Origin of the sequence: Cytobacillus sp. FSL K6-0265, from assembly GCF_038003465.1 — a bacterium.
GTDB classification, from domain to species: Bacteria; Bacillota; Bacilli; order Bacillales; family Cytobacillaceae; genus Cytobacillus; species Cytobacillus stercorigallinarum.
In genome coordinates, this window is the sequence record NZ_JBBOPE010000001.1 from 749,155 (window position 1) to 806,825 (window position 57,671).

At 37.1% G+C, this 57,671-nt stretch carries 55 protein-coding genes (1 of these 55 running past the window's edge); 44 read left to right on the top strand and 11 right to left on the bottom strand.

Annotated elements, in window-relative coordinates; translation table 11 throughout:
• From pucD to MHH73_RS03875, 3 genes are all read left to right on the top strand, one after another.
• A protein-coding gene (gene pucD, locus MHH73_RS03865; RefSeq protein WP_341064841.1) for a xanthine dehydrogenase subunit D crosses the window boundary here: on the top strand, positions 1 to 1,440 show its 3' portion. The gene continues 801 nt to the left of window position 1, outside the view; the window shows 1,440 of its 2,241 coding nt (coding positions 802-2,241); its start codon lies off the left edge, out of view; the stop codon is at positions 1,438 to 1,440.
• Positions 1,437 to 1,925, top strand: coding sequence for a (2Fe-2S)-binding protein (locus tag MHH73_RS03870; RefSeq protein ID WP_225230745.1), 489 nt, complete (start codon positions 1,437 to 1,439; stop codon positions 1,923 to 1,925). Before pucD ends, MHH73_RS03870 begins: the two co-directional genes overlap by 4 nt.
• Positions 1,926 to 2,660: 735 nt before the next feature.
• On the top strand, positions 2,661 to 3,125 hold the full coding sequence (locus tag MHH73_RS03875; protein WP_191816712.1) for an SRPBCC family protein: 465 nt from the start codon (positions 2,661 to 2,663) through the stop codon (positions 3,123 to 3,125).
• A 241-nt stretch (positions 3,126 to 3,366) separates the two neighbouring features.
• Here MHH73_RS03875 and MHH73_RS03880 read toward each other — a convergent pair whose 3' ends face one another.
• The gene (locus MHH73_RS03880) at positions 3,367 to 4,392 is read right to left on the bottom strand and encodes a serine hydrolase domain-containing protein (protein WP_341064843.1); all 1,026 of its coding nucleotides are present in this window, start codon (positions 4,390 to 4,392) and stop codon (positions 3,367 to 3,369) included.
• A 462-nt stretch (positions 4,393 to 4,854) separates the two neighbouring features.
• Here MHH73_RS03880 and MHH73_RS03885 point away from each other — a divergent pair, with 462 nt between their 5' ends.
• The 11 genes from MHH73_RS03885 (at position 4,855) to MHH73_RS03935 (ending at position 16,604) form a co-directional block, all read left to right on the top strand.
• On the top strand, positions 4,855 to 5,352 hold the full coding sequence (locus tag MHH73_RS03885) for a PH domain-containing protein (RefSeq protein WP_341064846.1): 498 nt from the start codon (positions 4,855 to 4,857) through the stop codon (positions 5,350 to 5,352).
• Positions 5,352 to 6,827, top strand: coding sequence for a PH domain-containing protein (locus MHH73_RS03890; RefSeq protein ID WP_341064849.1), 1,476 nt, complete (start codon positions 5,352 to 5,354; stop codon positions 6,825 to 6,827). Before MHH73_RS03885 ends, MHH73_RS03890 begins: the two co-directional genes overlap by 1 nt.
• 12 nt (positions 6,828 to 6,839) lie before the next feature.
• Entirely contained in the window at positions 6,840 to 7,139 is a 300-nt protein-coding gene (locus MHH73_RS03895) for a hypothetical protein (RefSeq protein WP_341064851.1), read from the top strand.
• A 19-nt stretch (positions 7,140 to 7,158) separates the two neighbouring features.
• On the top strand, positions 7,159 to 7,866 hold the full coding sequence (locus tag MHH73_RS03900) for a DNA alkylation repair protein (RefSeq protein ID WP_341064853.1): 708 nt from the start codon (positions 7,159 to 7,161) through the stop codon (positions 7,864 to 7,866).
• A gap of 1,240 nt (positions 7,867 to 9,106) precedes the next feature.
• Entirely contained in the window at positions 9,107 to 10,669 is a 1,563-nt protein-coding gene (locus MHH73_RS03905; protein ID WP_191816705.1) for an ABC transporter substrate-binding protein, read from the top strand.
• A 79-nt stretch (positions 10,670 to 10,748) separates the two neighbouring features.
• Positions 10,749 to 11,666, top strand: coding sequence for an ABC transporter permease (locus tag MHH73_RS03910; protein ID WP_341064855.1), 918 nt, complete (start codon positions 10,749 to 10,751; stop codon positions 11,664 to 11,666).
• Between the two features lie 15 nt (positions 11,667 to 11,681).
• Positions 11,682 to 12,563 carry an ABC transporter permease gene (locus MHH73_RS03915; RefSeq protein WP_225230744.1) on the top strand — a complete coding sequence of 294 codons (882 nt, stop codon included), beginning with the start codon at positions 11,682 to 11,684 and terminating at the stop codon, positions 12,561 to 12,563.
• 14 nt (positions 12,564 to 12,577) lie between these two features.
• Entirely contained in the window at positions 12,578 to 13,555 is a 978-nt protein-coding gene (locus MHH73_RS03920; protein WP_341064859.1) for an ABC transporter ATP-binding protein, read from the top strand.
• A gap of 7 nt (positions 13,556 to 13,562) precedes the next feature.
• Entirely contained in the window at positions 13,563 to 14,561 is a 999-nt protein-coding gene (locus MHH73_RS03925; protein WP_341064862.1) for an ABC transporter ATP-binding protein, read from the top strand.
• A 21-nt stretch (positions 14,562 to 14,582) separates the two neighbouring features.
• Positions 14,583 to 15,716 (top strand): M20 family metallopeptidase, encoded by a 1,134-nt coding sequence (locus tag MHH73_RS03930; protein ID WP_341064864.1) that lies wholly within the window; start codon positions 14,583 to 14,585, stop codon positions 15,714 to 15,716.
• A gap of 237 nt (positions 15,717 to 15,953) precedes the next feature.
• Positions 15,954 to 16,604 carry a protein kinase family protein gene (locus tag MHH73_RS03935; protein WP_191816699.1) on the top strand — a complete coding sequence of 217 codons (651 nt, stop codon included), beginning with the start codon at positions 15,954 to 15,956 and terminating at the stop codon, positions 16,602 to 16,604.
• A gap of 184 nt (positions 16,605 to 16,788) precedes the next feature.
• Here MHH73_RS03935 and MHH73_RS03940 read toward each other — a convergent pair whose 3' ends face one another.
• Positions 16,789 to 18,225 (bottom strand): hypothetical protein, encoded by a 1,437-nt coding sequence (locus tag MHH73_RS03940; RefSeq protein WP_341064865.1) that lies wholly within the window; start codon positions 18,223 to 18,225, stop codon positions 16,789 to 16,791.
• Between the two features lie 190 nt (positions 18,226 to 18,415).
• On the opposite strand from MHH73_RS03940, the gene MHH73_RS03945 reads away from it, so the two are divergent.
• A complete protein-coding gene (locus tag MHH73_RS03945) occupies positions 18,416 to 19,261 on the top strand; it encodes a manganese catalase family protein (RefSeq protein ID WP_191816697.1) in 846 nt (281 codons plus the stop codon).
• A gap of 202 nt (positions 19,262 to 19,463) precedes the next feature.
• Here MHH73_RS03945 and MHH73_RS03950 read toward each other — a convergent pair whose 3' ends face one another.
• Positions 19,464 to 20,321 carry a manganese catalase family protein gene (locus tag MHH73_RS03950; protein ID WP_191816696.1) on the bottom strand — a complete coding sequence of 286 codons (858 nt, stop codon included), beginning with the start codon at positions 20,319 to 20,321 and terminating at the stop codon, positions 19,464 to 19,466.
• Positions 20,322 to 20,737: 416 nt separating this feature from the next.
• On the opposite strand from MHH73_RS03950, the gene MHH73_RS03955 reads away from it, so the two are divergent.
• Positions 20,738 to 20,869 (top strand): anti-repressor SinI family protein, encoded by a 132-nt coding sequence (locus tag MHH73_RS03955; protein WP_191816695.1) that lies wholly within the window; start codon positions 20,738 to 20,740, stop codon positions 20,867 to 20,869.
• 16 nt (positions 20,870 to 20,885) lie between these two features.
• On the opposite strand, the gene MHH73_RS03960 is transcribed toward MHH73_RS03955, so the two are convergent.
• Both MHH73_RS03960 and MHH73_RS03965 read right to left on the bottom strand, forming a co-directional pair.
• Positions 20,886 to 22,001 (bottom strand): response regulator, encoded by a 1,116-nt coding sequence (locus MHH73_RS03960; RefSeq protein ID WP_341064870.1) that lies wholly within the window; start codon positions 21,999 to 22,001, stop codon positions 20,886 to 20,888.
• Between the two features lie 165 nt (positions 22,002 to 22,166).
• The gene (locus MHH73_RS03965; RefSeq protein WP_341064871.1) at positions 22,167 to 25,250 is read right to left on the bottom strand and encodes a sensor histidine kinase; all 3,084 of its coding nucleotides are present in this window, start codon (positions 25,248 to 25,250) and stop codon (positions 22,167 to 22,169) included.
• 494 nt (positions 25,251 to 25,744) lie between these two features.
• Between MHH73_RS03965 and MHH73_RS03970 the strand changes: the two genes are divergently transcribed.
• The 7 genes from MHH73_RS03970 to MHH73_RS04000 all read left to right on the top strand — a co-directional run bounded on the left by MHH73_RS03970 (position 25,745) and on the right by MHH73_RS04000 (position 29,825).
• Complete coding sequence (locus tag MHH73_RS03970) at positions 25,745 to 26,974, top strand: acyl-CoA thioesterase/bile acid-CoA:amino acid N-acyltransferase family protein (RefSeq protein ID WP_341064874.1); 1,230 nt, start codon at positions 25,745 to 25,747, stop codon at positions 26,972 to 26,974.
• A gap of 316 nt (positions 26,975 to 27,290) precedes the next feature.
• Positions 27,291 to 27,764: a DUF2975 domain-containing protein gene (locus MHH73_RS03975; protein ID WP_191816691.1), complete on the top strand. Its 474-nt coding sequence runs from the start codon at positions 27,291 to 27,293 to the stop codon at positions 27,762 to 27,764.
• Positions 27,765 to 27,773: 9 nt separating this feature from the next.
• Positions 27,774 to 28,001, top strand: a complete 228-nt coding sequence (locus MHH73_RS03980; protein WP_191816690.1) for a helix-turn-helix domain-containing protein — start codon at positions 27,774 to 27,776, stop codon at positions 27,999 to 28,001.
• A 127-nt stretch (positions 28,002 to 28,128) separates the two neighbouring features.
• Positions 28,129 to 28,341 (top strand): helix-turn-helix transcriptional regulator, encoded by a 213-nt coding sequence (locus MHH73_RS03985; RefSeq protein WP_191816689.1) that lies wholly within the window; start codon positions 28,129 to 28,131, stop codon positions 28,339 to 28,341.
• 1 nt (position 28,342) lies between these two features.
• Positions 28,343 to 28,717 (top strand): permease, encoded by a 375-nt coding sequence (locus MHH73_RS03990; RefSeq protein WP_341064878.1) that lies wholly within the window; start codon positions 28,343 to 28,345, stop codon positions 28,715 to 28,717.
• Between the two features lie 20 nt (positions 28,718 to 28,737).
• Positions 28,738 to 28,914 (top strand): DUF3976 domain-containing protein, encoded by a 177-nt coding sequence (locus MHH73_RS03995; protein ID WP_191816687.1) that lies wholly within the window; start codon positions 28,738 to 28,740, stop codon positions 28,912 to 28,914.
• A gap of 62 nt (positions 28,915 to 28,976) precedes the next feature.
• A complete protein-coding gene (locus MHH73_RS04000; RefSeq protein WP_341064882.1) occupies positions 28,977 to 29,825 on the top strand; it encodes a GNAT family N-acetyltransferase in 849 nt (282 codons plus the stop codon).
• Positions 29,826 to 29,838: 13 nt separating this feature from the next.
• On the opposite strand, the gene MHH73_RS04005 is transcribed toward MHH73_RS04000, so the two are convergent.
• Positions 29,839 to 29,964: a hypothetical protein gene (locus tag MHH73_RS04005; RefSeq protein ID WP_341064884.1), complete on the bottom strand. Its 126-nt coding sequence runs from the start codon at positions 29,962 to 29,964 to the stop codon at positions 29,839 to 29,841.
• 79 nt (positions 29,965 to 30,043) lie between these two features.
• Complete coding sequence (locus MHH73_RS04010; RefSeq protein WP_341064886.1) at positions 30,044 to 30,658, bottom strand: TetR/AcrR family transcriptional regulator; 615 nt, start codon at positions 30,656 to 30,658, stop codon at positions 30,044 to 30,046.
• Between the two features lie 159 nt (positions 30,659 to 30,817).
• On the opposite strand from MHH73_RS04010, the gene MHH73_RS04015 reads away from it, so the two are divergent.
• Together MHH73_RS04015 and MHH73_RS04020 are read left to right on the top strand one after the other, a co-directional pair.
• Positions 30,818 to 31,975 (top strand): YhgE/Pip domain-containing protein, encoded by a 1,158-nt coding sequence (locus MHH73_RS04015; RefSeq protein WP_341069666.1) that lies wholly within the window; start codon positions 30,818 to 30,820, stop codon positions 31,973 to 31,975.
• 18 nt (positions 31,976 to 31,993) lie between these two features.
• Positions 31,994 to 33,487, top strand: coding sequence for an FAD-dependent monooxygenase (locus tag MHH73_RS04020; RefSeq protein WP_341064890.1), 1,494 nt, complete (start codon positions 31,994 to 31,996; stop codon positions 33,485 to 33,487).
• Between the two features lie 89 nt (positions 33,488 to 33,576).
• Here MHH73_RS04020 and MHH73_RS04025 read toward each other — a convergent pair whose 3' ends face one another.
• Entirely contained in the window at positions 33,577 to 33,882 is a 306-nt protein-coding gene (locus MHH73_RS04025) for a putative quinol monooxygenase (protein ID WP_341064892.1), read from the bottom strand.
• 491 nt (positions 33,883 to 34,373) lie between these two features.
• Here MHH73_RS04025 and MHH73_RS04030 point away from each other — a divergent pair, with 491 nt between their 5' ends.
• The 13 genes from MHH73_RS04030 (at position 34,374) to MHH73_RS04090 (ending at position 48,183) form a co-directional block, all read left to right on the top strand.
• Positions 34,374 to 36,020, top strand: a complete 1,647-nt coding sequence (locus MHH73_RS04030; protein ID WP_341064893.1) for an ABC transporter substrate-binding protein — start codon at positions 34,374 to 34,376, stop codon at positions 36,018 to 36,020.
• Positions 36,021 to 36,035: 15 nt separating this feature from the next.
• A complete protein-coding gene (locus tag MHH73_RS04035; protein WP_341064894.1) occupies positions 36,036 to 37,049 on the top strand; it encodes an ABC transporter permease in 1,014 nt (337 codons plus the stop codon).
• Positions 37,042 to 38,730: a dipeptide/oligopeptide/nickel ABC transporter permease/ATP-binding protein gene (locus MHH73_RS04040; RefSeq protein ID WP_225230742.1), complete on the top strand. Its 1,689-nt coding sequence runs from the start codon at positions 37,042 to 37,044 to the stop codon at positions 38,728 to 38,730. The genes MHH73_RS04035 and MHH73_RS04040 overlap by 8 nt, the downstream gene beginning before the upstream one ends.
• The gene (locus tag MHH73_RS04045) at positions 38,727 to 39,521 is read left to right on the top strand and encodes an ABC transporter ATP-binding protein (RefSeq protein ID WP_341064895.1); all 795 of its coding nucleotides are present in this window, start codon (positions 38,727 to 38,729) and stop codon (positions 39,519 to 39,521) included. Before MHH73_RS04040 ends, MHH73_RS04045 begins: the two co-directional genes overlap by 4 nt.
• 3 nt (positions 39,522 to 39,524) lie before the next feature.
• Positions 39,525 to 40,160 (top strand): phosphate starvation-inducible protein PhoH, encoded by a 636-nt coding sequence (locus tag MHH73_RS04050; protein WP_341064897.1) that lies wholly within the window; start codon positions 39,525 to 39,527, stop codon positions 40,158 to 40,160.
• Positions 40,157 to 40,765, top strand: a complete 609-nt coding sequence (locus tag MHH73_RS04055) for a hypothetical protein (RefSeq protein ID WP_191816681.1) — start codon at positions 40,157 to 40,159, stop codon at positions 40,763 to 40,765. Before MHH73_RS04050 ends, MHH73_RS04055 begins: the two co-directional genes overlap by 4 nt.
• Before the next feature lie 2 nt (positions 40,766 to 40,767).
• Complete coding sequence (locus MHH73_RS04060; RefSeq protein WP_341064901.1) at positions 40,768 to 41,415, top strand: cell division ATP-binding protein FtsE; 648 nt, start codon at positions 40,768 to 40,770, stop codon at positions 41,413 to 41,415.
• On the top strand, positions 41,405 to 42,280 hold the full coding sequence (locus tag MHH73_RS04065) for a cell division protein FtsX (RefSeq protein ID WP_341064903.1): 876 nt from the start codon (positions 41,405 to 41,407) through the stop codon (positions 42,278 to 42,280). The genes MHH73_RS04060 and MHH73_RS04065 overlap by 11 nt, the downstream gene beginning before the upstream one ends.
• Positions 42,270 to 43,223 (top strand): hypothetical protein, encoded by a 954-nt coding sequence (locus MHH73_RS04070; protein WP_341064905.1) that lies wholly within the window; start codon positions 42,270 to 42,272, stop codon positions 43,221 to 43,223. The genes MHH73_RS04065 and MHH73_RS04070 overlap by 11 nt, the downstream gene beginning before the upstream one ends.
• 13 nt (positions 43,224 to 43,236) lie before the next feature.
• Positions 43,237 to 44,100 (top strand): hypothetical protein, encoded by an 864-nt coding sequence (locus tag MHH73_RS04075; protein ID WP_191816677.1) that lies wholly within the window; start codon positions 43,237 to 43,239, stop codon positions 44,098 to 44,100.
• Between the two features lie 402 nt (positions 44,101 to 44,502).
• Positions 44,503 to 45,603 (top strand): GerAB/ArcD/ProY family transporter, encoded by a 1,101-nt coding sequence (locus MHH73_RS04080; RefSeq protein ID WP_341064908.1) that lies wholly within the window; start codon positions 44,503 to 44,505, stop codon positions 45,601 to 45,603.
• Entirely contained in the window at positions 45,581 to 47,023 is a 1,443-nt protein-coding gene (locus MHH73_RS04085) for a spore germination protein (protein ID WP_341064911.1), read from the top strand. Before MHH73_RS04080 ends, MHH73_RS04085 begins: the two co-directional genes overlap by 23 nt.
• The gene (locus MHH73_RS04090; protein ID WP_191816674.1) at positions 47,020 to 48,183 is read left to right on the top strand and encodes a Ger(x)C family spore germination protein; all 1,164 of its coding nucleotides are present in this window, start codon (positions 47,020 to 47,022) and stop codon (positions 48,181 to 48,183) included. Before MHH73_RS04085 ends, MHH73_RS04090 begins: the two co-directional genes overlap by 4 nt.
• 163 nt (positions 48,184 to 48,346) lie before the next feature.
• Here MHH73_RS04090 and MHH73_RS04095 read toward each other — a convergent pair whose 3' ends face one another.
• Positions 48,347 to 49,219 (bottom strand): glucosaminidase domain-containing protein, encoded by an 873-nt coding sequence (locus MHH73_RS04095; RefSeq protein ID WP_191816673.1) that lies wholly within the window; start codon positions 49,217 to 49,219, stop codon positions 48,347 to 48,349.
• Between the two features lie 225 nt (positions 49,220 to 49,444).
• On the opposite strand from MHH73_RS04095, the gene MHH73_RS04100 reads away from it, so the two are divergent.
• Positions 49,445 to 51,457 carry a methyl-accepting chemotaxis protein gene (locus tag MHH73_RS04100; RefSeq protein ID WP_191816672.1) on the top strand — a complete coding sequence of 671 codons (2,013 nt, stop codon included), beginning with the start codon at positions 49,445 to 49,447 and terminating at the stop codon, positions 51,455 to 51,457.
• 118 nt (positions 51,458 to 51,575) lie between these two features.
• A complete protein-coding gene (locus MHH73_RS04105) occupies positions 51,576 to 52,061 on the top strand; it encodes a hypothetical protein (RefSeq protein WP_341064915.1) in 486 nt (161 codons plus the stop codon).
• Here MHH73_RS04105 and MHH73_RS04110 read toward each other — a convergent pair.
• Together MHH73_RS04110 and MHH73_RS04115 are read right to left on the bottom strand one after the other, a co-directional pair.
• On the bottom strand, positions 52,055 to 52,468 hold the full coding sequence (locus MHH73_RS04110; protein ID WP_341064917.1) for a PH domain-containing protein: 414 nt from the start codon (positions 52,466 to 52,468) through the stop codon (positions 52,055 to 52,057). The genes MHH73_RS04105 and MHH73_RS04110 overlap by 7 nt on opposite strands.
• Positions 52,469 to 52,490: 22 nt before the next feature.
• Positions 52,491 to 53,525 carry an IS1595 family transposase gene (locus MHH73_RS04115; protein ID WP_341064920.1) on the bottom strand — a complete coding sequence of 345 codons (1,035 nt, stop codon included), beginning with the start codon at positions 53,523 to 53,525 and terminating at the stop codon, positions 52,491 to 52,493.
• 83 nt (positions 53,526 to 53,608) lie between these two features.
• Between MHH73_RS04115 and MHH73_RS04120 the strand changes: the two genes are divergently transcribed.
• From MHH73_RS04120 to MHH73_RS04135, 4 genes are all read left to right on the top strand, one after another.
• Entirely contained in the window at positions 53,609 to 54,061 is a 453-nt protein-coding gene (locus MHH73_RS04120; RefSeq protein WP_341069668.1) for a DUF4037 domain-containing protein, read from the top strand.
• Positions 54,062 to 54,090: 29 nt separating this feature from the next.
• Positions 54,091 to 55,758, top strand: coding sequence for an FAD-binding dehydrogenase (locus tag MHH73_RS04125; protein ID WP_341064921.1), 1,668 nt, complete (start codon positions 54,091 to 54,093; stop codon positions 55,756 to 55,758).
• Between the two features lie 866 nt (positions 55,759 to 56,624).
• Entirely contained in the window at positions 56,625 to 57,257 is a 633-nt protein-coding gene (locus MHH73_RS04130; protein ID WP_341064923.1) for an HNH endonuclease family protein, read from the top strand.
• 29 nt (positions 57,258 to 57,286) lie between these two features.
• Positions 57,287 to 57,529, top strand: coding sequence for a hypothetical protein (locus tag MHH73_RS04135; protein ID WP_191816667.1), 243 nt, complete (start codon positions 57,287 to 57,289; stop codon positions 57,527 to 57,529).
• Positions 57,530 to 57,671 lie beyond the last annotated feature (142 nt).

The window sequence follows — 57,671 nt, forward strand, 5'->3', positions numbered from 1 at the left end:
CGGAGAGAATCAATGATCTCTGGTATTAAAAAGCACCCAATGAAAATTACGATGAAAACAGGAGCTAAGAAAACGGGGGAGATTGTTGCCCATGAAGTAAGAATTATTGCAGATACAGGGGCATATGCCACACTTGGTCCAGCCGTATTAGATTTTGCAGTTGAACACGCTATTGGCCCTTATGTGATACCAAATGTGAAAACAAAAGGGTACGCTGTCTTTACAAATAATGGCGTGGCAGGTGAATTCAGAGGGTTTGGTGGTAATCAGATCACATTTGCTTTAGAAGGCCAAATTGATCGGTTGGCGGATGACTTACATATGTCACCACTTAAATTAAGAAAGAAGAACTTGCGACAAGGAACAGATCCTGGACCAGTTGGACAAATGATTGCACCGACTAATGGAGATTCGCTTGTATTAGATGAGATCACGCAGTCACCGCTATTAGCGTTAGACAAAAGGGATAGCGACAATCCATGGAAGAAAACAGGCGTAGGGGTAGCACTAACCATGCATGGAGGCGGGTTAGGCTTTGGCAGAATGGATCCTTCTGGTGGCAAAATTAGTCTGAATCATGAAGGGAAAATAGAAATCGCCTTTGGATTTGAAGAGGTAGGTCAAGGGTTGTTAGCAGTTATTGAAAATATAACAACAGAGGCTATCGGGTGTTCTTCAGAGGATTTGCATATTGTGATAGGGGACACAGACAAGGTGCCACACTCGGGTTCTTCCACAGCTTCAAGAGGCACCAGTATGATTTGGCACAGTTTACAAAGGCTAAAGGGCCCTTTTAAAGAAAAGCTATTAGATACAGCAGCTAAACGATCAGGTTATCAAAAAGAACAATTATGTGTTGGAGAGAAAGGTATTTGGCTAAATGGTCAAAGGATTCTTACTTTTGAACAGCTTTTTCTCGAGAATGAACCTATTAGTATAGATACGAAATTCGATTTTCCAACCACACCAAATAGTATTCCGGGTGGTCATTTCTTGTACTCATTTGCAGCAGTGGCAGTTAAAGTAGAAGTTGACCTTATCACAGGAGCGATCAAGGTTACTGATATCGATCAAGCTGTTTCTGCCGGTCCTGTTGTGAATCCTACTGGTTATATTGGGCAAATTGAGGGCGGTACAATCATGGCGCTAGGCTACACATTGTTAGAAGAAGCGGCCATGAAGCAAAGTCGCTATACAACAGAAAACTTTGACACCTATATTCTGCCCACTATCCAAGACATTCCACCCAAAATGAATGTGAGAGCAATCGAAGACTTATGGGAGGGGGATAAGTATGGCCCAAGAGGTGTTGGGGAAATCGGAACAGTCGCATTAGCTCCTGCGATCGTAAGAGCCATCTATGATGCGACGGGGCACTGGGTGACGAAACTACCTGTCAGTCGAGAAGAAATATTACATGCGAGGGAGATGGTTTTTTGATAGAAAAGGTAAAGGTGAATTCGCAAAGAATCAATATTTCCTTCACTGTTAATGGTGAACAGCAGCAACTACAAGTAGAAGCAACAAAAAGATTAGTAGATATATTACGTGAAGACCTCTCGTTAACAGGTGCCAAAATCTCTTGCGAAATTGGACGATGCGGTGCCTGCTCTGTAGAAGTAGACGGTGAACTCGTCAACTCTTGTCTCATGAGAGCATATCAACTGAACGGAAAGAGTGTTTATACGGTTGAAAGCTTAAGTGAAAATGGACTGCATGATATTCAAAAGGCTTTTCTAGAAGAAGGTGGGTTTCAATGTGGCTACTGCACACCGGGAATGATCATGGCTGTGAAAACATTATTAGAGAAAAACAAGAAACCAACAGATGAAGAGATATTAGACGCACTCTCTGGAAACATATGTCGGTGCACAGGTTATGCCGGCATTATCCGAAGTGTGAAGAAGGTGATTCAAGCAATATAAGTGCGTCGTAAAGGAGGAGTCAATCTAGGCTAAAGGTGACGTAAAGGGATCAATCCTTGCAGACAAAAAGCCAAAAAACCAAGAAGTCTGCCTCGAAAGATAAATCGAGTCAGACTCAAGTATAAGAAATCTGCTTCGAATCAACGTGAATCGATTTTCAGATCCCCAAAAAGATTGCCTCGACTTGGAATCTAGCAGATTAAGCACATTGCGAAGCCAAGTCTCCATTTTTCTCAGTCCACCATTATCTCTTTATCACAATCACATTACCAGGAAAAGTAAAATGCGAATTTTTTAAATCGATTGATCTCATTCAATGTCGGCCATAAATTAACGTCATCCGAATTCAAATAGTGTGTTTCTCCTGGCTGGACAGTATGAATTAACATCCTCGGTATAGCTACTTTTCCCTTCTAAAGTAAAGGCGACGCAAGTTCCGGATACTTCGTAAATTACTAGGAGCGTAGGTTGATTGGTTACATTACTGTTTGCAGTATTAATGATTAATCCTTCTATGCCATTATCGCCAGTCCTTAAGTTTTCACAAGATTAGGTGTGGAGAAGGAGGCTTCGTAACGAGCTTCCGAGGGATTCGTAATGTCATAGACATCGTCTTAAAAGCCTTTATGAAGAAAGGTGGAGTGAAATAGTAAAAAAAGATTAGGTTAACAATATTTCCCTGAATAGCTTATAATTATATTTGAATGATGATTAAATTATTTAGGAGAAAGATAAATGAAAGAAATACAATGTTATAGATTCGAAGCAGAGATTGCGGCAGATATAGATTTAGTTTTTGAATGTCTGAATAAAGATCAACATGTTTTAAAATGGAATACACAAATCATTGAAAATCTTTATGATGGAGAAGAAAGTGATTTAAAAGAAGGCTCGATGTTCATTACAAGGCAAAAAATTGGAAAAAAGGTGTATGAGTTACAAGGTGTTTATTCTAAGTATGATCCACCTTATTATACTGTGGTAGAGGCGAAGACGAAAGAAGGAATAAGTAGGACAGAATACATCCTCGAAATCATCCCAGAAGGAACAAAGTTTATAGTGAATGTTACATTGATTCCATCAAACTGGATACACAAATTAGTTACAAACATGATGAAATGGTCGTTTAAATATGTGTATGATGACCAGTTTAATCAATATATACAATATATCTATCAAGTTGAATATGAGAGAAGATGAATAAACTGAGAGTAGCCCTTTTTCTGGCTACTTTTTTTATGATAAAAAAAGTAGCAGCTTGATTGTACGCTAAAGCCAGTTCATACAGAGGATGACCCTTTTACATGTTACTTCGTATAGGTTCTATAGGGAGGAGCATTGTGAAAACTAGTGATAATAGGAGAGGGAATTCATCTTGTATTTGAAAAAATAAAAAAAGAAAGATAAGAGCTAATAGTGAAAAAATAGCTCTTATTCACATTTACTGAGTAAATATTATATTTTCTATTTCTTTAAGCATTTCAAAAGCCCCTTCTGATTTATTTGAGCAGACAACTATGGTAAGAGCTTGTTTTGGATAATGTACTGAACGATAATTTACTCCTGGATCATATCCCATCTGAATATATTTCACGATACCCAGTTCATTTGCTTCCATATAACCACCGTAACCGTAAAAGATATCTTCTGACACGTTTACTTGAGGAATCAATAAGTTGCGAGTCATATCTTTTGTTAAGAGTTTGCCATTCATTAACGATTCCCAAAATATCCCCATATCAATTGCAGTAACATAGGCACCGCCATCAGGTCCACCTTTTACAGGTAGAGAAAAAATATTCGATCTCAACGTTCCATCTGGTTTTTCCAAATATCCCAATGAAACGCTTTCGGGTAGTTCATCCATTGAAAAATATCCTGAGTCAGTCATGCCAGCTATTTCAAAAATATTTTTATTGATATAGTCAACAAAATTCATGCCACTGATATGTTCAATAATAAGGCCTAAAATAATATAGCCAGTATTATTGTATTTAAAAGGGCTATCCACTTTGGTTTTCATTTTTTTATATTGAAACATTGGCAAAAAGTCTTTTACAGAACGAATCTGATACATTGGCCTATCTTTCCAAAGGTCTTCATAATCATCCATTTCATCTTCGTCAAAATAATCCGGAATGCCAGATGTATGAGTTAGTAAATGATGAATGGTAATTTCTTTATCAAAATATGGAAATTCAATATTTAAACAATCGATGATTTTCGTGTCAAATGTGATTTTACCTTCTTCTACCAACTTACAAATTGCAACAGATGTAAAAATCTTACTACCAGATGCAATTGAAAACCGAGTATGTGAATGATTTTTGATTTTTTCAGAATGGATTGCGTAACCAAAGTTCTCTGTAAATATTGTACGATTATGCTTCCGTACACAAATACTCCCGGAAAATTGCACTTCCTGTTGCTTTTTTGTTAGACTATTCCATTTCGTTTGTTTATCCAATTTTAATTCCTCCTGAATGTGTATTTCATGAATTCATTTAATGAGGCACATTCAATTAACTTCTTCAATTTTGATAAAGAATCATTTTACTCTCCTCCTTCTCTTTTGAGCATAGCATGTTTCAATTTGTTAATACGATGATATATATTAATTTTATATAAAAAGAGACAAAAAGAGCAGGAATTCATAGAGCAGATAAGTAGATTCAAACGCTACTCACTCAATACATAATAGAAATGACATTCAGTACCAAGGAGGCAAATTTGTTGAACAAAAGATAATAGCTTTGTCATGTTTACAAAAATGTATAAGATTTATAGAGTTTTGTACTAGTAAAAAAACTTTATATTTCTTTTCGTTTTAAGTCTTGTTACGCTGATTATATCTTGCAAAATGATAACAGATGAAACTAACCCCGCTTCTAACCGTATATTAGTAAAATCAGTCAGAAGGAGATTAAAGATGGATATAGATTTACCAATACCAAAACAGAGATTATCTAAGAATAGTATAAAAGCGATGCTAATGAGTGAACTAATTGGGAATGCGATATGGTTGCCAATTCTTGCGATACTTTTTTACGTTGACGCTCGATATGATTGGTGGGATTGGGTAGGATGGGTTTTATGGGTTGTCCTTGGTCTTACTATTTTATCTATGATTTATGCGTTAACCATTCAACCATACCTATTATATAAAAACTTCCGTTATGAAGTAGATGAGGAATTTTTGCAGATTAAGCAAGGAGTGTTTATAGAGAAATATGAATTAGTACCAATGACAAAAATTCAATCTGTGGCAACGAATCAAGGGCCGATACAGAGAAGATATGGATTATACGGTCTTTCAGTCGAAACGATGAGCTCAACCCATACAATCCCCATGCTATCAAAGGAAATAGCAATGCAACTGAGAAATACGATAGCTTATTATGCAAAAATAAAGGAAGTAGATGAATAATGGATTACAGAAGGTATTCACGCTTAACCATTGCTTTTCATATATGGGGTGTTTTGAAATTTTTCTTTTTTGCCTTTCTTTACTTATTTATTTTTAATCGAGAGGCCGATTGGATTGGTTACGGTAGAATCATTGCCGCTATCCTCCTTATTCTTTCTATTATTTTTGTTATCTTTAAATGGCTGACCACAACTTATAAGATTGATGAGGTAGCTTTTTATTTAAGTGAAGGCTTTTTCACAAAGCATAAACGAACCATTCCTTTTAGTAAGATTCAAAATGTAAGTAGACACACGACTTTTCTACATAAATTAATAGGAAAAACCTCCTTGAAGTTTGAGACAGGCATGTCTGGTGATGGCGGGACAATTAAATTTGAGGTTGTTTCGAAAGAAGAAGCAGACCATTTGGAAGACTGGGTGGAAAAAAGTAGTCGCAAAGTCAACGTGTCCGCACATGAAGAGGAAAAGGTAGAAGAATATATAGAAGACAGAAAGCTGCATTTTGCTGCCAGCAAGAAGGATATTTTGAAAGCATCAATGACGTCATTAAGCTTTTTGCTTTTAATTCCTGCCTTAGTCTCACTGTTTTTTATGATTAATGATTTTATAAATGTTGAGAAAGAAGCAGAAGGTGCCATTCACTTTATATTAAGTGCCTGGTGGTTAACGACACTTGTCGTTGTTTTTCTTATTGTGGCTTCAACGATATTTGGTATGATAAAAACATATATTAAATATGGGAATTATCGAATTTATTCAGATGATGATAGGATTTATATCTCTAGAGGAGTACTAGATGAAGTACGCTTTTCTATTTCAAAGGAAAAGGTCCAAGCTGTTGAAATAACGCAAACGTTAATGAAAAGAATCTTACGTATTGCAGAAGTGAAACTAACGAGTGCTGGTCAGACAGGAGGAGGCGATTCCTCAATGGAGACAAGCTCTTTGTTCCCCTTTTTACCGCAAAAGGATGCTTTTCGTTTGATTTCTGAAATCTTACCAGACTATGAAGTGGCAGAAGAGATGCACAAGCTTCCGAAAAATGCCCTCTTTGCTAGGTTGCTAAAACCTAGTTGGATATGGATAATCGCAACGGCATTATTATATTATTTCCAACCAAATGTGTTCAATTTGCATATTCCATGGTGGTTGTTATCATTGATTTTACTTATTTTAATTGTTTTACTCAGGGTCTTAGATTACTATAATAGCCGCTATGTGTTAAATGGGCGTTTTATCCAATTAAAAACAGGGAGTTTAGCAACGGCGTTATTTCTAACTAGGCGTGATAAAGTGATTGAAATTGAAATGAACAGAGGACCGCTAGAAAAAATACTCGGCATTGCTAAGATTACGACGATCAATCGTGCGCAACCAGTGCGACACACTCACATGTATGGGGTGCCCGAATCCTTCCGTTTAGCGTTTTTTCAATGGTATAAAAAAAGAGGATCAGAAATCGAACTAAAATAATAGATAGGTTGAATGTACAATGCAAGCGGTAGTGATAGAGTCAATGTTTCCACAGATGTAATGCGTCAAACAGGTAGGATGAAAACAACTACTCTCCATAGTAATTGTCGTTCAGCCCTGGGCTTTAGTTTTGCTACGACAAGCAAGAAACGGTTGGAAACGATCAAGACTGTTGCCGAAGAGATATTTAAGTTAATGGTAAACGGGGATTTTCAAGTGGAAATAGGGATAGAATACTCCTTATATGAAGTGAAAATAGCACATGATATGATAGATAATAGAGAGAATACCGGAAAACCGTCTTATTCTTAGAAGAGGAGTGTTATAGCTGATGGATTTCAACGAGGTAATGAATGAGTTAGAAGGATTAGGAAAAGAGCGAACGAAAAAAATTTATCTCTCAAACGGTGCACATGAGCCACTTTTTGGTGTAGCAACTGGAGCGATGAAACCGATTGTGAAGAAAATAAAGATTGATCAATCATTAGCTGAGGAGCTATATGCAACAGGAAATTATGATGCCATGTACTTTGCGGGCATCATTGCAGATCCAAAAGCAATGACAAAGGAAGATTTTAATCGTTGGATAGACGATGCGTATTTTTATATGCTGTCAGACTATGTCGTAGCGGTTACATTATCCGAATCCCCGATTGCCCAAGAAGTTGCCGATGAATGGATTGCCAGTGAAGATGACTTGAGAATGTCAGCTGGTTGGAGTTGTTATTGCTGGTTATTAGGTAAGCGGAAAGACGACGAATTTGTCACGGGCAAATTATCGGCCATGCTAGATCAGGTGAAGGCGGACATTTATGACGCACCTATAAGAACAAAGATATCAATGAATAACTTCTTATATACCGTTGCGATCTCCTATATTCCTCTAAGTGAAAAAGCAACTGAAGTGGCAGAGGAAATCGGTGCCATCGAAATCAAAAGAGAGAATAAGAAGAACAGCGTCCTTCATGCTCATGAAAATATTCAAAAAGACTTAGATAAAGGTCGTCTAGGGTTTAAACGTAAATATGTCAGATGTTAAAAGTCAAATGATGCCGGGATCAATTCTATTGATTCCGGCTTTTTTTGTTTTTGGTTTTTATATAATTTTACTCCGCTTGGTAGGAGAAGGGTTTAGAGTGTACGTGGGAAGTTAACGAAGTATATCTTTGTATAGAGTTGCTCCCACAAGAATCGGGGTTTTGAGAAAGAAGTGTGGGTATTAGTGGTTTGCTCACACAAGACCCTGGATTTTAAGAGAGAAATGTAGGCATTTGCGATATGCCTCCACAAGAATCCGGATTTCAAGAAAGAAGTGTGTGTATTAGTGATATGCCCCCACAAGACCCTGGATTTTAAGAAAGAAGTGTAGGCATTTGCGATATGCCCCCACAAGAATTCGGATTTCAAGAAAGAAGTGTGTGTATTAGTGATTTCCCTCCACAAGACCCTGGATTTTAAGAGAGAAGTGTGGGTATTCATGATATGCGCCCACAAGACCCTGGGTTTCATGAAAGAAGTGTGGGTATTAGTGATATGCGCCCACAAGACTCTGGGTTTCATGAAAGAAGTGTGGGTATTAGTGATATGCCCCCACAAGAATCTGGGTTTCATGAAAGAAGTGTGGGTATTGGTGATTTTGCCTCCACAAGACCCTGGATTTCAAGAGAGAAGTGTAGGCATTTGCGATATGCCCCCACAAGACTCTGGGTTTCATGAAAGAAGTGTGGGTATTGGTGATTTTGCCTCCACAAGACCCTGGATTTTAAGAGAGAAGTGTAGGCATTTGCGATATGCCCCCACAAGACTCTGGGTTACATGAAAGAAGTGTGGGTATTAGTGATATGCCCTCACAAGAATCCGGATTTCAAGAAAGAAGTGTGTGTATTTGCGATTTGCCCCCACAAGACCCTGGATTTTAAGAGAAAAGTGTGGGTATACATGATTTCCCCCCACGAGAATCCGTGTTTCATGAAAGAAGTGTGAGTATTCACAATCTACCCCCACAACATAGATATCTCCTTTGCGAGGAGTGTTTCCGAATAACATCAGAATGAAACTAATTCCGTATTGTCTACATAAAATTGTACATCCAAATTATTCCTCTTAACTTATTCCCAAGCAAACAACGCTTCCTCTCGTACCCCCCTACCCCACCCGACATAAGAGATCATGTTTACAAAATATCCTTAACGATTTTTAACATAGTTTTGCTTACACTTTTATAAACTGATGAAAAGGGCTTGACTATAGAAAAAAATTAAAGAGTAGGGGGAAGCAATTTGAAGCGAAGCATTTGGAAGAGTTTTGTCATCGTTGTTATTGCTGCAATTGTTTTGGCGGGTTGTTCTGGAGGTGGCTCAGAGGTAGGTGGCGCTGTCACAGAGAAGGGAAATGATCGTGTATTAACAGTGGCGGTCGGAACGGATTTGGTGACATTTGATATTCATGACCATAATAATACGTCGACGGAAGCGATTCATGTGAATATGTTTAATTATTTATTTAAAAAAGATAAAGATGGCAATATTCATCCAGAGCTTGCCGAGGGCTACGAGAAAATCGATGACTTGACTTATCAGGTAAAACTAAAGGAAGGTGTCACTTTTCATAACGGTGATCCACTCACAGCAGAGGATGTGAAATTTACGTTAGAAAGAGTAGCGAAAGATGACACGTTGCAGGAGTATCCTAATTATAAGCAGATAAAAGAAATTCAAGTGATCGATGAGCTCACTTTCAATATTGTGACACAATCACCAGAGCCCTCCTTATTTCACCGTATATCCCGACTTGGTTCCGGTATTTTACCTAAGAACTATATTGAAGAGAATGGATGGGATCATTTTCTATCTAATCCCGTTGGCACAGGTCCATTTCAATTCAAAGAATGGAAACGTGATAATCGCATCGTTTTTACACCATATGAGGATTATTTTGCAGGAAAAGTAGAGGAATGGGATGAGCTTGTTTTCCGAGTCATTCCAGAAAACTCGACAAGAGTGTCGGAGCTTTTAACTGGTGGGGTTGATATGGCTGTTAATATTCCTCCGTCTGATTGGGAACGAGTGAATAGTAATGAGGGAACATCCATTGTGCAAGAAAGGTCGAACCGAGTAGTAATGCTAATATTGCGGGCGACAGAAGGGCTCCCGACTGCTGATGTCCGTGTACGTCAGGCACTAGACTTTGCTATCAATAACAAAGCAATTACCGATAATGTCTTACAAGGTGGAGGGATTCCAACAAGAACAAGAGTCGGTCCAGGTAATTTTGGGCATCATCCGGAGCTTTATGATACGTACAATTATGATATTGAAAAAGCAAAGGCATTACTAGCGGAGGCAGGTTATCCAGATGGTTTTGAGATGACTTTGCATTCACCAAAGGGACGCTATTTACAAGATGCAGAAGTGGCGGAAATGTTAGCGGGCATGCTTGCAGAAATTAATGTGAAAGTAAATATCGAGTTCATGGAATGGAGTAATTTTGTTGAAATGCGTACAGCTAACGAGAATAAGGATGCTTATTTAATTGGCCTAGGTAATTCGATGTTTGACGGTGCTTACTCGGTCGATTGGTATCGTGCCGAACGTTTTGAAGGCCATACAGATTATAAGAATGATCGAATCGAAGAATTGCTCGCTCACTCTGCCGTCAATATGAATGAGGAAGAACGAGCCAAGCAAATACAAGAAATTGAAGAGATTGCTGCTGAAGAAGTGCCACATATTATGCTTCATGAGGAAAAAATCAATATCGGTGTAAATGATGCGATTGATTTTGTTCCTACCCCGGATGAAATGATTTATGCACCAATTATTAAAAGAAAAGCAAATGAATAACAAAGCTAATATTCGTGGGTGAATGGGTGGTGACATCCATTTGCCCATCTCTATTACTTTTCGCTATAGGGGGACAATAGTGGGCAAATATATTATTAGACGATTACTTCAAATTATACCGGTGTTATTTATCATTTCTTTTATTGTGTTTTGCCTTGTCTATGTGGCTGGCGATCCTGTTGCATTAATGTTACCCGAAGATGCGAGCCAAGAGGATATTTTACAACTTCGTGAATCACTCGGGTTAAATGAGCCTTTTTATATTCAATATTTCAACTATATGGTCGGACTTATCCAACTTGATTTTGGTGAATCATTTCGTTATAACACGAGCGCCTTACCTATTGTGTTGGAGCGTTTACCGGCGACAATTGAATTAGCTGTAGCAGCTATGATTGTGGCCATTATCATAGCTATCCCTCTTGGTATTTGGTCAGCGACTAAGAAGAATTCTGCTATCGATGTCGTAGCGACAGGGGGAGCGGTAATCTGGAAGGCAATGCCGAATTTTTGGTTAGGCATTATGCTCATTTTGATTTTCTCCGTCATGTTAGGATGGTTCCCAGTTTCAGGGCGGGGGACATGGAGTCATCTAATCTTACCGGCAATTACACTTGGCACAGGGATTGCTGCTGAGATGACCCGGTTTATTCGCTCAAGCATGTTAGAAATCATGAATCAAGACTATGTTCGTACGGCAAGAAGTAAAGGATTAAAAGAGTTTTTTGTTATTCATAAGCATGCTTTTCGTAATGCCCTTATTCCAGTTGTTACGATTACCGCGCTACAAACCTCAACTGTTGTGGGCGGCACGTTAATAACCGAGAGCGTATTTTCATGGCCAGGGTTAGGTCAACTACTCATTCAAGCAGTGAATACAAGGGATATGGCGATCGTACAGGCCAGTGTGTTTATTATTGCGTTTATTGTTATTGCTATGAACTTACTAGCAGATATTCTTTATAAATTATTGGATCCCCGCATTACATTTCGCTAAGGAGGTGTGGTTGTATTGGAATCAAAGGAAAGTAAGCAGGGTCACCTCAAACGGTGGCTCAGATTATTATTAAAGAGTAAGACCGGTTCAATTGGCTCAATTATCGTGTTACTCATTATTTTTATCGCGATATTTGCGAAGTTTTTAGCACCCCATGATCCGAACCAGATTAATGCGGCAATGATGTTGAAACCCCCGGTTTGGGTAGAAGGTGGGGATACTGAGTATCTTTTAGGAACAGACAATCTTGGCAGAGATATTTTAAGCAGAATAATTTATGGCTCCCAAATTTCTTTAGTTGTTGGGGTTGCCTCTGTCATCTTGGCTGGCATTATTGGTATTTTTATCGGCTTAGTCTCAGGTTTTTATGGTGGTTTCCTAGATAACATTTTAATGAGAATAGTTGATTCTTTTCTAGCGATCCCAACCATCCTCTTTGCACTTGTCATCTTGACAGTCTTTGGCCCAAGTGCGCTTACGTTGATTGTTGTATTAGGTGTGACGAATTGGGTACAGTACGCCCGTTTAATACGAGGAGAAGTGCTCTCTTTAAAAGAAAGAGAGTTTGTTAGGGCTGCAAGGTCTATGGGGGTGAGGGATCATAAGATTATCCTCAAACATTTATTGCCAAATGTGATATCCCCGTTCATTGTCATTTCTACTTTAAGCGTGGCAACCACGATTATATTAGAGGCCTCCTTAAGTTTTCTAGGTTTAGGAATTCAACCACCGACCATTTCTTGGGGTGGCATTTTAAGTGATGGTAGAGATTATGTAGCAACTAGTTGGTGGTTGGCAGCTTTTCCTGGTTTAGCGATAACGATCACCGTTTTAGGCATGATCTTCTTAGGTGATTGGCTGAGAGATGTATTAGATCCAAGAGAAAAGAAAGTGTAGAGGAGGGAAATGCGTTGAGCCGAGAGAGCTTGTTAGAAGTGCGAGACTTGAAGACTTATTTTTATACCGAAGATGGTGTGATTCCTTCAGTTGACGGTGTGTCATTTACGATAAAGAAAGGCGAGACTGTGGCTGTTGTAGGTGAGTCAGGCAGTGGCAAAAGTGTAACATCTTTATCTATTATGGGGTTGCTAGATACTGCTGGGAAAATTGAAAGTGGCACCATCCTATTTGAAGGCAGTGAGGTAACAACACTATCAAAAAAAGAACGAAGAAAATTGCGCGGGAATGAGATGGCGATGATTTTTCAAGAACCACTCACCTCACTTAATCCTTTATTTACAGTTGGTAATCAAATTTCTGAAGCAATTAGAATCCATCAAAAAGTGAATAAAAAAGAAGCGAAAAAGAGAAGTATCGAGATTTTAAAAAAAGTCGGCATAGCTCGTGCGGAGAAGGTATATCATTCTTATCCTCATCTATTAAGTGGAGGCATGCGTCAACGTGTAATGATTGCGATTGCCTTATCATGTAACCCGAAACTATTAATTGCGGATGAGCCGACAACCGCACTCGATGTTACCATCCAAGCGCAAATTCTCCATTTAATGAAAGAGCTGATAAAAGACAAGCAAACTTCTATTCTATTTATAACACATGATTTAGGTGTGGTAGCAGAGATGGCTGATCAAGTGATTGTTATGTATGCCGGCCAAGTAGTTGAATATACGGATGTGTTTACACTGTTTAAAGAAGCGGCGCATCCTTATACGACAAGTTTATTAGCTAGTACGCCAAAAATCCACGAACAAACAGAAACACTACAAGTCATCGAAGGGACTGTACCCAATCCAAATGATATGCCAAGTGGGTGTCGCTTTCATACACGTTGCCCAAATGTCATGGAAAAATGTATGAACAATGAGCCTGTACTTACCAATATTCATGCCCATCATCAAGTGAAGTGCTGGTTATATGAAGAGGAGGTGTGACTAAGATATGGCAGTTATTTTAAGTGTAAGGGGTTTAAAGAAATATTTTGATGTGACTGAAGGATGGTGGAAGAAGGAAAAACAATATTTAAAGGCAGTTGACCACATTTCCTTCGATGTAAATGATGGAGAAACATTAGGGATTGTTGGGGAGTCAGGTTGTGGGAAATCGACAACAGGTAATTTGATTATGCAGCTGTTAGAAAAAACAGAAGGAGAAATAATATTCCAAGGAGTAGATCTTGCCACTCTATCCAAACATGAGCTAAGAAAGAAACGGGCGGAAATGCAGATGATTTTCCAAGATCCTTTTTCCTCGTTAAATCCTCGGATGAAGGTATTTGATATTATTGCCGAACCATTATTGACCCATCTGAACTTAAGTAGTAAAAGGTTGAAGGAGGAAGTATTGTCGTTAATGGATCAGGTCGGTCTTGATCGTTCTTATATTCATCGCTACCCCCATGAATTTAGTGGAGGTCAGAGACAAAGAATCGGTATTGCTCGGGCCATTGCATTGCGACCTAAGCTTATTATTTGTGATGAGCCCGTATCTGCATTAGACGTTTCTATTCAATCACAAATCCTTAATTTAATGTCTAAACTACAGAAAGAGTTACGATTAACCTTTATTTTCATTGCCCATGGCCTACCAGCGGTTAAATATATCAGTGATAAAATTGCGGTCATGTACCTTGGAAAAATTGTTGAACTAACCACAAAAGAAAAACTCTTTTCCAAACCCCTTCATCCGTATACAGAGGGACTTTTATCAGCAGTTCCCCTTCCTGACCCGACGTTAAGGCATAAAAAAGAAGGCGTGATTTTGGAAGGTGATCTTCCAAGCCCAACAAATATTCCTTCAGGATGTCGTTTTCATCCACGGTGCCCACATGAACAAGAAAAATGTAGGAATGAGGAGCCAACATTTATTGCACATGAGGAAGAACATTATGTGGCCTGCCATTTTCCATTAAAAGAGGGTGTTGGAGTGTTGGAAAAATAGATAAAGGGAGATGTATCAAAGGTGGAGGGATATATAAAACAGTGTAAAACCGAAATGCTGCAGTTAATTGAAAAACTTGTCAATATTGATAGTGGTTCATATGTAAAGATAGGGATAGATGAAATCGGGGGAATATTACAAAAGAAATACGAAGAAATTGGATTTGTTGTAGAGGTGAAAACAGAAGCAAAATACGGCAACCACCTTGTTATTCGACATGAGCGTAGTCTGCATCCGAAAATTATACTGGTGGCGCATATGGATACGGTTTTTCCAGAAGGTACGGTGAACAAGCGTCCGTTTCAAATAAAAGGAAACAGAGCTTATGGGCCTGGTGTCGTGGATATGAAGTCGAGTTTAGTCGAGCTTTTATATGCTATGAAAGCATTAGTTCACTGTGGGTCAAATGCCTGTGAGAATGTGCAAATTATCTTAAATGGTGATGAGGAAATTGGTTCGCCGTCATCCCGTGAATTAATAGAGGAACAAGCTGTGGGAAAAGAATATGCACTCATCATGGAGCCAGCGAGAAAAGATGGTTCACTTGTGACAGCAAGAAGAGGCGGGGGAAGATATAAACTGATTATTAAAGGCAAAGCTGCCCATTCAGGGATTGAACCAGAAAAGGGAAGAAGTGCGATAGAAGAACTAGCTTATAAAATCATCCAGCTGCATAATTTAACAAATCATGAACAAGGCATTAGCGTGAACGTAGGCATTATTTCCGGTGGTTCTTCTGTTAATACCATTTCTGATAAAGCCGTCGCTCATATTGATATTCGCATCACTGAGAAAGAACAAGCACAAGAATTAGAAAAGAAGATTAAAAGAATATGTGCCAATACAGAAGTGAGGGGAACTGAGATTCAATTAGAAGGGGCTATTAGCAGACCACCAATGGAATACAACGAGCAAACGAAAAAGCTATTACACATTATTCAAGAAGTAGGCGAAGAAATAGGTCTTCATGTCCATAATACTGCAACGGGTGGGGGTGGTGACGCCTCTTTCACTTCAGCAACGGGTGTGCCTACAGTTGATGGTCTTGGTCCAGTTGGCGGGAATGCCCATAGTAAAGAGGAATACATTGAAATTGACACATTAACGGAAAGAACCATTCTGCTTGCAAAGACAATTGAGCGCTTATCTAGATGATTTTTTTTGGAAGCTACCACTCGTTTGGTAGCTTTCTTTATGGAATGGTGAGGTCACTTAGTTTGTAAGTTGTAAATTTTTCGTATCAATTATTACAGGAAAGTAATTTTCTTCTCTATACGTATACATTTTTACTAGAAGGGACCTTAAAATTTGTGAGTAATGCCCATTCTATACTAAACTACTCTAAAGCGAACATCATAAAGTCATGTTGTTCCTTCAAATGAGGTGATTAGAATGGAATTTAATCAGCTAGCGAGCAGCGTAGTAATTGAACTGGTAGAGGGACGCCCCTCTTTAAAATCATATAGTGACCAGCTAGAACTGATTGGTGTAGGAAGAAGTGCTTTCGTTTTCAAAATTACTAAGCAAGCTATTGCTATAAAAGTATACTTCCCACAAATGGAAGATATCGCAAAGGTGGAAGCGGCAAATTATCAACGAATCCAAGGTAATCCCTATTATCCACATCTTTATGATTATGGTGATGCTTATATTGTGATCGACTATATAGAAGGCTTTACTCTCTTCCAATGCTTGGAGAAAGGCATTCATATAAAAGCAGAACATATAGAATCTGTCCAATTAGCCTTACGTTCAGCTACAGAAGCAGGCCTGAAACCGTCAGACATACATTTGCGCAACATTATGATTGATCGAAACGGAAATATAAAACTGATTGATATTGCTCGTTTTGATTCGAAGAACGCCGATAAACAATGGACAGACTTACAGAATGCGTACTACCGATATTACACCAACAAATGGTTCCCGAAAAAAATCCCTACAGTGATCTTGAATTTCATAGCCGACATATATAAAAAGAGATTCCTTCCATTGTCTGTGAGAAAAGTTATCTTTCAGGATAAAAATGGGATACATGTATAATAGGATGATTAGATCATACATGAACAACTCCTGCATAAAAAGGAGTGTTCATGTTTTTTTGTTTTAGAGAGTGAGATTGATTGACTTTACTAAGGAAAATATTTGATTAACCGTATTCTCCAGGCGCAAAGTATTTCGTTGGCACTTATTGTTAGGGTACCGCTTAGATTTTCCTTTTTTTGTACTATAAGATTTTATTCTTACGGCTTTTCCTTTCTTTCAACCAGTTTTTAATGAATACCACTCCAAGAATTAAAGAAATGGAAACACCGGTTGTTGTTACAAGTATCGCTATCCACTCAAAAATAGAGTAATGACTCATCTTATCTAACGGAATCTTTCCTCTCCAATCCTCAATAATTAGGTTCATCCCGAAAAGGCCTGATATCGTTGAGTAAATCGTTAAGATTTGCAATAAATAATTCGTGCTTTTGCCTGATAAAGTATCCTGGCTTTGATAAAGAAATGATAAAGTTTCTTTAACCTCCTGATAAAGTGTCTCCACTCTGAAAATCTTTTGTAATCTCCCGAATATTTCCTTCCCTGTAGTTGTACTGTTTACTTCTGGCATATAATACTTCGCAGAAAACTGTGTAATCATAAAAATTAATAGTTCCGTCTTACTTTTATCCTTTTCAATGTCAATCGTTGAATGGTTATATGAGAGCATGAGAAGGACAATTTTATAATAATAATAAAGAAAAACAGAATAAAAGAATTCTCCGTAAAAGTTACTCGCTAATTGTTTTTCAATATCACCTGTCTCCTTTGTTATACAGGAAAATTGATAATCGCTCATGACGATATACGTTTGGTCGCCCCAACGTTCATAAACATGTTCTTTACAATACCTTTCAATATAATTTGGATGCTTGTCCCCTTCGTGCTGATTACAGCTTTCAAGCTCCGCAAGCTGAAATAAATTTAACTGTGTCAAATCACTACCTTCTGAAATATGAATATAACTGAGTACATACATGCGCTCATCCATAAAAAATGGCAGGCTTCCAAAATAAGAAGGATCAGTATCTGGATTGTCTTCAACATAATCCTCCATTGGTCGAAGCAATTCTTTGAAGACGAACTCTTTCACCGCATGATATTGATGATTCCTACAACCCAAGACGACTTCTTCTTCATCTTCTGTAATCGGCTCTAATACTCTGAACAAATCTGCAAAGGCAATTACATCTGAATAAGCAATCGATTCTGGAAGGCTTATTCTGAGATTCATCAGCCCTATGCGGAAGGGACATACTAATATATCTATTGATTCAACCACAAATGGCATGTTCAATTTGGTAGAGTCCAGGGTGCAATCAAGATTCAACTTAAGAGAAAAACGGCGAATGCCTTCCCTGGCAGTATAGGATTTTGGAAAAAGAAGCGGCTCTATATTAGGAAGAAAATACTTTTCAAGCTTTCGGTGAAAGACCTTGTCATCCCCATAATATTCATTTTGTTGCTTCGTGTTTCTTAAAGTGAAAAATTGAAAACCTTCTTCGAGTAACTTTTCAGTAAACCCTCCAATAATTTGCTCATTTAGCATAAATGGAAATAGAAACTGAAGTTTGGAACGTTTGACTTCTGGAATACTTTCCGAAATTGATGTTTTCCTCATTTTCATTCCCATCCCTTTCTCTTCCATATTTTGTTTTCTATCTAAAATACCCTTGGTTCTCCCTTTCAAACAAAATCTATCTAATTGTCTTACTAGTTAAACAAATAAAAATAGTGGAAGTTTACTTTTTTTTTCTTCGGGAAAAGAAAGAATGTTCGTAATTCAAAATTGTACCTAGGAGGAATTAAACATGTTTCGTCATCAAAAAGAGTTACAATTTGAAGTAAAAGTAGATCGTCCAGACCCTATGCTTGCTAGACAAATTCAAGAAGTATTAGGCGGCCAGTTTGGAGAAATGACTGTCATGATGCAATATCTTTTCCAAGGTTTTAATTGCCGCGGGGAAGAAAAGTATAAAGATATGCTAATGGATATTGGCACAGAAGAAATTGGCCACGTAGAAATGTTATGTTCGCTTATTAGCCAATTACTAGATGGCGCTTCACCAGAAGATCAAGCGGAGGCAGCTAAAGATCCTACATTAGCAGCAATTATGGGGGGGATAAACCCTCAGCATTTAATAGTAAGCGGGACAGGAGCTCTACCAACGAATTCTGTTGGTACACCTTGGAATAGCGGATATATTGTTGCCAGTGGTAATCTATTAGCAGATATGCGTGCAAACTTACACGCGGAAAGTCAAGGTAGGTTACAAGTTACAAGGTTATACCACATGACCAAGGATGAAGGTGTCCGTGCAACATTTAGAAAGATGATTGCTAGAGATCGTTATCACCAATATCAATGGATGGCAGCAATTGAAGAGTTAGAACAGAAAAATGGTGTTGTCGTTCCCTCATCATTCCCTCATGAAGCAGAAGAAGAATCTCAAGTAGAAGCCTATAGATTCTGGAATCTCTCAGAAGGAACCGCCTCTGCTGAAGGACAATGGGCTACAGGAAGTGCGCAAGATGGAAGTGGAGACTTCGAATATGTAGCTGAGCCAACAGCACGAGGAAATATTCCATACCATAAAAAACCTTCAGACTCCTTACATCATGATTTAAATAATAACAAAGTTAAATCATCTTTCTAAGTCTTAACAAAATATTTTACTACTATCAAAAGCCAAGATGTTATAAGCATCTTGGCTTTTTCACGTATTTATCCTTACTTTATTAAGGTATATGAGCTGACTATTTCCCTGATTATAGCTTAGTTCTCGGTGGTGATTAGTGTCTTCATAGAGGCGGTGAATAGCAATTACAGTGCTAAGATGAAAAGAGCCTATATAGGCCCTAATTATCTAAATCGTATAATCCTGGTGCATGTTCATTTGGCATCTCAGGCATTTGCGGTACAGGAAAACCTTTTGGTGGTTCGGTTACAGAAAGCTCTCCACCATTTCTACTAGGTGTGGTTCCAGTGAAAACTTCACCAATTAATGTGTCATCTAAACGGAAATTAAATTGCGCATTATGGAATCCCATGTCAACATATTTTCTACATTCTGGATATTTATTTAAGTCGTAATTAGGTACAGGAAGTATTTTACCCCAATCGACTCCTAATGTTTCAAGTGCTTTTGCGAATGCATTTTGATGGGCATTATCTCTTACTATGAGAAAAGCGATCGTTTCTCTTAAAGTTTTATTACTACTCATTTCGTAAATTCTTGATTTTTGGAGTACCCCTGTAGACTCTAGAGAAACATTATTAATTAAGTTTGCGATTAAGTTGCCGTGATCATAAACCCATGAACCATTCCAAGGATTTCCACCAGCGTCAACAGGTAACGACGCTTTAGCGCCCATAATGTAATGATGTGGATTTGCCCCATTTTGAATCACATCATCTAAGGGAGCCCCATCAGTTGCTTGATTACCGGGATTCATTCCACCGGAACCATTTAGAAGCTGATTTATTGTTGATTGGACTAGTTCTACATGACTTAGTTCTTCTAAAAAAATACCTCTAATCAAATCGCGATATTTTTTAGCTTTTCCTCGAAAGTTGGCACTTTGAAATGAGAATTGCATTAACGTACGCATTTCCCCAAATTGCCCACCAAGTGCTTCTTGAAGGACTTTGGCTGCGTGTGGATCGGGTTTATCAGGAACAATCATATTAATTAAATCTTCTTTGTAAAAATACATGCTATATTCCTCCATTCTTGTATTGAAACTAAGTGAAGCTGCTACATTATTCACAGATGTATTTTGCGTGATTAGGAGGATATATATTCATTATTTTGGAAAGCGGTATTTATTGTGTTTCAACATGAGATTATAAATAGAGGCAAAAATGCATCAATAGTAAATCAACTTTGACTAAATTGGGGAGATGAGACCGTAGAGAATATTTGCATAGATTGACTCTATTTCTAATTTTGGTTTCGATTATTTTGAAATATATAAAATGAGTTGAAAGAAGAAGTGAAAAGACCTGCAAATGAAGGTGCTTCTCACTTCTTCTTTTATCTCCAATTTTTTCAATTTAAGAGAGTTTTAAGAGAAATATTATATAAAGTAAATAAACAAAATTAATTATTAAGGAGTAGGTGAACGGTACAATGGATATGTATAAGGATGACAACCAATTAGATACAGAATGGATTAGTCTCATTTTAAAAGCAAAAGAGCTTGGTTTATCTATTGAAGAAGTAAAGGCATTTTTAAATGCGGCAAAGAGTGAAGCTAAGTAACCGTTCGACCTTCCTTTTATTTCATAAGATCTTGGTATAACTTTATTAAAGATGGATCAGGTTCTATATTTAATTCAGCAGAGAGTAAGGCCTTATAATTTTTAAATAAATTTATCGCTTCACTACGATTCCCTTTTTTAATGAAAAGGTTCATTGTTTGTTGAATATTTTTATCTATATACGGGTTTAATTTCCGTTGTAAGTCTAAGTAAAACAAGGCCTTATCTGTATTGCTAATATAATAATACTCAATAATACTTTCTAACAAGTACATTGTCATGTTAAGTTTTTCTTGTGCGATGTCATTTGCCCATTCGTAATAATTCCATTGCATGTATGAACCGATATATTGACTTATTGCTTCTTCTGCACTACTAATTGACTTTCTATCATTCTTAATGAAGCTATATATAGCTTCATTAAATATTTTTAAATCTGAATGGATATCCGGAATGGATAAGATATAGCTCTGATTTGCAAACTTAATACAATTTGTATAACCAAGAGAGTTTAACATTTTTCTTAAGTATGTTAAACATGTATGAAGGTTTATTTTTGCTTTTTTGCTATCCTGATTTGGCCATAAGTTTTCAATTAAATAATCTCGATTGACGTATGTATCCATATAAGTAAAGAGAAGTGCGAATAATTCCTTTACTTTAGCTGTTTTAAATTGGAGTGGCTCGTTATTTAGAAAAACGTTAAACTCGCCGAAGCATTGAATATAAAGTGGTATTTTGTCTTTGGGCGCTTCATAGTTTCTACTTTTTTTAATTTTTTCTATTAATCTGTCAACAGTCGTTTTTAATCTTTTATGCATAACAGGTTTCAATAAATAGTCAATCGAATTGATTTCAAATGCTTTGACAGCATGCTGGGCGTGGGCTGTAACAAAAACAATATATATGGATGCATCAATTGTTAAAATAGTTTCAGCTAAATCTAAACCGTTGCCTTCAGTTAACTCGATGTCTAAAAAAGCAACATCTATTTTTTCTTGTTTTATATCTTCTAGAATATTTGTTGGTTGTGAATATGCTTTTACAATTTCGATTTCCGGAAATGCTTGCAATTGTTTTGTTAATAAATCAAGAGAAAGCTTCTCGTCATCTACTAAAATTGCTTTAATCATCTGTCGACTCCTTTGGAGAATTATTGGTGATATTATACAATTAATAAAAAATAGGGATAACTATGATGCTTTCAACTAAGTGAAACTTTCATTCTACCGAGTGAATCTTAGATCATTGGTTTATAAAGATTGTTCAAATGAAGTAGTGCCTTCAAATCAAACGACTCATTTATTGGGAATGGAGAAGCTAACAACGGTTCCTTGTCCAGGTTCACTCTTAATCTTTAGACCTTTCCCATATAGTTGCCTTAATCTACGATCTGTATTAAGTAATCCGATGCCCTGTTCTTCAGAGTAATCATTTTTTTGATTAAAAATATCTTGAAGTTTATCTGTTGATATTCCTTGGCCATTATCAATGATAGAGATATGAGTAAAGGTATTCTGTTTTCTTATCTGGATACGAATCGTCCCTCCACTTGTTTTCTGTAGAATTCCATGTTTCACAGCGTTCTCCACAAGTGTTTGGATGGAGAGGGGCGGTACATGTATATCAACATGTTCATCTATTTCCCAAATAACAGTTAGACGATTGCTAAACCTTTCATTTTCAATATAAATATATGAACGAACAAGGGAAAGCTCATAATCAAGTGGAACAGTAGGTTCAGTATTTTTAAAGTCAAAGCTTAAACGTAAATAATTGCTAAACTCCTCAAGTAGAAGTTGCATTCGAGGTGTATCGATCATACTAAGGGCTGCAATTGAGTTTAAAGTATTAAAGATAAAATGAGGTTGAATTTGGGATTGTAACCAAGCTCCCTCCATACGTAACCGTTCTTCAAAAGTTAATTTTAATTCAGATAAACCCCTAACTCTTGCTTTTAACTCCCAACTATCAACTGGTTTTGTTACATAATCATTAGCTCCTGATTGTAATCCTGTCAAGATATCTTCAGACCGAGTTCTAGCAGTTAGTAAAAGTACAGGAAGTTCAATTAGGCTAAAGCGCTTTCTAATAATCTTGGTAAGTTCATAACCAGACATTTGCGGCATCATAACATCTGAGATGACAAGATCATAGGATTCAATTTCAAGTTTAGCTACTGCCTGAAAACCGTTTGATACCGTTGTTATTTCATAACCATCATTTTTTAAAACACTTTGTAGAACATACAAATTAATGGGATCATCGTCGACAGCTAGTATCTTCATTCTTTTATTCAGATGAACATTTTCTAAATCATAAAATGAATCTGAATGAGCTTGTTCGATCGTTGCAGCAGCTTTACTAATCATCTGTTTATCTATCTTTGACGGAGAAGTGTTTTCTGCTTCAACACACTCATTTAGTATCGGAAGCGTAAATGTGAAAATAGAGCCTTTTTCTGAAGTTGATTTTAAGGATAAAACGCCATTGTGCAATTCAACTAACTCCTTACAAATACTCAGCCCAATACCTATTCCATTACTATCCGTTCTATTATTCTCACTTGCTTGTTCAAAAGGCTTAAAAATTCTTTGTATATCGTCAGTATTCATTCCTACTCCGGTATCCTCAACTTCAATATGAGCCATTCCATTTATACTTGTAGCACGGATTATAATTGTACCTTCATCGGTGAATTTCAACGCGTTATGTAATAGATTAAACAAAATTTGAATGAGTCTATTCTCATCGGCTAGGACTGGAGGGAATGTGTTTGATATATCGTTTATAAATTTAACCGGTTTTTTATCTCCCAGTAATTTCAACATATCAATGACCCCTACTGTTACGACAGGCAAATGAACTTTGTTAATATTCAGTTGAATTGTTTTTTGTTTCAAACGAGTGACATCAAGTAAATCATTCAATAGTAGGGACATCCTCTTACTTATATCTATTGTGATACTTAAATGTTTTTTGTGCTCGTTATGAGGTGGTTTTGCTTTATCCTCTAGAATTGTTTGAACCATATTCGTAATTGCATGTAATGGGTTCCTTAATTCATGAGAAGTCTTAATTAAGAAATCATCTTTACGTTGATCTTCGAGCTGTAATTGCTCAGCCAGTTTTTTTGCATTTGATGTCGCAATAAAAAAACGTTTAAACCAAAATGCCGTAAAAGATAGTAGTGCAAAAATAAGATCAAAAGGATAATGCATCAAATCAATGGATGCATCACTCAAATTACTTGTCCATATTAAATTAACAGCGATACTTAAACAGCCTATGATAAGGAAGATGATTCCTTCTATCTCATTTATAAACTTCCGCAGAATGTTGATAGATATAACTACAGATAATATTAGTACACTACCAAGTACAATCTGGATTAGATTAATGATGTCTTTGGATGAAGATAGTAAGACAAAACCTATATCCAAAATACAATATAGAGAAAAGTATCTTAATATTTTTTTATCTTTCGGGTTAGGAAATAGATTGTGAATAAAGGACGGGATAAAAGCAGCAATACCAATATATGATAAATAGCTGATTTTTACCTGAAGTTCATAATCGATACTAAACCATGTAAATAACAATTTATCGTCAGATGCTAATACACTAATAATCGCTGAAAATAATAATAGTGAAAAATATATCATTACTTTTTTTTGAGTGGATCCAATAAAGAATAAAATGATGCCATATATAAGATGTAAAGCTAAAACAATACAAAGCAATAATTGTAAATTGTTTGAAATGTAAACTCGGTGGTTAATGGCATCAATCGTTCCGAAACGTATAGGTTTTAAAATTCCTGCTTCTTTAAGATGACTCGATACATGTATCAGCAATTCAATTTCACTCTTATTTGTGTCAAAACGAACGGAATAAGGTATCGTATTTGCTTCATGCTGATTTTCTTTTATAGCTGGGGTTCCTGAGCCCCCTATAAGTTTTCCATTCACATAGATTGATGTTGCATCTTTGACAGAGTTTAGCCGTAATCCAAGAGTAGCAATATCACTATCATTAATCAAAATTTTTAGCCTATATGTCCCATACCGTAACTTATCTTTTTCTGCAAATGATTCATCCCAGGAACTAATGGAAGGAATGTGAAGATATTTTTTATTTTGTTTAGGAAGTGAGTTTGGTGTTATGAGAGCGTTTGGATAGAATTCCCATTCTCCATTTAACATAAATGTTTGTTTATTTGAGAAATCCCAATTCCGTAAGTCTAATTCACCTTGTTTTGCCGACGGGGCCGATGGATAATCTAATTTCTCTATGAAGTTCATCCAAGACACTCGGATAATTGTAATAACTAATAGAAAAATAATAATAAAAATCCACTTTCTCTTTGTTAGTATCTTCATTTATTTCATCCTTCACCCAGAGAATTTATTTATATAAGTTTAACAATCTATAGAAAATGAGGATGTGTATTGTCATTACTCCATTTTTGCAATTTAACTAAAATATGATATATCCATATATAGAGTTTTTTTCCAATTATTATCATACAATTCTTTAATGAAGTAAATCATTATTTTGGATTTAATTGGATTAATTTAGTTGTATTATAATTTTGAAAATAAGGAAAATATCGAGTGGGAATTTCGGAAGTTATTATTTATTACTGTCATTTAAACCACAATTAGTGAATAAAGAACTTATAAGTTGTAATTAATCATCTATGAAACACTTGTGAATAAATGATAGGAGATGTAAATAAGAGTTTGGATTACACAGATTAGTAAGAGGCTATAAATTTTTTTGAAATCCTATTCTTAATAAAGTGGAGTGAGGGGATTAGATGCGACCAGTTTTGCGAATTAGTCCGATAGATTCGTAAATTGATGAAGATGTAATGATAAAAGTATCGGGGTGTTTGGCCAGTGCTGAAGTCTTTATAAAAGCAATAACATATGATGAAAAAGGAAAAATGTTTTATTCGTATGCTAGATTTATAGCTAATAAAGAAGGCGAAATCGATGTATCTTCTCAGAAGCCAATCGAAGGAACTTATAATGAAGTGGATGGTTCTGGTTTGTTTTGGTCTATGAAACATGCTGATTCAAAATTGGATGATTATTATGAGAAAGGCAACTTGGATAAAGTGACTATCAACTTGTTTTTAATAGTAAATGACGTAGAGGTAGATTCATTAACCATATTCCGATATTTCTATAAATCTGGAGTAAAAAAAGAAGTGATCCAGATTGAAGAAGTGAATGGAACGTTATTTCAGCCTGAATCACAAGGGAAATATCCTGCGGTTATTCTATTAAGTGGTTCCGATGGTGGATCGAAGGAACATGCAGCTGCTTTATTAGCTTCTAAAGGTTATATAACATTTGCCTTGTCTTATTTTGGAGGAGTAGGTGTACCGAAGGACCTAGAAAATATCCCATTAGAGTACTTTCAAAAAGCAACTATTTGGTTGCAAGAACACCCTTTTGTGAATGGAAAGGTAAGTTTAATTGGTTATTCGAGAGGCGGTGAACTTGCCCTACTCTTGGGAGCTACTTTTGATTACTACAAATCAATCATTGCATGTGCACCTAGTGCTTATATAACAGCGGGTATGAAAAATGGGATCTTTGCGCCAATACCCTCATGGACAATGGATAAACAACCATTACCATATTTAAGGTTTAAATATCGATTTTCCACCATGTTCACTTTACTTAAAAACTGGATATTAAAACAACCAATTTCTTATCTTTCGATTTGGGATAACACGTTAAATGACGAGGAGGGGATTAGGGAATCAAGAATTCCCGTTGAAAAGATAAAAGCCCCTGTAATGTTCATTTCAGGGGAAGATGATCAACTATGGCCATCAGCAAAATATGTAAAACTGATGGAAGAGAAGTTAAAAGACGCTGAAAACAACTCTAGTCAAAATCGTTATTTGTATTATAAGGATGCAGGTCACTTTATATCTTTTCCGTATAACTTCGTCAACCTTCCGTCCAATGTATTAATGAATGTTGGGGGAGGAATGACAATGACTTTTGGTGGTACAAAAGCAACGAATGCAGCAGCGGCGAAGGATTCTTGGAGTAAAATACTAGAATTTCTCAATGAGCCTTAAGACATTAATACGAAATACTATCCTTAACGCTAATACCCATTATAATTGGTTACCTTACAATACGATAAGGTGCATGAGTATAAAAGGAACAAGCTTTAACAAGCCTTACTGCAACCTATTTGTAGTAAGGCTCTTATCTTTGTAATTTACATTTAAATAACTCTCTATACATTAAATACTTTTGGTAAGATAATTGGCTATTCATGTTTAGCTATTTCATATATCTTAAACACAGGACGGTAAGGAATAAATATTTATTGTTTTTCAATAAATAATGAGGTAAGATAGGCATAATTATAATTTGTGAGGTGTGTTTATGAGACAAGGGAAAGTTCTCTTTTTAAAAGTGGTGATTGTGATTCTTGGCTTGATTGTGTTAGGGATTTGCATCGGCTTGCCGTTTTTAGCAAAAGAAACAGCAGAGCTGAATCCAGCCTATGCTTATTTAAAATATCCCGTATTATTTGGGATGTACCTATCGGCCATTCCGTTCTATTTTACTTTGTATCAAGGGTATAAGCTGTTAAGATATATTAGTGTAAATGAAAGTTTTTCAGAGCATTCCGTAGCTGCACTAAGAGCGATTAAATATTCCTGTGCCAGTATTAGTGGAATCTATTTAATTGGTATGATCTTTTTATTCACGCAAGATGCCATTCATCCAGGAGTGACATTGGTGGGATTTGTTATTATATTTGTAACAACGGTTCTCTCGATTTTTTCCGCAGTCCTTCAAGAACTTTTATATAATGTACTAAAAATAAAGTCAGAAAATGATTTGACCATCTGAGGTGAGAATGTGGCGATTATCGTTAATATCGATGTAATGTTAGCAAAAAGAAAAATGAGTGTAACGGAATTATCAGAACGAGTAGGCATCACGATGGCGAATTTGTCCATTCTTAAAAATAGTAAAGCCAAAGCAGTAAGGTTCTCCACGTTAGAAGCAATCTGCAAAGCATTAGATTGCCAGCCTGGTGACCTACTTGAATATCAAGAAGATGAACAGACCGATTCTGCTACATAACAAAACCACCACAAACGACTTTTCATAAGGAGAGTCGTTTTTTTTTTTTTTGAATAAAGAATATGTAAAGTGAACTTGACGTAAAGGTACCTTTACTATAAAATGGATATAATTAGGAGTGGTACATATGGAGAATCGTTTAATGCACTATAGAAAAGAGTTTGGTTATTCACAAGATCGGTTAGCTACCACTTTAGGCGTTTCAAGGCAAACCATTATTTCAATAGAAAAGGGAAAATATAACCCTTCTTTACCACTCGCCTTTGAAATTGCTCATTTATTTCAAGCAAAGATAGAAGATATTTTTATATATGAAAAGCCATTGAAAGGAGAGGGGTAAAGTGGATGGATCGAGAAGGATATTCATTGTTATTGGATCTTTTCATCTCATCATCTCGCTATTTTTACTGACTGTATCGATTTTAGCAACAGAACTGACGATGACTTTTTTGATGCCACTTGCCATAGCAATAATGTGCTACTGTTTAGGTTATCTGTATCCAGAATGGAAGCAAAAGGATGAACGAATGCGATTAATTCGGACGAAGGGTTTATCAGCTTCTTTTATCGCTCTTTTGATATATTATTTTGTTTTTAGCGGATTATTGCATTTCAGTGTCATCAGTATAACAGCACTGCAATTGTTAAACTTTCTTGCTCCTCTGATGATTATCACCGTTTTTTTAAGCTTTGTTATTTTTGCGAAAATCTATTAATCAATGAAAGTGGTGAAACGATGAATGCCTTTTTCCCATTTGTTGTCTTTATGATTGCTTTCCTTTCAATCGCAATTTTAGTCAGAAAAGATAAAGACGAGCAAAAAATATTAACGAAGAGGGGCTGGGTGAAACTAGGTTTATCATTAGCTGTTGTTTTTGTTCTTGTTGCTTCCTTTGTGGTTTTGTCTAATTAGCGGTAGAATCACTCGGAATACGGCAATATATCTTATAAAAAAAGAATGGGAGACCAGATTATATGATACCGCAAAAGTTAACTCATCAAGATATAGATGGCATCATCCGATTATCACAATCAGTTGGCTGGGATTATGATCAAGCTGAAGTAACGACTATTTTAAATTCAGGTAAGGTTTTCGGCCATAAAAATAAGGCTGGTGAGGTAGTGGCGTCTGCAGCAATCATTCCATACGGGGAGAGGGTTGCTTCGATTGGTATGGTAATTGTTCATGAGAAGTATCGAGGAAAGGGGTTAGCAATGGCCTTAATGAAGGAATGTATTGGCCAAGTAGATGAGCAAACAATCATTCAACTAATCGCAACAGCCTATGGCCAGCCGCTTTATGAAAAAATCGGCTTCCAAATGGCAGGGGCAGTAAAGAAATTGATTGCGCCAACTCATTTTTTAAATGATCATACGCTTATATTTTCGCCACAAGTGGTGCCATATCAGCAGGAAAAGGATTTTCAAGAAGTCATTGCCCTAGATGAGCGAGCCTTTGGTGCTAATCGAACGCAGTTTCTTTCAGAGCGAATCAAGCAAAGTAAAGATTGCCTAGTCCTTAAAAATAAGGAAGGAAAGATAACCGGGTACGGTCTTTCAATCTTTGGTCCAGTTTATACTATTCTTGGCCCAATCGTTGCACCAGATACCCAGTCAGCATTTCAAATCATCAGTCAGCTTAAGAAAAGAGAAGGAAAGGGCGTAAGGATAGATATTCTAGCACAACAAGGCGAGTTGCAGGAATTGTTAGTAGCAGCTGGTTTTGAGTTGATCAATGAGCCACCAATGATGATGTTACATTCAAATTCGATACCATCAAGAACAAATCAACTATTTGCCATTGCCTCGCAGGCTTTTGGATAAAAAAATAATCTAGTTATTCTTTCTTTTCCTTTAATAACGCAATTATTTCTGCTTGCAATTCATTCGATTTAGCTAATTTACGTTCTATAGAAAATAAAGTAGCCATGATAAAGATGAATCCTATTACAGCAATGAACATACGTGTGCTCCTTTTTTACACCTATTTTATAATGGGACAAGTGTAGATATATAGTGCATAAGGTAGGATTTGTAAAGAGTTATGGCTTTTTAATCCCAGCTGCATAGAAGGGTCCATTAAGTGTAATGGTGGATAATATATGCGCGATTTCTTCAGGTGTTTCATTCTTACCCCCAAGTAACCATTGTTGCAGGACACCGATATGTGCTGAAGCGATATAAGATACTAAGTATTCCTTTGGCACTAGTAATTGATCTTCTTTAATCAGTGGCCCATTGGAGTCGTCGAATAGCTTTTTGAACATAAATTCTTTTATCTTTGTTTGGAAAGAAAGATCACCTCTTGGTCCTAAAAGGGCTTTAAGAAAGTCTTTATGTTGTTCAATATATTGGAGAATACTGATGATTAGTGAAAGCGAACCACCAGGATACTGATTAACTTGTTCATATACTTTAGGGATGTTTTTCTGAGCAATCTCAGATAGTCCAAGCATCATTTCTTCCTGACACGAATTCATTAAATCGTATTTATCCTCATAATGTGCATAAAAGGTTCCTCTATTGATCCCGGCTCTTGTTGTAATATCCTTCACTGTTACACTTTCAAATCCTTTTTCCTCAATCAGCTGCGCAACTGCTTTTCGAATAGCTTGTTTTGTGCGTGTTACACGTAAATCTTGATTCTTGTTTATCAAAAAAATTCCCTCCGTAACCGACAGATGATAAGAATGTGTTCCATAAAGAACAGATTCTCTCTTTTTGATTATTGAATGGCCAACCTCTTGATATTTATAATTATAACCAACAACGTGTTGTTTAATATTATATCTAAAAAAGAAGGCGACCATATGAAAATTTTTAAAAATAAATTAACATTGGCTACACCCATTCTTGCATTTGTTATATTGATTATCTTTTCTCTTACATTATTTCCAACAGTCAATCCCACACCTGAAAACTTGCCAGTTGCGATAGTAAATGAGGATGAAGGGGTGGAAGTACCTCATCAAGGGTCTATCAATATTGGAGGAATGATGGTTGAAAATATCAGGAAAGCGGGTAATAAAGTAGGTGATGAACCGCCCATTAAATGGACTGAAGTAGAAAGTAGGAAAGAATTATTAAAAGGTCTCGATAATCAAGATTATTATGCTGCACTTATCATTCCAAAAGATTTCAGTGAAAAACAAGCTTCATTAAAAACTAAACGTCCAGTAAATCCTGAAATCGAGATCATGATTAATCAAGGGATGAATGCAGCTGCCTCAAATATGGCAAATCAAATGCTTACGCAAATGGTTGATCAGTTAAATCATCAGTTACGTACGGAAATTTTTACAGATTTAAAGAACTCAGATACTCCTGTTTCTGTTTCACAAGCAGAGGCATTAGCTGACCCGATAGTAGTGAATCATCAGAACGTGAATGCGGTTGGAGAAAACAGTGCAAATGGGAATGCACCAGTCTCTTTATTCCAGCCACTTTGGATTGCCGTCATGGCAAGTGCAGCAATTATATTTATTGCTGTGAACAAAATGACCGTACATTCACGTAAAGAAAACATTACTATAAAAGTGGGCCAAATTGTAATGGGGCTGTTTGCTTCTTTCATCATTGGATTTGGCTTGCCGTGGTTAGCTGAAGATTTAGTTGGTATGGACATTCCATCATTTATGGACACGGCGTTATTTTTATCAGCTACATCCTTCAGTTTCTTTTTAGTGATCTTAGCTGTGCTATCTTTGTTAGGCATTAAGGGCATTGCTATTTTCGCGCTTCTATTATTCTTTGGCGCCCCATTATTATCTATGGCTCCTGAGATGATGTCTTCATTCCATCAAACTTGGATATATTCTTGGTTACCAATGAGATTTTTAGTAGAAGGATTAAGAGAGGTATTCTATTTTGGACAATCATTCTCATGGGATATGATTTCTGTTCAGTTTTGGATTGGTTTAGTCAGTATAGTAGTGATTTTCTTAATGGCACTAAGGTTGAAACCAAAAAAATAGTGAAATGAGGGAGTACTTGTGAACAATCAAGTGTTAATTGTAGGCGCAGGTCCGACCGGGTTAGCTTTAGCCTTAGGTCTCACAAAACAAAACATTCCATGTAAACTTATCGATAAAAATAAGGGGCCAGGTGAAGAATCAAGAGCAATGGTCGTTCAGGCAAGAATTCTTGAATTTTACGACCAACTTGGTATTGCTGATGATTTCATTGATAAAGGAATTAAAATTAAACAGTTACAATTCTTCAAAAATGACAAACGGAAAGCAAAATTAAATGTGGAAAATATGGGGGAAGGGCAAAGTCCCTTTCCGTATATTTTAAGCTTGCCGCAAGATGAACATGAAAAGATACTCATTGCGTTACTTGCTAAAAATGGTGTGGAAGTAGAATGGCAAACCAAACTAGAATCTTTCACGGAAGGTAAAAATGTGGTAAGTACACTTCTAAATAAGGAAGGACAGAAGTCAGATGAAGTGTTTCAATATGTTTGCGGTTGTGATGGTGCGCATAGTACAGTGCGAAAAGCTTTAGGTTTTGATTTTATTGGAGGTTCCTATGAACAACTCTTTTATGTTGCAGATGTCTATTGCGAATCAAATGAAACAAACGGTTTTCAGATGCGATTATTTGACGAAGGATTTTGTATTATTTTTCCTATTCGTACAACCGGTTCATTTCGTTTGGTCGGTATTGTCCCAGAACTATTGAAAGAGAAAGATGGATTACAATTTTCCGATATAGCTCCGTATTTACAAGAAAGGTTGTCTCTAGAGCTAACAAAAGTAAACTGGTTTTCCACTTACAAAGTCCACCATCGTATTAGTGAGCATTTTCGTAAAGGGCGGGTATTTATTGCCGGTGATGCCGGTCATGTTCATAGCCCCTCAGGTGGACAGGGGATGAACACAGGTATTGGTGATGCGATTAATCTTTCCTGGAAATTGGGTGCTGTCATAGATGGGAGAATGAATTCGCGCGTTCTTGACTCATATGAAGATGAGAGAATGGCTTTTGCGAAAACATTAGTTTCAACCACTGATCGTTTATTCTCCATCATGGTCGGTAAAGGCAAGGGGAATCAGATGATTCGAAGTATTGTGCTACCTACGCTCATTCCTAAATTGACGGGGTTTGCTGCTGTTAGGAATATGTTATTCAAAGTGGTTTCACAAATACGGATTCAATATCGAGATTCTATGCTTTCAACTGGAAAAGTTGGTAAAGTTGTTGCTGGACAACGCCTCCCATGGGTGGAATTTGCTACTGGTATTAACTATGACCTGTTACAGTCTTTTAACTGGCAAATTCATGTATATGGAGGTGCAATATCTAACACAAAGTCTGTAGATATACCTGTTTATTCTTTTCCATATTCAAAAACTGTGGAAAAAGCCGGTATAAAAGAGGGAACAGTCCTTTTGATTCGCCCTGATGGTCATGTGGCAGTAGCTTGTGAAGAGGGAATTGATGCAATCAACACATATGTTGAAAAATGGCATGTGAGAATCTGAATCTAGGACGCTCTTTGATCGAGGTAAATAGTATAGCCCCTTACGCTTCAAGCAGGTGAGGGGCTATAGTGCGTTTTGTTAAATCATTGTTATACCCCTTTTCCAGCAACAAATTCAAAAGTGCTGACCACTTCAATATTTACAATGATTGGCTTCGCTTGTTGTATTAGTTTTTGAAAAACCTCTAGTGTAAGCGACTCTTCGTGGGCCTCTTTACTCGACCACACTTCATATACATAAACGACATTTTCTGCTTTTTTTGCAGTATTGATAAGATAAATTTGGCAGGGCTGATGGCGTTCCAATTCTTCGGATGCTTGTAAAAAAAGATTGACTAATACATCCCCTTGGTTATCTTTCGTCATAAATTTCGTAAATTGACTATACTGGTTCATGTATATCCCTCCTATTCGTCTCACACTCCATATAGTTCGGCCTACATAAAACAAAACCCTTGAAAAGATTGAGTATATTTGTATTTATCTTTAGCTATTCCTGAGATCTATTATGGGTAAAAAAATCGTAGCTAATTGTAGATTCTTTCAGGACACTAATCTAACATCACTTTTCATCCATAAACAGTGGACAATCAACCATCGCTTCTATATATAAACCCTTCTTAAATAACTTCAATAAGGACTCCTTCTCTAAAAAAAATTTTAACAATATTTTGAATAATAACCAAAAATTATAATGATAAAATTCCCAATTGAGAAACGGCTGAGAATATTTTTCTTAAACAAAGTCAATAAAACTCTATATTTAAAAGGTTGATTGAATATTATCCCACTTAAATGATATTGATAATCTTTCTCAACTATGATAATCTACTTATTGAAAAATGATATTAATATATTTTATATAAAAGAGAGGGGAAATGGAGAGGATGTTTAAGAAAGTATTAGGTCTTATTAGTCTTGCTGTACTAATGATTATCGCTGGATGTAGCTCTAGTGAGTCATCATCTGCAGGAAAGGCTAGTAGCGAGAATAAAAATAATGTAGAAGTAGAGGAATTGAGAATTGGGGTGCCAAGTGATGTTGGCCCATTGAATATTTATACAGGAAACATGGATTGGTTAACAGATCTTGTATACGATAAATTATTTTCTCCATCCCCTTATGTAGATGAACCACAACCTTGGTTAGCTGAATCAGCAGAGCAGCTAGATGATACAACATGGCATGTGAAAATTCGTTCGGGTATTAAGTGGCATGATGGCGAAGACTTTACGGCTGAAGATGTGAAGTTTACTTATGAATACTACCGTGATGGACCACCAAACCGTCATACGCACCATGTAAGTGAAGTACCAAAAGTTGATACCATTGAGATTTTAGAAGATGGGGAAACATTAGAATTCAAATGCGCTTATGCTTGTCCTTCAATGGCAACTATCACATTTGCCGATTTACCCATCTTACCAAAACATATTTGGGAAAATGTTGAGAATCCACGCAAACATACGGATTTAGCAATTGGAACAGGTCCATTCAAATTAACAGCATATGAATCAGATCAATATTATCAATTTGAAGCAAATACTGATTATTTTATGGGTGCACCGACTGTGAACAAGTTGAGTATGCCGATTATTAAAGATTCAACAGCGATGTTCAATGCGTTGACATCTGGTGAGATTGATACAACGACAAGAACTGTACCAGCTGAATTACAAGAAACTTTACAAAAAACTGACTCTATGAAGTTGGCAAGTACATCCCCGTTATCAATCGTACAATTTGGATTGAATTATGAGATGAAACCATTTAACTCAGAGGAGTTTCGTCAAGCAATCTCTCTTGGAATTGATCGTGAGAGTATCGTAAGTACAGTCCTTTTAGGACAAGGAAGAGCGGGTGAAAAAGGATATCCGCATCCAGATTCACCATGGACAAATCCAGAATTATCAACACCATTCAATATTGAAGAAGCTAACAATATGTTAGATGACCTTGGATATGAAGATAGCAATCATGATGGTTATCGTGAAACACCAGAAGGAAAAGAATTAAAACTTGATATTAGTGTTTCTTCTGCAGAGCCATTATATATCCGGACAGCAGAAATGTTACAAACTCAAATGAAAGAAATCGGCATCAAGTTCGAAGTGAAAACAATGGATCCAACAACTTATACAGCAGCTGTATCTGAAGATGACTTTGAATCTTATGTAAGTTTAATTGGCCCTCATGGTGTAGCTGACCCGGATCAGTTCATTATGTCCCATCGATCTTCTTATCTTTGGACGAAAGATCTACCTTATCCAGAAATGGACGAGTTAGTATCGAACTGGATGAATGCGACTACAATCGAAGAACGTAAAGCAATCTCTTTTGATATGCAAACACTGTATAATGAGCAACCAACTGCGATAGCCCTTTATTATCCAGAAGAAATCTATGCGTATAACGCAGATGTATATGATCAATATGTTGAGTCTTTAGGCTTTGGTATTATTAATAAATTCAGCTTTTTACCAGAAGAAGCACGTGAAGTTTCCTCCACTACACCAGTGCAATTAGTAGAGTAAGGAAGTTAGATAATAATGAAGCATTTGGCGAAGGTGAAAAACAAAATAGGTCAATATATATTAGTGATATTTGTTACTTTAACGATTAATTTTGCCTTGCCACGTCTTGCTCCGGGTGACCCGTTATTATATTTCTTTGGTGAAACAACAATCAATGAATTAACAGCAGAACAAAAACAAGAGGCCCTACATTCATTGGGCCTCGGTGGGTCTTTATGGGAGCAATATTGGACGTACTTAAAAGGCGTTTTCACTTTAGATTTTGGCACTTCAATTAAATATGGTGTGGCAGTAACTGAAGTGTTAGCAGAACGAATCCCTTGGACATTATTGTTAGTAGGGACGGCTTTAATTCTTAGTCTTGTAATTGGTGTAAGTGCGGGTGCATATTCGGCATGGAACCGAGGAAAGAAACGTGATTTAACCATATTAACAGGGATGCTGACATTGGAATCTATTCCTGGCTTTTGGATTGGGATGATGTTTCTATCCATATTCGCTGTCCAGCTTGGTTGGTTTCCTACTTTCGGTGCGGTCTCAATGGTACAGGATGGTACAACTTGGGGCTACATTAATGATGTCGTTAGCCATGCCATATTACCAGTGCTGACGATTACTTTAGCTACAGTCGGCTCTAATTATTTGCTCACTCGCTCTAGTATGTTGGAATCATTGGGACAAGATTATATGACAGTGGCTGAAGCAAAAGGTATTAAGAAACGAGCACTTGTATTTAAGCATGCTTTAAGAAATGCTTTATTACCAATTTACACCCATTTCACATTAAGTGTGGGAACATTACTTGGTGGAGCGGTCGTCATTGAAACGGTCTATTCATACCCAGGAATTGGTCGCTTGTTGTATGAAAGCGTAACGGCTAGAGATTTCCCTATGCTACAAGGTGTCTTTTTACTTGTGACAATGGGAGTCATATTGGCCAATTTAATTGCTGATTTAACGTATCCATTATTTGATCCGCGTGTTCGCAATAGGAAAGAAGAGAAAGGGGAGGAGATCACTCATGCGTAAAACAACAAAGTGGATTGGCCTAACGGGTTTAGTTTTATTCTCAGCTATGTTGATATTTGCCATTTTTGGACCTATGATGATTCCATACGATGCCTATAAAGCATCAGGACCTCCTTTTCAATCTCCTAATCTCGAACATCTATTAGGTACAAATGATATGGGGCAAGATCTATTGGCAGAGTTGGCTGTAGGCGCTAGGACTTCACTTTTTATTGGTATTGCCTCAGCTATTCTAGCCGTTTTTATCGGTGGTTTAATAGGTGTGTTAGCTGGATATATAGGCGGTAGATTTGAAACAGTAGTATTAAGAATAATAGATATCGTTCTTACCTTACCTTTCCTGCCATTAATGATTGTTGTGGCAGTTTATATGGGAGCAGGGATTTTTACATTAGTGTTTGTTATTACATTAGTTATGTGGGCAGGTAAAGCGAGACAAATTCGCGCACAAACCCTTTCTATCAAACATACTGGCCCTGTTTTAGCAGCAAAAACAATGGGTGCAAGCCACTTTTATATTTTTTATAAACATATAATACCTGGCGTGGTACCGATCTTTATCCCTCAGTTCGTAACAGGAGTGAATGCAGCCATTTTAATGGAATCCTCTTTAAGCTTTTTAGGAATGGGTGACCCGTTAACAAAGAGTTGGGGAAGTATTTTATTTTATGCGAATAGCCGAAGTGCTTTCTTAACAGAAGCTTGGATGTGGTGGATTATTCCTCCAGGCGTATGTATCGTGATTGTCGTTTTAGCCTTTTCATTGATGGGCTACTATCTAGAAGAAAGATTCAATCCACGTTTAGGCGATTATTCTGTAAGAGAAAAAAGGAAGAAACAACTTGTCAAAACAAAAGAACATCATTCATCAAAAGGTGTTCTGCTGTCTGTTGAGAGTCTCACAGTTGCATACCCAAAATCAGGTGATTATCGCTCTGTTGTTGATGATATAAGTTTCGCGGTGAAAAATGGTGAAGTGCTAGGGATTGTTGGCGAATCAGGAAGTGGCAAGTCAACCATTGCTACAGCGATTATTCAACAATTAAAGAGACCGGCGAAAGAGTCAGGTGAGATTTACTTTGAAGGGAACCTCGTACAGCATTTTGATGATGAAGGACTTAGGCAAATGCGCGGGAAGGAAATTGGCTATATTGCACAAGCGGCCATGAATGCATTAAATCCTGTTATCCGTATTGATAAGCAGTTGCAAGAAGCCATCAGGGCACATTATCAATTAAGTGCCAAAGTAATGGATGAGCGAGTTGTTGAAGTATTACAAAAGGTAGGTTTAGATGAGAAATGGCGCTTCGCCTATCCGCATGAATTATCTGGTGGAATGAAGCAAAGGGTAATCATTGCGATGGCTTTAATTAATAAGCCCAAACTAGTTATTGCAGATGAACCAACAACAGGACTTGATGCCATTGTCCAGGTAGAGATTGTGCAATTATTACGGAAACTACAAAAAGAGTTAGGTATTTCAATGATTTATATCTCCCACGACCTTCCTTCCGTTTTGAGTGTGACTGATCGACTTATGATTATGAAGGAAGGGCGAAAGGTAGATGAAGGACCATCTGTTGAGTTATCTAAGTTATCGACAAACCCTTATACAAGAGTGCTAATCGATAGTATACCAACGCTATATCCGAAGAAAGAAACAGTGGAGGTGAGCCGATGAGTGCGGATTTATTACGCATTAATTCATTGAAAAAATCATTCTATCGCTCACCTTCCTTGCAGACGAAAGTATTATCCGATGTATCTTTTTCCATGAAGGAAGGGGAAATTGTCGGTTTAATCGGTGCAAGCGGGGCAGGCAAGAGTACGATTGGTCGCATAATAAGTGGCTTAGAAACAGCAGATAGTGGAGAAATCCTTTTTGTTGGTCATGAGCTAACTAAAATGAAGGCGAAAGTACGCCGTCAATTAGCGAAAGATATTCAAATGGTCTTTCAAGATCCTTATGAGGCATTGTCGAGCCGGATGAAGATTCATGAGATTGTTGCAGAGCCCCTTCATATTTTACAAATTGAAAAGGGCAATCTTGAGCAAAGAACCCAATTGGTGAAAGAGGCACTTCGGAGTGTAAATCTCGAACCAAACTATTATATGAACCGTTATCCACATGAATTATCTGGTGGGGAAAGACAAAGAGTGGGATTAGCAAGAGCATTTGTGTGTAAACCGAAACTGATATTAGCTGACGAGCCAACCTCTATGCTAGATACATCTTTACGTCTGGATTTAATTCGGCTAATGAAAAAGATGAACGAACAAGAAGGTACATCCTATTTATTTATTACACATGATATTGCGTTAACACGTGACTTTTGCGATCGATTGATTGTTTTAAAAAATGGAGAAATCGTTGAAACTGGGGAAACATTAGATGTCATTATGAATCCGGTACATCCTTATACGAAAACTTTAATAGAAGCATTATTCATATTAGAAAATCATGGAGGTTAAAAAATGACTATTCAATTTATCTCATTAAACGCGGGTGGTGTTTTTGCTCAAACTCGTTTAGAAAATCAAGATTCAACTGGCTTTACACATGTAGATATTTACGAGTTACCATATACTGACTTAACTCCTTATGCCTGTTTAGTTATTGGGGGTATGTGCGATCAGGACTTTCTGTTTGAACATAAGGAAATAATTTCATCATTTTTAGATGAAGGAAAAATCGTCGTATTCTCTGGCAATCTAGTTACAGATTGGTTACCAGGCGGCCGCCCGTTTGTGCCGAAGGAGATTAAGAGTTTTCAAGATTATGCAGTAAAAATTGCATCAAATCACCCGATTTTTGAAGGAGTACTAGAGGATGATATGACGTTTAATAAAGGAGTAGCTGGATTTTTTGCTCGTGGTCATCATCCGTTACCAGAAGGGGCAGAGGTGCTTCTTACATTAGATGGAAAAGAACCGATTACATATATCGATCGCCAAAGTACAAACGGGACGATTCTTGTTCATGTGGGCTTTGACTTATTCGGTTATATGGGAAGTAATGATCTAGAGAAAACAACGTCACGCATTTCCCCACAATTAAAACAATGGGTAGAAGAGGAATATAGTAAAACAATTCAGGGGGTACAATCATGAGAAAGATTGCTGTTGTTTATGGAGGAAGTTCACAGCACCACCGCACATACAAAACGTCTGAGTTCGCTAAACATTTCCATCAATTAATTCCTATTAGAGAGTTAGCAGAGGCATCTTTTGAAGATATCGATGTTTTGCTCATTCCATCACAAACGCATTTAGGACTCTTAAAGGAAAACGTCGAAAAAATTCATGCTTATGCAGATAATGGTGGGATTGTTGTGACGTTTGGTCCGCAAGGCTTTGATTGGTTACCTAAACATGATTGGGAGTTCCGCATTACGAATTTTTGGTGGTGGTTAGAGAAAGATGCGAAAAGCGGTCTCGTATTAACAGGAGAAAACCATGATTTATTCCAAAATTATCTAACCTTATCTGATGCAACATGGCATCAACACGGTGTATACTGGCCACCCGAAGGTAGTGAAGTATTAGTAGCGACAGAAGATGGTGGAGCGGTGTTTTATATTGATAAAGTAAGTTCAAAAGGAACTTGGATTAATACGACGCTCGATCCTGATTTTCATTACGGTTCTTATTTTATGCCGGCAACAGAAAGATTTTTACGCGGATTTCTTCCTTGGCTTGAGGAAGGTAAGATTTAATCGTGATTGTATTAAATCGTGTATCAAAGAGTTACGGAGACAGAAAGGTTTTACAGGACGTCCAATTTCAGCTTGAATCGAATGAGTTCGCATTTTTAAAAGGAAAATCTGGGTCTGGAAAGAGCACGTTAATTAAATTACTTTACAGAGAAATAGAGAGAGATAGCGGAGACATTCTGATTGATGGGCAAGAGATTGGACAAATGAAGAAATATGAATTACGTAGAAAAATGGGTGTAGTCTTCCAATCCTTTGAACTATTAGAGCGAAAGACAGTGTTAGAAAATGTCATGCTTGCAGGAAAGGTGTTAGGAAAAAAACAAACGGAGATAGAGAACGAAGCGGTCCGTCTACTAACAAGAGTAGGACTGGCAGATCATCTCCACCATTTTCCGAAGCAACTATCAGGAGGGCAACAACAACGTACAGCTGTTGTTCGTGCCTTATTGAATAAACCAAAGCTCATTCTTGCTGATGAACCAACTGGCAATCTTGACAGAGAAACTTCTCTCGAAATATTAACCTTGTTAAAAGAGCTACACGAAGAAGAAGGTGTAGCTATGTTGGTCATCACTCACTCTGAACAACTGATTCAACAAATGAATGAGAAGTCATGGGTGATTGAGGGAGGAAAGGTTTATGAGCTTTGAGTCACTGCGCTATATATGGGACGATGTCCAATCTGGACTGAAGCGAAATAAAGGTGCATCGCTTGCATCTATTATTCTTATCTTTGTAGCTGTCACTTTAATCGGTTGTCTGCTTTTAATGAGGCTCGCCCTTGAAGATACTATCACTTATGTGGAGTCGCAAATCTCAATGAAGGTGTACGTAGAGGAAGGGTATGATACCGAACAACTATCTTCTGTGCTTGCAGAGAATGATTTTATTCAATCTGTAGAAGTAGAATCAGGCGATGAAGTGTTAGCTGGTCTCTCACATTTTTTTGTGAATAGAGAGCATTTGTTGGATTCCTTTACGAATGGGGCGATGAATGATGCTATTAGAGTCCAAGTGACAGATGCAAGTTTAATAGAGGAAGTGGCTCGGTCTTTAGATGGTATGCAGGGCATTGAAGCAGTCATCTATCCACAAGAGATGGCTCAGACACTGTATGGGTGGATTAATAAAGTTGATACATATGGTAGTATCATTGCCCTCATTCTTCTAATCATTGCTTGTATGGTTGCCTACATTGCTTTTCATCTAGCATTATATCAAAGAGAAAAAGAAATTCGTGTCAAGCTATTAGTAGGAGCGAATCCTACTCATGTCAGATTACAATTTTTAATTGAAGGTTTATTACTTGGATTCGTGGGCGGTATCATCAGCCTTTTCTCTACCTTTGCTCTATTTGAACTGGTTTTACAGCCAATTGAACAAGCTGTGCCTTTTTTAATACAGTTAGATAGCTCTAATCGGATCATCGTCTTTAGTATGCAATGTATTGTAAGTATAGTGATTGGCATTGGGGCAAGTTTTCTTGCAACAAGGAAGTTGATTCGTGATGTTTAAAAAAGTCATACTCACTATTGTGCTTGTTATGGGACTTACACTTCCTGTTTATGCTCACTTGACAGGCGCTTTTGCTGACTTTCTTGCAATTGTCTATGATGAATCAACGATTGATAAGTTAAAGGATGAGATGAAGGCAACAGAGAAGCAAATAGCTGAACTAGAGCCACAGGTGGAATCGCTAGAAACAACATTCAAGCAGGATCAAGGTATAGCAGTTGATCAGCTGCAATTTTATAGTGACGTCGGTCTAGATACATGGCTCGCTATGACTAAAAGCGGAAAAGATATTGTTGATATTCAAGGGAATTACTGGCTTTTGCAACAGGAGATTCATGCGTATTTAGAGGAATTAAACACACTTTATCTGTCGTTTAAGCAACTTGAGGCAGCAAAGGATGCGCTAGAAGGTCATCAAGAGTTATTAGGAATGATTGAGAAAAACATCCAAGCTAGGGCGACATATTTAGCAGAAAATGAAGGTTTAGGATTAGAACAGATCGCTAACTATTTAGATATCGATTGGACGGCTGAAATAGAAGATCATATTATTGCCGGTATTGAGCGCGATAATAAGCGAATTAATGAAGAGTTAACTCATTGGGCAGAGGCTCAACCAGATGGTACGTATCGATTGTCAGGAGAATGGCTAAATACTGAAAGTGACTTATCCTATTATTTTCGGGCAGATCATGTGTATATGGTGTACGAGCGTCCGGAGGGACATGTTATTTTAATCGGTCAAGTCCTACAGAATAAGGATGGACAATCAGCAAGCTTAATCTTAGAAGAAGGCTTTTATAATGGATTTTTCTTACCGAAGGAGTTATTGGATGAATTGATTCCATTTACCTTATCCTATGAAACTTTGAAGAACTTAGATGGGGTGGACCAACCATATTTTACTCAAAAAAATGGTTATCTACAATTACAAACCAAATAAGGAGAGAAAAGAGATGTGGAAGAAAATCGTCAGTATCTGTGCAGTGTTATTTATACTGATAACGTCACAAGTTCATGCACATGTGATGAATGCGGATAATGCTTATAATGATTTAAATTATACAGAGGCAAAAGGTGAGATATTGTTTATTACCGCTTTAGGGATGACGAATAACCAAGACGAAACTGCCACATTCAGACCAAATGACAAATTGACGATGAAAGAATTGGCTGAGTTTCTCGCAGCATATTATCACCTTGAAGGGGAAAATACGGCCCAACAAGCAGTAGAAGATGGGAGGATTTCTTCACTTGAGGGGAACGCGACAGTTGCTGATGTAAATGAAGCTTTTTTTGCAGGTGAACTGGCAATTGAAAATGGTTCTGAAGGATTAACAAGAGAAGCATTTGCTAAATTTATTAGTGAACATGGAGGTTCGTTAATTGAAGAGGCAGGCTTTACAGAAGGACCAGTTGGTCTAGTTGAAGCTGTCGAACAAAAAGAGATAAGTGTTGATGGGAAAGATACGCACCAATATCATATCCAAATAGGTAATGAAACGATCACTCTTGCTGCTCATCCATATGTAGATGCATCATCTGTTGACCCTACTATTTGGGAAGGAATGTATGTGACAACCTCATTACTAATGGAAGACCATCACGATAATGGTGAAGAGGTGGCGCAGTTCTTATCTATATCTGAAGATCAACCTGTAGTTGAGGGAGAAACATCTTCTATTCATGAAGAGAGTAAGACAGAAGCTGCTGAGGTAGTGGTAGAAAAAGATGAACATCATGCGAATTGGTTATTTATTGGGTTAGTTGTTGTTGTCGTTCTGATTGTTGTCGGTTTGTATATGAAGAAAAGGAAATAGTTAGATTGGGAATATAATCGTAACAAGAAACGGATCAATCGTTTTCTGTTACGGTTTTTTATTTGTTTGAAGTGGGGTCAATTGAGTTATCGCTTGAAGACTTTTACATTTAAGTCAACCTATTAAGTCAAAAGCTCAAAAGCCAAGTAGCAGGTATTTGCACGTCATTCAGATTCAAAAACCACACCCTTCGGTCTCCAAGTAATTTCATTTATAAATCATTAACCTTCTATTTAGTCCCCTAATCTGCAATTTAACTCCGAATTTGTGTGAATTGACAATTAAAGACCACCCAAAAAACATGTTTCTCTCAGCTGTTTATTAATTTAGGTTTATAGGAATAAGCTAGACATTTAAACAAATAATACCAAATATATTATGGATGATTGAGAGGGTGGATAAATGAAGTTTTCTCGCCTTCAACTTGCCTTTGTCATTATTTTATTTATAGGCATATCTAATCATGTGCTCATTTTACCCCATTTGTTGGGTTTAGCTAAACGAGATGCTTGGTTCAGCGTATTAATCGCCTACGGTATTATGTTTGTTTGGATATATCTGTATAAGCTTATCTTATCTAAAAACAAAGAAGGCGAACATACCTTTATATGGTTGAAAAAGAGAGTAGGTAATTTTGTTGCCTATAGTATTATGAGTTTGTTTCTGTTGTATTTTATTGTTGCTGGTTTTGTTTCATTTTTTGATTTAATCCAATCCGTGCATATTTTTTTCCTGCCATTTACACCTATATGGATTGTTGCCTTACCCTTTATTTTTTTATGTGTGTGGGCGGCCGTTTCGGGATTCAAAACGATTATCTATACTTCGACCATTCTCTTGCCGATTGTATGGGGATTAGGTATGTTTGTCGCGATTGCAACATTAGAGGAAAAAGATTATTCCTACCTTTTGCCGTTATTTGCTGATAAAGACGCTTCTGTTATAGAAGGTGTAATCATCGTGCTAGGTGGGAGTGTAGATTTACTTATCTTTTTTATCATTCATCATTATTTTGAAAAGAAGATACCATACTGGTATTTAATATTGTTATTAACTGGTTTAACGATGCTTATTATGGGGCCCACCATTGGTTCATTAACATCATTTGGTCCAAGTATGGCTGCTAATATGCGGTTTCCCGCTTTTGAACAATGGCGGCTTGTGTCAATTGGGGATTTAATATCCCATGTGGATGCTTTAGCTGTGTTTCAATTATTAAGTGGTGTAACCATCAGAGTCTCATTGTGTTTATTTCTTATTCCGGAAATACTCCATATTCAAAAAAAGTGGTGGAAGGTTATGCTCATAACTTTAACTGCCCTTATCTTATATGCCATCGTTTCCTTACAGACAAGCGATATCCTTGTTTTCCATATCATTAAACATTACTTTTACAAGGTTGCCCTATGTTTTGGGGTGTTTATGACCATTATTTTATTGTTCGTGAGCTATCTTCCTAGCCGAAAGGGTGAAAAAGAGTATGACCGAGGAAAGTCAATATAAACAATTAGATAAACTCTTAGATACCGGAAAGCTAAACCATCGACACTTAGAAGAATTATTTAATCAAACATCAGATATCCATTTGGTTACACAACAAAATGTACTCACCTTATACGCCGATGGAATGATTAGTAGAGAACAATTTAACCGTTATGTACACGCGATTGTGACTTATTTCAATGAAGGATACCGCTCAAAAGAAATGACAATGCAATGGCCGACATTTTTAAAAATCCATCAAACAAAGGATATGGTGAGTCATTTGTTAGTTGGTTATGTGATTTTCTATGTAAACGGTGGCAGAAATTATTTTGCCATCGATATTGCACAAATTCCACATCGCTCACCTGAAGACTCGCAAACGGAGGTTGCTTTAAAAGGGGCAAGAGACGGATTTACGGAAGAATTACATACAAATCTAGCTTTGATTAGAAAAAGAATTAAAACAGAAAAGTTAAAGAGTGAAGTCTTTCAAATTGGGAGTGAAACAGATACAAAAACTGTGCTGGTCTATTTAGAGGGAAAGGCTAAGCAAAATGTGATTGACGAGGCGAGAAAAAGACTAGCAAAAATCGATGTCGAAAGCCTTATTAGTGCGGGGCAACTTGAACAATGGTTATCAGATAAGACATTTTCACTCTTTCCTCTTATAGATTATATTACGAGGCCAGACTTTGCAGCGCAATGTTTACTTAGAGGTCGATTTGTTATCATTGTTGAAGGGTCGCCTACTGTGTTAATAGGGCCGATGAACCTATTAGGAATGATCAAATCTCCTGAAGATGTTCACTTTCCTTATTATATTGTTGCCTTTCAAAGATTACTTCGAGTAGTTTGTTTATTTATCGCTATATTCGTGCCGTCTTTTTTCCTTGCCATCACGAATATTAATATTGACCAACTACCTTATCCTTTAATTGCAACCATCGTAATTTCGCGCCATGGATTACCTTTTTCTTTACCATTAGAATCGTTTCTCATTCTCCTTCTTTTTGAATTACTAAAAGAAGCGGGCGTTCGGATGCCGACTGCTTTAGGACAAACGATTTCAATTGTAGGGGGTATTATAATTGGAGATGCGGCCATTCGAGCGGGGCTTGCTTCTCCCACATTGCTTGTTGTTTTTGCTGTGGCGGCAGTCGCCACTTTTACATTAGTAAATCAATCACTTACTGGTACTGTAACGATCCTCCGATTATATACGATGCTTTTCTCTACTTTTTTAGGGGTTTATGGATTCGCTTTAAGCTTCATCAGTATTGTTATTTATTTAACAAGACTCGAGTCCTTTAAAGTGGCTTATTTAGAGCCGATCACATCTCTGAATTTTAGTAAGTTTTTGTCCGCTTTCATGGTAAATCCTTTTCACAGAAGAAAGAATGATAACTGGATTGCAAGTATAAGGAGAAAGAGCAAATGAAAAAGTTCTGCCTTTCGTTAGTATGTTTACTTCTCCTAGTGACATGTGCATCCTGTAAGTCTGACATGAAAGAGATACAGAACCTGAATTTTGCAACTGCCTTAGGTGTAGACTTTAAAGATGGGCAATACCAATTATATATACAACTAGTTGGACTTGAAGCTGTGGCAAAAACAGAAGGAGAAACAAGCCCTGCTCAAACATATATTTCTACTTCTTCTGGAAAAACATTATTAGATGCGTATTTTGAATTATATAAATCTGAACAGGAAGTCATTATATTTTCGCATATCTCTACAATTGTTGTCAGTGAAGCGATCATAGAGCGTGGGCTTGATCATGTATTGGATGAGTTGACGAGATATTATGAATACCGGTTAACTCCTTGGATATTTGCTACTAAAGATCCAATTGATAAGGTATTGTCCACATTAGGATTATTCAAGCAATCCTCTCTTGAAACCTTATTGCATCATCCGGATCGATCAAGTAAACAAAGCACAATGGTGAGACCGATCAAGCTTTATCAATTTTTTCGAGAAATATTTGAACCTGGGAAAACGACTTATTTACCTGGCATCACAATCACAGAGTCCCAATGGAAGAATAACCTAAAGAAAGAGCCTAAGTTGACGTATAGCGGCGCCTTTTTTATAAAAGATATTAACTATAAAGGTTTTTATATCTTGGATTCAATTAAAGGAATTAGGTGGGTATCCAAGGGTACAGAAAGGTCTTCGTTAAAAGTGCCAGATGGTGAAAATCAGGATACAATTATTGTAATTGATAACATTAAAACGAAGAAGAAGCTGGTAGATAGTGAGGGAGGCAACTATCATTTTGAAGTTCAACTAGACGTGAAAGCAAGTATTGGGAATAAGGTAAATGACCAGAAATATAATCAGTTACTTACAGAAACAAAGGAACACTTGACGAAAGAAATTAAAGATTTATTCCAATTAGGGTTAGAGGAAGGCGTAGACTTTCTTGATCTGGGTCATATTCTCTTTCGTAGTGATTTTGAAAGTTGGGAAAAGGACAAAGAAAATTACTTAGATAAAAGTGAGGTAGAAGTAAGTGCTGATGTAACGATTCAACATGCTAGTGCATTTAAAAACAAACGGTTTGAAGAACTTAATGAAAGAGGTAAGACAAACTAAACCGAAGTTGTTTGGCTCCCCTATAAGTAGACAGGTAATAAAGAGTTAGCTACTTATAGGAGAGTGTTTTTTTAATTTACCAATATCTATTTGTTCAAAGGGTATAGATTTTTTGTTTTAAGAACGACTTGTAGTTGCGGTCTATCCGTTCTCAATTGTTTTTTTATTGATATACTTTACTGTCAATCAATTGTAATTGGTGTTGCTGAATAATCTGCGCCAATTGGTCGCTATAGATTTTTTCGCCTTGTTCATTTTCAATTGTACTATACCCAGCGTCTTGTAACGCTACTGCTTGCTCCATATAAGTTGTGCCATTGAATAGACCGTTTTTCTTGTAGCGATCGTGAGTGGCTAAGAACTCACCATGGTCCTTTACGGAATCCTCCATTTGATCATATACCCTAAAAGCATCCTCAATGGTTTCATCATAGTACTCTTTCGTTTCTAGGTTTACTGATTCTCCGTCCCAATTATGGCTCTTGATTCCGAAGTAGTTATTATATTCGGACGAGAGTGTGGATCTTCCCCAATCGGATTCAAGAATGGCTTGAGCAATCGTAATTGATGGGAGAATTCGATATGTTTCATAGTTCTCTATCGCAATTGCCTCAATATCTTTAATAAAGTTTCGTTGCATTTTTTTTAGATTATTATTCTCCGCTGCCTCAATCTGATCTGTTAATTGATTATAGTAATTTTTCACTTCTTCTTTTTCTTCTTGGTTATACTCATTCTCTGCTAATACTCTATCAATCTCTTTAATTTTAAAAGCTTCATTTTCTTCGATAATAAATTGATTTGTTAGTTGTTTTATTTCCTCATCACTTATTTCTTCAATACCATACTTCACTTCTGCCATTGCTGAAACATAGCGCCAATCAACTTGAGCCTTTCCACGACTCGTTTCATCGACAACTGCTTGAACTTGTTCTGTTTGGTCAATGGAGATACTTTTTTCTTTATTCATAGAGATAAAGTACATGCCCACTATAAACAACACGAGTGTAAATAAAATCCACTTGCTCTTTTTCATTCGAATGTCCCCTTATTCCATATTACTTTCTACTAATATAACTTGAATCATGTTCATTCTTCCAGTGACATCCCTTTGTAAGACTAATAAACTAAATTTTCTATCATTACAGATAGATATGAAAGGATAGCTTAGTCTGCCGATAAAAATAGCAGGACAAAAGATGTGGTTATTTTTTTATTAATAGGTCATTAATCACGCATTTAGATAAAAAGGGGAATGTTTATGGGCAAGTTATTCGATCGAAAGGGGAAGGAAAACTTATTCCTAAACCGCGTAACATCCACGATTCAATTTCAAATATTACTGCCGTTCTTAGCGTTAATTATCATTGCAGTCATGACGGTTAGTTATGTTAGTTATTATTTTAGTATTAAAAATACGACAGCGATCCTCGATCAAAACGTAGAAGAACAATTAACTAGTTTAAACGGTACATTTGAGATGTTCTTTATGCAGCAGCATCAAATCATGACCCGAATGACGATGAATGAGGACATCATTCCGTCAGAAGGTGACAATCAAGAAGTATTAGCCTATTTCGGCGAAACACAAGAAACAACTGACGCTGTCATTAACTTTTATTCAGCTAGTGAGAGTACGGGTGAAGTTGTTATTTATCCAGAAGCTGATTTAGGAAGTGATTTCCTTGCGAAACAAAGAGATTGGTATAAGGAGGCGGCTGCTGCAAAAGGTGATCCCGTTTGGACAGCACCATACAAAGATGGTAGTACAGGGGAAACGATTATAACGATTTCTCAAGCTGTCTACCAAAATGACCAATTAGTCGGTGTGGTTGGGGCTGATGTACTTGTTGACACTTTAATTGAGATGGTCAATCAAATGGATGTAGGTGAAACGGGATATGGCATGATTGTCGATCCTTTTGGTAAATATGTTGCTCACCCTGATTCCGCGCTTATTGGACAAGCTGTTTCATTAGATTTGTCGGCAGAGTCTAATGAACAATCACAAGGACGTATCGAGGTAGGGGAGGAGATTATTCATTATATTGAGAACCCTACAACAGGATGGACTATCGGCGGTATTGTCAATACGAAAGATCTAGAAAAACAAGGGGAAGCCATCGTGTTACCTAATTTAATCACTATTGGTGTGGTTTTATTGTTAGCGATTGTAACGTCATACTTCATTACCCGGACCTTAACAAAGCCGATGAATGAGGTGGTAGGAAGAATGAAAAGTATGGCAGATGGAGATTTTACTCATGAACCACTTCCTATCAAACATAAAAATGAGATTGGCCACCTTGTAATTGCAACGAATGAAATGAATCAACAAATAAAAACGCTTCTCGTTGATGTTCAAGACGTTTCTCACACAGTGACAGCAAAAAGTGAGGAATTGAAATTAATTTCTGAAGAAGTAAAAGCAGGCACTTCACAGATTGCGACAACAATGGAGGAACTTGCCTACGGTTCAGAAGCACAAGCGAAAAGTGCGAGTGATATTTCCTCCTTTATGAATGACTTTGTTGTCAAAATTGATCAGACCAATGCGAATGGTGAGATGATTCAAGAAAAAACAAAAGATGTTTTTGTTATGACGGAAAAAGGTACGTTAAATATGCAGCAATCGACGAAACAAATGGAGACGATTCATGACATTGTCAGTCAAACGACAGCAAAAATGAAAACATTGGATCAACAAACACAAGATATTACAAAGTTGGTTGCAGTGATAAAAGAAGTAGCAGAGCAAACGAATTTACTTGCATTAAATGCAGCTATTGAAGCGGCGAGAGCGGGAGAACATGGTCGTGGATTTGCCGTTGTAGCAGAAGAAGTTCGTAAATTAGCAGAACAGGTGGCAGCATCTGTTCAAGATATCACATCAATTGTCATGACGATCCAATCTGATTCAAAAGAAGTCGTTGTTTCCTTGCAGACGGGATATACAGAGGTTGAAAAAGGAAAAGAGCAAATGGATGAAACGAATCAAACATTTGATGATATCCGCCTTTCACTGCAAGAAATGGGAGAAAGTATTGCTCAAATTGCAGAAAATCTTAACGATATTACAGCAAATAGTCAAGAAATGAACGGTACAATTGAAGAAATTGCCTCTGTGACCGAAGAATCAGCAGCAGGCATTGAAGAAACTTCTGCATCTGCAGAAGAAGTAAGCGGCTCGATGGAAAATGTGACGGAAAGCGCGAAACACTTAAATAACTTAGCGGCAAATGTTCAATCATTAATTGGTCGCTTCAAACTTTAATATAGACGAAAAAATCCTGTGAAAGCAGGATTTTTTTCATTTTTAACGAAGGTTAGGGGTTGGTATATTGTGTAGTATTTTAAGGTTCATTATTTAAATATGTAAAAGGATGGTATCCATGATTTTAATCGATGGGGCTAAAAAAGTTACTGAATATTATCGAAGTAATCCTAAGGTTGATGTTGTATATATTTCTGGATCTGTTTCCCGTGGTTGGGCAGACGAATATTCAGATATTGAAATCAATGTTCTATGGATTAAAGACCCTACCGATGAGGAACGACTTTACCCAATGAAGGAAAGAGGGGGTGAAATCCTCGATTTTTATCCATATGAAGATGAAGAATGGTCGGAAACGTATATGGTCTCTAACATCAAATATGAAATAAGTAATTTTCGCACGACAACTTTTCAGCGGATCATCGCTGACCTTCTAATCAAATATAACGGAGATATTGAAAAACAAGTATTACTTGCAAGCCTACAAAGTGGTATTCCACTCATTGGTAAAGACATATTTAAAGATTTGGCTATGTTAAATAATATTGTTGTTAATTGGGCTAAAAATAGAGTGATTTTCCGAAATCACTCTAACACTCATTGATTTATATTGTTATTAACCTCAATTTGTGGATTAATACTTTTTAGCAAAGATGCAAATTTTTGTTTATCCTTTGGAGAAACGAGTGCCATCCCATAATCAGAGCCATAAATTATTTCAAGCCTATCAATCGAAAGTGCGGAAGATGCTAAAGGATTTTTTGTTTTTGTAATTTTTTTAATATCTTTTATTGGAATTTTCTTTTTTATTGGGCCATTTCGGATGATTAGTAATTCATTATTTACTGTATATCCTGTTGTAAACCAACTCCAAACTAACAGGATTGCCAAAGGTATAGTGAAAAAAAGTGCTTCAAAGTCTCTTCCTATAAAAAATGGAGTGAAACAAGCAATTATACAACCCCAATTGATAGGATATATCCATAAATCTTTTTTTGATGGAAAATACATTCAAATCCCCTCCCTTTCCCTATTAATTTAACGTTCTTAATGAACTATAAGTTTCATTAATTGGCAATAAGCAACTTTCTACAATCATTTTAGTTATAGATACATTGTCACTTCGATGCTTCACGATGTCTAAGAATTGAAACCAACTTAAATAATGTTCAAGATATTTTGTTGCTACACCATTGAACCGTTGCATCCAGCCTTTTAGTCGGCTGTGATAGTTGTTGACGTTTTGGATATGATATAATCCTTTTACTCGTTCTGTTCCGTCTGACTTGAAACGATAATGCACCAATCCTTTGCTTTTGGCGTAGGTTGAAAAAGCCCTCCAAGCATCGGTGCAAAGCGTATTGTCCGATGATAATTTAGAGCCAATTGCCTTATCTAATTGAGTTTTTACAATTCGACCTCTACCAAGTACGCCTGAATAAGTGGATTTTTGGCGGTCTCTTGCGATTAAAACACAAACTTGTTCGTGGCTAATACCACGAAATTTTGAAGCCCCCCCACGTTTTCGAGGTTTACGTCCTTCTATATTTCTTCTCCCTTTTTCAGAGTACAGAAAATATGTTTCATCCATCTCAACAATCCCTGAAAATGTGTTGAAGTCCATTTGATTAAGAGCAGATAATATTTTATGTCTCCAATAGAAAAGGGTAACGAAATGAATGTCACCAATGAGTTCTGCTGATTTACGAAGAGAATAGCCTTCCAACATACATTTAATGAAATCTAACCATTTGTCTGGTTTATGAGTGCGGTAAAGAGGAGTAGAGGTTACATCGGAAAACGTTTTTCGACAATCTTTACAACGGTATCGTTGACGTTCAACTTCTTTTAGACCTAGTTTTACCATATACTTACCGAAACGCACGACTTGCTTAGAACTACAATGTACGCAAGCATAGCCATCTTTATTTTTGCGTTCAGTAACTTCCTGGAAAACGGGTTCACTTGCTGAAAATGACGCAATAGAATTTATAAAAAATTCTTTCAAACCATGTTGTTCAGCCGAATTCAATTTTTTAATCTCTTCTATTAATTCTCTTAAAGTCATTTAAAACCCTCCAAAACAAGCATTCTTATTTATATAATAGAACACTTGTTCGTTTTAATCAAATATCAACAGAGTTAATTAACATAGCCAAAGATTTAAGAAGACAAATGGATCTATATCCATCAGCACTCACAATACATTTGATTAATGAGTATAAAGAAGTAACTAATAGGTGGCATAGTCGATATGCATTACTTGAGAGAAATGATTGGTATATGTTACAACAAGTTCTTTTTTCAGTTGAAAGGAATATTTTAATATTATTATTCGCATTGAATAAACAATTCATTCAACACCCTGGTTTTAAATGGCTAGAGAAATCTGTCAACGAATTGGAAGTTAAACCAGTGGATTTTCTACAGAGGTTAGAGAAAATCCATATAGGACAATTAACGATGGAAGGTTTACAAGAACTTGAGAAACTATTAGAAGAAACATATCGATTAATAGAAAGAGAGTATCCTGAGGTAGATTTAAATGAAGTGAAGCAAAAAAGTAAGTTAATCCGCCCTACAAGTAATAATAGTTTTAACTAAAATTAAATGGTTGAATGGAGGAAAGGTAGATGGATGTTGAAGTAATTGTGGTTGGCGCAGGATTAGCGGGTTTGGTGGCAACGGCAGAAATCGCGGATGGTGGGAAGCGGGTATTACTTTTAGACCAAGAGCCAGAAGCTTCCTTAGGTGGCCAAGCATGGTGGTCATTTGGAGGTTTGTTTTTAGTTGATTCGCCCGAGCAACGACGAATGGGGATAAAGGATTCTAAGGAGTTAGCATGGCAAGATTGGCAGGGGACAGCTGGTTTTGATCGGATAGAAGATGAGGATTATTGGGGGTTGCAATGGGCTAAAGCTTATGTTGAATTTGCAGCAGGAGAAAAGCGGGCATGGTTACACAAGATGGGCGTTCGTTTTTTCCCAGTAGTTGGCTGGGCGGAGAGAGGTGGCCAGTTGGCTGATGGACCTGGTAACTCGGTACCACGCTTTCATATTGTCTGGGGAACAGGCCCAGGCATCGTTGAGCCCTTTGAACGCCGAGTGAGAGAACATATGAAAAACGGCTTGGTTCAATATCAACCGCGTCATCGTGTGGAGCAATTAATAACAGACAGTAAGATGGTTGTTGGAGTGAGTGGCTCCGTATTAAAAAACAGTCAAGCAAAACGTGGAGAAGGAAGTAACCGAGAGGTGGTGGGCAGCTTTAAATATGATGCAAAAATCGTTTTAGTCTCTAGTGGAGGAATCGGGGCAAATATGGAGCTCATTCGTAAAAACTGGCCAAGTAGGCTTGGGGAACCACCTAAACAAATGATCACAGGAGTTCCAGCACATGTGGATGGGAAGATGCTTGCGATTACAGAAGCAGCAGGCGGTAGGATAGTAAACCGAGACCGCATGTGGCATTACACAGAAGGAATTAAGAATTGGCAGCCTGTATGGGAGAACCATGGGATTCGTATTCTTCCTGGTCCATCTTCTATTTGGCTTGATGCAACTGGAAAGCGTTTTCAAGCGCCTAACTATCCAGGTTTTGATACACTAAGTACACTTCAAGCGATTAAAAAAACAGGCTATGACTATTCTTGGTTTATTCTTTCTCATAAAATAATTGAAAAAGAGTTTGCCTTATCTGGTTCCGAACAAAATCCAGATTTAACGGGTAAAAGCATTAGTAAAGTGATTGGCAGAGCATTAAAAAGTGTACCAACGCCAGTACAAGCATTTATGGATAAAGGGGAAGATTTTGTTATTGCTAGTCAACTAGGTGATCTTGTCACTGCCATGAATAAACTTTCTGGCAATGATTTGTTGCAAGTGGATGAAATTGAGAGACAAATTCAAGCAAGAGACCGTGAGATTGATCATACTTTTACAAAAGATTTGCAAGTGACAGCTATTAGAGGAGCAAGAAACTATCTGGGGGACAAGTTAATACGAGTGGCTAAGCCTCATAAAATTCTTGATCCAAAAAACGGCCCACTCATTGCCGTTCGTTTAAATCTATTAAGTAGAAAAACACTAGGTGGTCTGCAAACCGATTTATCAGCAAGGGTGTTAAATGAAAAGGGCTCTCCTGTTCCCGGCTTGTATGCAGCAGGAGAAGTAGCAGGCTTTGGCGGCGGTGGAGTGCATGGCTATCGCTCATTAGAGGGAACGTTTGTTGGCGGCTGTCTTTTTACAGGAAAAGTGGCGGGTGAAGCGATTGTGGCCGCATTAGATAAAAAAACGATATGAGGAGCTTATACGATGACTTATAGACTGATGAGACTTTCATATAATGAAAAAAACCATTTTCTAGGAAAGTGTCGTACCTAGAGTTGTAAGTGATGTGATATATGAGTAGTTCCTGGCAGTCTCAAATATGGTGATTAGAAATAAGAAAAGCCCACAAAAGAGTGCGTCAAATGAAGAAGAAGTGTGGGCAAATAAGAAAAGCCCACAAAAGAGTGCGTCAAATGAAGAAGAAGTGTGAGCAAAGAGGAAAAGCCCACAAAAGAGTGTGTCAAATGAAGAAGAAGTGTGGGCAAAGAGGAAAAGCCCACAAAAGAGTGTGTCAAGTGAAGAAGAAGTGTGGGCAAAGAAAAAATGCGCACATAAGAGGGGTTGAAAAAAGGCAATCCCAAAGGACAAGCTCGAGCTCTCAGCGATCCCCATTTTGATTATGTTAGCGTACAATATGCCCGTATTTTCAACTGCTTTGTGTGTGTCAACACGACAGCCCCCTATAGTGACGCGAAAACCGAATTTGCATGGCTTTTCATTTCGGTTCTCAAAAAGAAAGTGCATCCGAGAGAGTGCATGAAGAAGGTATTGCTACCTAAAATCACTCAAGTAATACCAGTCTTAATTCATGCATGTTATTCTCTTTCGGTAAAACTCTCTCTCTACTCTAGTATATAAAAAAATCAAATTAACAAAATATTAATAACATTGTAACTTTAATCTATACTAAGTATGTTATACCATTAATAAGGTAGATACAAATAAGACAAAATGATTGAATGACTGCGGAATCTCATAGAAAGTCCTATCCAAGATTGGTATTAGCAGCTCTTATTAGAGTGTTGATATAGACAGCTATTATAATGAGGAGGAATTCTATGTTGAAAAAGTCGTTGCTGTTCTCTTTGTCGCTTGTTTTATCATTGCTTGTTTTTCAGTATGATGTACTCTCTGCTTCTGCTTTGCCTCCAGATTTGCCATCCAAATCTACTACCCAAGCCCAACTTAATTCGTTAAATGTACAAAATGAAGAATCCATGAGTGGCTATAGTCGAGAAAAATTCCCTCACTGGATTAGTCAAGGGGATGGTTGTGATACAAGGCAAGTGACCCTTAAGCGTGATGCTGACAATTATAGTGGAAATTGTCCAGTAACTTCAGGTAAATGGTATAGCTATTATGATGGTATCACTTTCAATGACCCCTCACAATTAGATATTGATCATGTCGTTCCACTCGCAGAAGCATGGCGTTCTGGGGCAAGTAGTTGGTCAACGGCTAAAAGAGAGGACTTCGCCAATGACCTCAATGGACCACAGCTCATCGCAGTATCAGCCAGCTCAAATCGTTCCAAGGGTGACCAAGATCCATCCACATGGCAACCACCTCGTGCAGGTGCAAATTGTGCTTATGCTAAAATGTGGATCAATACAAAATACAATTGGGGTTTGCATTTGCAGAGTTCTGAAAAAACAGCTCTTCAAGGAATGCTCAATAGTTGCTCCTATTAAACAATCAAGCAATGAAAGGAGTCATTTAAATGAATACAATCTCATCTGTGTTTAAGGCAACGCATGGTGTTATGACTACTGAGGTTGGTGTCATCAGTGGAGATCTTGAATTACGAACGACTTCTGATAAAGAAGGTAACCTCACTCTTGCGATTACTTATGTAGATGCGGAAGAATGGTACACACTTCCTGGAATGAGTTATAAGCTCTATGATACCCGTGATCATCATGAGGTTCATCGTATGTTGGTTGCTGTACTAGAGAGACCATAGTGTAAAAAGGATCGTTGCCCTACTTAGCAGCTTCTTTAATAGAAATAGGAGGAAAAAAGGAAAGTAAAACGGAAACATAAAAGAGGATTTTTCAATTAAGCTGATTCGTTTGAGGGAAAGGAGGAGTGATTTTGTTCATTCC

Coding starts and splice junctions, on each gene's coding strand:
- MHH73_RS03955 (WP_191816695.1), top strand. CDS start 20,738: ATGGATATGTATAAGGATGACAACCAATTAGATACAGAATGGATTAGT.
- MHH73_RS03945 (WP_191816697.1), top strand. CDS start 18,416: ATGTTTCGTCATCAAAAAGAGTTACAATTTGAAGTAAAAGTAGATCGT.
- MHH73_RS03885 (WP_341064846.1), top strand. CDS start 4,855: ATGGATATAGATTTACCAATACCAAAACAGAGATTATCTAAGAATAGT.
- MHH73_RS04115 (WP_341064920.1), bottom strand. CDS start 53,525: ATGACTTTAAGAGAATTAATAGAAGAGATTAAAAAATTGAATTCGGCT.
- MHH73_RS04000 (WP_341064882.1), top strand. CDS start 28,977: ATGATACCGCAAAAGTTAACTCATCAAGATATAGATGGCATCATCCGA.
- MHH73_RS03900 (WP_341064853.1), top strand. CDS start 7,159: ATGGATTTCAACGAGGTAATGAATGAGTTAGAAGGATTAGGAAAAGAG.
- MHH73_RS04135 (WP_191816667.1), top strand. CDS start 57,287: ATGAATACAATCTCATCTGTGTTTAAGGCAACGCATGGTGTTATGACT.
- MHH73_RS04055 (WP_191816681.1), top strand. CDS start 40,157: ATGAGAAAGATTGCTGTTGTTTATGGAGGAAGTTCACAGCACCACCGC.
- MHH73_RS03950 (WP_191816696.1), bottom strand. CDS start 20,321: ATGTATTTTTACAAAGAAGATTTAATTAATATGATTGTTCCTGATAAA.
- MHH73_RS03970 (WP_341064874.1), top strand. CDS start 25,745: ATGATAAAAGTATCGGGGTGTTTGGCCAGTGCTGAAGTCTTTATAAAA.
- MHH73_RS03890 (WP_341064849.1), top strand. CDS start 5,352: ATGGATTACAGAAGGTATTCACGCTTAACCATTGCTTTTCATATATGG.
- MHH73_RS04085 (WP_341064911.1), top strand. CDS start 45,581: ATGACCGAGGAAAGTCAATATAAACAATTAGATAAACTCTTAGATACC.
- MHH73_RS04030 (WP_341064893.1), top strand. CDS start 34,374: ATGTTTAAGAAAGTATTAGGTCTTATTAGTCTTGCTGTACTAATGATT.
- MHH73_RS04005 (WP_341064884.1), bottom strand. CDS start 29,964: ATGTTCATTGCTGTAATAGGATTCATCTTTATCATGGCTACTTTATTT.
- MHH73_RS04100 (WP_191816672.1), top strand. CDS start 49,445: ATGGGCAAGTTATTCGATCGAAAGGGGAAGGAAAACTTATTCCTAAAC.
- MHH73_RS04040 (WP_225230742.1), top strand. CDS start 37,042: ATGCGTAAAACAACAAAGTGGATTGGCCTAACGGGTTTAGTTTTATTC.
- MHH73_RS04045 (WP_341064895.1), top strand. CDS start 38,727: ATGAGTGCGGATTTATTACGCATTAATTCATTGAAAAAATCATTCTAT.
- MHH73_RS04105 (WP_341064915.1), top strand. CDS start 51,576: ATGATTTTAATCGATGGGGCTAAAAAAGTTACTGAATATTATCGAAGT.
- MHH73_RS03940 (WP_341064865.1), bottom strand. CDS start 18,225: ATGAGGAAAACATCAATTTCGGAAAGTATTCCAGAAGTCAAACGTTCC.
- MHH73_RS03965 (WP_341064871.1), bottom strand. CDS start 25,250: ATGAAGATACTAACAAAGAGAAAGTGGATTTTTATTATTATTTTTCTA.
- MHH73_RS04065 (WP_341064903.1), top strand. CDS start 41,405: ATGAGCTTTGAGTCACTGCGCTATATATGGGACGATGTCCAATCTGGA.
- MHH73_RS03985 (WP_191816689.1), top strand. CDS start 28,129: ATGGAGAATCGTTTAATGCACTATAGAAAAGAGTTTGGTTATTCACAA.
- MHH73_RS04130 (WP_341064923.1), top strand. CDS start 56,625: ATGTTGAAAAAGTCGTTGCTGTTCTCTTTGTCGCTTGTTTTATCATTG.
- MHH73_RS04075 (WP_191816677.1), top strand. CDS start 43,237: ATGTGGAAGAAAATCGTCAGTATCTGTGCAGTGTTATTTATACTGATA.
- MHH73_RS03895 (WP_341064851.1), top strand. CDS start 6,840: ATGTACAATGCAAGCGGTAGTGATAGAGTCAATGTTTCCACAGATGTA.
- MHH73_RS04125 (WP_341064921.1), top strand. CDS start 54,091: ATGGATGTTGAAGTAATTGTGGTTGGCGCAGGATTAGCGGGTTTGGTG.
- MHH73_RS04110 (WP_341064917.1), bottom strand. CDS start 52,468: ATGTATTTTCCATCAAAAAAAGATTTATGGATATATCCTATCAATTGG.
- MHH73_RS03995 (WP_191816687.1), top strand. CDS start 28,738: ATGAATGCCTTTTTCCCATTTGTTGTCTTTATGATTGCTTTCCTTTCA.
- MHH73_RS04090 (WP_191816674.1), top strand. CDS start 47,020: ATGAAAAAGTTCTGCCTTTCGTTAGTATGTTTACTTCTCCTAGTGACA.
- MHH73_RS03875 (WP_191816712.1), top strand. CDS start 2,661: ATGAAAGAAATACAATGTTATAGATTCGAAGCAGAGATTGCGGCAGAT.
- MHH73_RS03925 (WP_341064862.1), top strand. CDS start 13,563: ATGGCAGTTATTTTAAGTGTAAGGGGTTTAAAGAAATATTTTGATGTG.
- MHH73_RS03975 (WP_191816691.1), top strand. CDS start 27,291: ATGAGACAAGGGAAAGTTCTCTTTTTAAAAGTGGTGATTGTGATTCTT.
- MHH73_RS04080 (WP_341064908.1), top strand. CDS start 44,503: ATGAAGTTTTCTCGCCTTCAACTTGCCTTTGTCATTATTTTATTTATA.
- MHH73_RS04035 (WP_341064894.1), top strand. CDS start 36,036: ATGAAGCATTTGGCGAAGGTGAAAAACAAAATAGGTCAATATATATTA.
- MHH73_RS04095 (WP_191816673.1), bottom strand. CDS start 49,219: ATGAAAAAGAGCAAGTGGATTTTATTTACACTCGTGTTGTTTATAGTG.
- MHH73_RS03960 (WP_341064870.1), bottom strand. CDS start 22,001: ATGATTAAAGCAATTTTAGTAGATGACGAGAAGCTTTCTCTTGATTTA.
- MHH73_RS04050 (WP_341064897.1), top strand. CDS start 39,525: ATGACTATTCAATTTATCTCATTAAACGCGGGTGGTGTTTTTGCTCAA.
- MHH73_RS03935 (WP_191816699.1), top strand. CDS start 15,954: ATGGAATTTAATCAGCTAGCGAGCAGCGTAGTAATTGAACTGGTAGAG.
- MHH73_RS04025 (WP_341064892.1), bottom strand. CDS start 33,882: ATGAACCAGTATAGTCAATTTACGAAATTTATGACGAAAGATAACCAA.